Source organism: Vibrio sp. 1CM23M, from assembly GCF_023161755.1.
GTDB classification, from domain to species: domain Bacteria; phylum Pseudomonadota; class Gammaproteobacteria; order Enterobacterales; family Vibrionaceae; genus Vibrio; species Vibrio coralliirubri.
In genome coordinates, this window is record NZ_JALNTR010000004.1 from 1 (window position 1) to 57,671 (window position 57,671).

Annotated in this window: 50 protein-coding genes; 21 read left to right on the top strand and 29 right to left on the bottom strand. The window is 44.3% G+C overall.

Annotation, left to right across the window (positions count from 1 at the left end; genetic code table 11):
- Positions 1–158 precede the first annotated feature (158 nt).
- Together MSG35_RS14240 and znuA are read right to left on the bottom strand one after the other, a co-directional pair.
- On the bottom strand, positions 159–3,521 hold the full coding sequence (locus MSG35_RS14240; protein ID WP_248384521.1) for an AraC family transcriptional regulator: 3,363 nt from the start codon (positions 3,519–3,521) through the stop codon (positions 159–161).
- Positions 3,522–3,789: 268 nt separating this feature from the next.
- Positions 3,790–4,674: a zinc ABC transporter substrate-binding protein ZnuA gene (gene znuA / locus MSG35_RS14245; RefSeq protein WP_081230926.1), complete on the bottom strand. Its 885-nt coding sequence runs from the start codon at positions 4,672–4,674 to the stop codon at positions 3,790–3,792.
- Positions 4,675–4,757: 83 nt separating this feature from the next.
- On the opposite strand from znuA, the gene znuC reads away from it, so the two are divergent.
- Positions 4,758–5,537 (top strand): zinc ABC transporter ATP-binding protein ZnuC, encoded by a 780-nt coding sequence (gene znuC, locus MSG35_RS14250; RefSeq protein WP_012604527.1) that lies wholly within the window; start codon positions 4,758–4,760, stop codon positions 5,535–5,537.
- Positions 5,537–6,322, top strand: coding sequence for a zinc ABC transporter permease subunit ZnuB (znuB, locus tag MSG35_RS14255; protein ID WP_248384383.1), 786 nt, complete (start codon positions 5,537–5,539; stop codon positions 6,320–6,322). Before znuC ends, znuB begins: the two co-directional genes overlap by 1 nt.
- A 113-nt stretch (positions 6,323–6,435) precedes the next feature.
- Here znuB and sucD read toward each other — a convergent pair whose 3' ends face one another.
- From sucD to sdhC, 8 genes are all read right to left on the bottom strand, one after another.
- Entirely contained in the window at positions 6,436–7,308 is an 873-nt protein-coding gene (sucD, locus tag MSG35_RS14260) for a succinate--CoA ligase subunit alpha (RefSeq protein ID WP_004734209.1), read from the bottom strand.
- Positions 7,308–8,474, bottom strand: coding sequence for an ADP-forming succinate--CoA ligase subunit beta (gene sucC / locus MSG35_RS14265; protein WP_019820479.1), 1,167 nt, complete (start codon positions 8,472–8,474; stop codon positions 7,308–7,310). The genes sucD and sucC overlap by 1 nt, the downstream gene beginning before the upstream one ends.
- Positions 8,475–8,680: 206 nt before the next feature.
- On the bottom strand, positions 8,681–9,889 hold the full coding sequence (gene odhB / locus MSG35_RS14270; protein WP_017056410.1) for a 2-oxoglutarate dehydrogenase complex dihydrolipoyllysine-residue succinyltransferase: 1,209 nt from the start codon (positions 9,887–9,889) through the stop codon (positions 8,681–8,683).
- 21 nt (positions 9,890–9,910) lie between these two features.
- Entirely contained in the window at positions 9,911–12,727 is a 2,817-nt protein-coding gene (sucA, locus tag MSG35_RS14275) for a 2-oxoglutarate dehydrogenase E1 component (protein WP_017061946.1), read from the bottom strand.
- Between the two features lie 97 nt (positions 12,728–12,824).
- Positions 12,825–13,538 carry a succinate dehydrogenase iron-sulfur subunit gene (locus MSG35_RS14280; protein WP_010436773.1) on the bottom strand — a complete coding sequence of 238 codons (714 nt, stop codon included), beginning with the start codon at positions 13,536–13,538 and terminating at the stop codon, positions 12,825–12,827.
- Positions 13,539–13,550: 12 nt separating this feature from the next.
- On the bottom strand, positions 13,551–15,317 hold the full coding sequence (gene sdhA / locus MSG35_RS14285) for a succinate dehydrogenase flavoprotein subunit (RefSeq protein WP_048606450.1): 1,767 nt from the start codon (positions 15,315–15,317) through the stop codon (positions 13,551–13,553).
- Positions 15,318–15,665, bottom strand: coding sequence for a succinate dehydrogenase, hydrophobic membrane anchor protein (gene sdhD / locus MSG35_RS14290; protein WP_010436768.1), 348 nt, complete (start codon positions 15,663–15,665; stop codon positions 15,318–15,320).
- The gene (gene sdhC, locus MSG35_RS14295; RefSeq protein ID WP_017061948.1) at positions 15,659–16,051 is read right to left on the bottom strand and encodes a succinate dehydrogenase cytochrome b556 subunit; all 393 of its coding nucleotides are present in this window, start codon (positions 16,049–16,051) and stop codon (positions 15,659–15,661) included. Before sdhC ends, sdhD begins: the two co-directional genes overlap by 7 nt.
- Before the next feature lie 417 nt (positions 16,052–16,468).
- On the opposite strand from sdhC, the gene MSG35_RS14300 reads away from it, so the two are divergent.
- Positions 16,469–17,758 carry a citrate synthase gene (locus MSG35_RS14300; protein WP_017630646.1) on the top strand — a complete coding sequence of 430 codons (1,290 nt, stop codon included), beginning with the start codon at positions 16,469–16,471 and terminating at the stop codon, positions 17,756–17,758.
- Positions 17,759–18,153: 395 nt separating this feature from the next.
- Here the strand turns inward: MSG35_RS14300 and MSG35_RS14305 are convergent, their stop codons facing one another.
- Entirely contained in the window at positions 18,154–18,912 is a 759-nt protein-coding gene (locus tag MSG35_RS14305; RefSeq protein WP_048606455.1) for a Nif3-like dinuclear metal center hexameric protein, read from the bottom strand.
- Between the two features lie 90 nt (positions 18,913–19,002).
- On the opposite strand from MSG35_RS14305, the gene MSG35_RS14310 reads away from it, so the two are divergent.
- Entirely contained in the window at positions 19,003–19,761 is a 759-nt protein-coding gene (locus tag MSG35_RS14310) for a DUF1853 family protein (RefSeq protein ID WP_248384384.1), read from the top strand.
- 121 nt (positions 19,762–19,882) lie between these two features.
- Here MSG35_RS14310 and pgm read toward each other — a convergent pair whose 3' ends face one another.
- Both pgm and seqA read right to left on the bottom strand, forming a co-directional pair.
- Positions 19,883–21,529, bottom strand: coding sequence for a phosphoglucomutase (alpha-D-glucose-1,6-bisphosphate-dependent) (pgm, locus tag MSG35_RS14315; RefSeq protein WP_019820492.1), 1,647 nt, complete (start codon positions 21,527–21,529; stop codon positions 19,883–19,885).
- Between the two features lie 92 nt (positions 21,530–21,621).
- The gene (seqA, locus tag MSG35_RS14320) at positions 21,622–22,161 is read right to left on the bottom strand and encodes a replication initiation negative regulator SeqA (protein ID WP_019820493.1); all 540 of its coding nucleotides are present in this window, start codon (positions 22,159–22,161) and stop codon (positions 21,622–21,624) included.
- A 93-nt stretch (positions 22,162–22,254) separates the two neighbouring features.
- On the opposite strand from seqA, the gene MSG35_RS14325 reads away from it, so the two are divergent.
- The 3 genes from MSG35_RS14325 (at position 22,255) to fldA (ending at position 23,935) form a co-directional block, all read left to right on the top strand.
- Positions 22,255–23,016: an alpha/beta fold hydrolase gene (locus MSG35_RS14325; RefSeq protein ID WP_248384522.1), complete on the top strand. Its 762-nt coding sequence runs from the start codon at positions 22,255–22,257 to the stop codon at positions 23,014–23,016.
- Between the two features lie 108 nt (positions 23,017–23,124).
- Positions 23,125–23,343, top strand: coding sequence for a DUF2788 domain-containing protein (locus MSG35_RS14330; protein WP_004737900.1), 219 nt, complete (start codon positions 23,125–23,127; stop codon positions 23,341–23,343).
- Positions 23,344–23,401: 58 nt separating this feature from the next.
- On the top strand, positions 23,402–23,935 hold the full coding sequence (gene fldA / locus MSG35_RS14335; protein ID WP_010436745.1) for a flavodoxin FldA: 534 nt from the start codon (positions 23,402–23,404) through the stop codon (positions 23,933–23,935).
- 96 nt (positions 23,936–24,031) lie between these two features.
- Here the strand turns inward: fldA and MSG35_RS14340 are convergent, their stop codons facing one another.
- Complete coding sequence (locus tag MSG35_RS14340; RefSeq protein WP_019820496.1) at positions 24,032–24,538, bottom strand: DUF4442 domain-containing protein; 507 nt, start codon at positions 24,536–24,538, stop codon at positions 24,032–24,034.
- 207 nt (positions 24,539–24,745) lie between these two features.
- On the opposite strand from MSG35_RS14340, the gene fcrX reads away from it, so the two are divergent.
- The gene (gene fcrX, locus MSG35_RS14345) at positions 24,746–25,195 is read left to right on the top strand and encodes a ferric iron uptake transcriptional regulator FcrX (protein WP_048606469.1); all 450 of its coding nucleotides are present in this window, start codon (positions 24,746–24,748) and stop codon (positions 25,193–25,195) included.
- A 148-nt stretch (positions 25,196–25,343) separates the two neighbouring features.
- Here fcrX and glnS read toward each other — a convergent pair whose 3' ends face one another.
- Together glnS and nagE are read right to left on the bottom strand one after the other, a co-directional pair.
- Positions 25,344–27,011, bottom strand: a complete 1,668-nt coding sequence (glnS, locus tag MSG35_RS14350; protein WP_017063407.1) for a glutamine--tRNA ligase — start codon at positions 27,009–27,011, stop codon at positions 25,344–25,346.
- 302 nt (positions 27,012–27,313) lie between these two features.
- Positions 27,314–28,873: an N-acetylglucosamine-specific PTS transporter subunit IIBC gene (nagE, locus tag MSG35_RS14355; protein ID WP_048612171.1), complete on the bottom strand. Its 1,560-nt coding sequence runs from the start codon at positions 28,871–28,873 to the stop codon at positions 27,314–27,316.
- A 475-nt stretch (positions 28,874–29,348) separates the two neighbouring features.
- Here nagE and nagA point away from each other — a divergent pair, with 475 nt between their 5' ends.
- The 4 genes from nagA to asnB all read left to right on the top strand — a co-directional run bounded on the left by nagA (position 29,349) and on the right by asnB (position 35,279).
- The gene (gene nagA, locus MSG35_RS14360; RefSeq protein WP_050651623.1) at positions 29,349–30,485 is read left to right on the top strand and encodes an N-acetylglucosamine-6-phosphate deacetylase; all 1,137 of its coding nucleotides are present in this window, start codon (positions 29,349–29,351) and stop codon (positions 30,483–30,485) included.
- A 2-nt stretch (positions 30,486–30,487) separates the two neighbouring features.
- Complete coding sequence (locus tag MSG35_RS14365) at positions 30,488–31,702, top strand: ROK family protein (protein ID WP_017062194.1); 1,215 nt, start codon at positions 30,488–30,490, stop codon at positions 31,700–31,702.
- 84 nt (positions 31,703–31,786) lie between these two features.
- Complete coding sequence (locus MSG35_RS14370; protein WP_248384386.1) at positions 31,787–33,373, top strand: cation:proton antiporter family protein; 1,587 nt, start codon at positions 31,787–31,789, stop codon at positions 33,371–33,373.
- 235 nt (positions 33,374–33,608) lie between these two features.
- Complete coding sequence (asnB, locus tag MSG35_RS14375; protein ID WP_017062196.1) at positions 33,609–35,279, top strand: asparagine synthase B; 1,671 nt, start codon at positions 33,609–33,611, stop codon at positions 35,277–35,279.
- A gap of 79 nt (positions 35,280–35,358) precedes the next feature.
- Here asnB and rfaH read toward each other — a convergent pair whose 3' ends face one another.
- Positions 35,359–35,865, bottom strand: coding sequence for a transcription/translation regulatory transformer protein RfaH (rfaH, locus tag MSG35_RS14380; protein ID WP_248384387.1), 507 nt, complete (start codon positions 35,863–35,865; stop codon positions 35,359–35,361).
- A 501-nt stretch (positions 35,866–36,366) separates the two neighbouring features.
- Between rfaH and MSG35_RS14385 the strand changes: the two genes are divergently transcribed.
- On the top strand, positions 36,367–37,764 hold the full coding sequence (locus tag MSG35_RS14385; protein ID WP_017062198.1) for a peptide MFS transporter: 1,398 nt from the start codon (positions 36,367–36,369) through the stop codon (positions 37,762–37,764).
- Between the two features lie 123 nt (positions 37,765–37,887).
- Here MSG35_RS14385 and hemH read toward each other — a convergent pair whose 3' ends face one another.
- The 3 genes from hemH to htpG all read right to left on the bottom strand — a co-directional run bounded on the left by hemH (position 37,888) and on the right by htpG (position 42,065).
- Complete coding sequence (gene hemH, locus MSG35_RS14390) at positions 37,888–38,850, bottom strand: ferrochelatase (RefSeq protein ID WP_086970635.1); 963 nt, start codon at positions 38,848–38,850, stop codon at positions 37,888–37,890.
- Between the two features lie 277 nt (positions 38,851–39,127).
- Positions 39,128–39,772, bottom strand: coding sequence for an adenylate kinase (adk, locus tag MSG35_RS14395; protein ID WP_017629608.1), 645 nt, complete (start codon positions 39,770–39,772; stop codon positions 39,128–39,130).
- A 388-nt stretch (positions 39,773–40,160) separates the two neighbouring features.
- Entirely contained in the window at positions 40,161–42,065 is a 1,905-nt protein-coding gene (gene htpG, locus MSG35_RS14400; RefSeq protein WP_086970636.1) for a molecular chaperone HtpG, read from the bottom strand.
- Between the two features lie 270 nt (positions 42,066–42,335).
- Here htpG and MSG35_RS14405 point away from each other — a divergent pair, with 270 nt between their 5' ends.
- From MSG35_RS14405 to MSG35_RS14415, 3 genes are all read left to right on the top strand, one after another.
- The gene (locus MSG35_RS14405) at positions 42,336–43,247 is read left to right on the top strand and encodes a transcriptional regulator (protein WP_086970638.1); all 912 of its coding nucleotides are present in this window, start codon (positions 42,336–42,338) and stop codon (positions 43,245–43,247) included.
- 1 nt (position 43,248) lies between these two features.
- Entirely contained in the window at positions 43,249–43,764 is a 516-nt protein-coding gene (locus tag MSG35_RS14410) for a regulatory protein ToxS (RefSeq protein ID WP_017066005.1), read from the top strand.
- 134 nt (positions 43,765–43,898) lie between these two features.
- Entirely contained in the window at positions 43,899–44,219 is a 321-nt protein-coding gene (locus MSG35_RS14415; RefSeq protein WP_048617826.1) for a SelT/SelW/SelH family protein, read from the top strand.
- A gap of 25 nt (positions 44,220–44,244) precedes the next feature.
- On the opposite strand, the gene yfcE is transcribed toward MSG35_RS14415, so the two are convergent.
- The 5 genes from yfcE to MSG35_RS14440 are packed head-to-tail and all read right to left on the bottom strand — an operon-like array spanning position 44,245 to position 47,107.
- Complete coding sequence (yfcE, locus tag MSG35_RS14420) at positions 44,245–44,790, bottom strand: phosphodiesterase (protein ID WP_017068995.1); 546 nt, start codon at positions 44,788–44,790, stop codon at positions 44,245–44,247.
- 47 nt (positions 44,791–44,837) lie between these two features.
- Positions 44,838–45,245: a CBS domain-containing protein gene (locus MSG35_RS14425; RefSeq protein ID WP_059019918.1), complete on the bottom strand. Its 408-nt coding sequence runs from the start codon at positions 45,243–45,245 to the stop codon at positions 44,838–44,840.
- The gene (locus MSG35_RS14430) at positions 45,242–45,592 is read right to left on the bottom strand and encodes a P-II family nitrogen regulator (RefSeq protein ID WP_017062207.1); all 351 of its coding nucleotides are present in this window, start codon (positions 45,590–45,592) and stop codon (positions 45,242–45,244) included. The genes MSG35_RS14425 and MSG35_RS14430 overlap by 4 nt, the downstream gene beginning before the upstream one ends.
- Positions 45,582–46,376, bottom strand: a complete 795-nt coding sequence (locus MSG35_RS14435; RefSeq protein WP_248384388.1) for a DUF1538 domain-containing protein — start codon at positions 46,374–46,376, stop codon at positions 45,582–45,584. Before MSG35_RS14435 ends, MSG35_RS14430 begins: the two co-directional genes overlap by 11 nt.
- On the bottom strand, positions 46,373–47,107 hold the full coding sequence (locus MSG35_RS14440) for a DUF1538 domain-containing protein (protein WP_081230915.1): 735 nt from the start codon (positions 47,105–47,107) through the stop codon (positions 46,373–46,375). The genes MSG35_RS14435 and MSG35_RS14440 overlap by 4 nt, the downstream gene beginning before the upstream one ends.
- A 289-nt stretch (positions 47,108–47,396) precedes the next feature.
- Between MSG35_RS14440 and MSG35_RS14445 the strand changes: the two genes are divergently transcribed.
- The 5 genes from MSG35_RS14445 to MSG35_RS14465 all read left to right on the top strand — a co-directional run bounded on the left by MSG35_RS14445 (position 47,397) and on the right by MSG35_RS14465 (position 52,013).
- Positions 47,397–48,311 carry a TIGR01777 family oxidoreductase gene (locus MSG35_RS14445; protein WP_048606498.1) on the top strand — a complete coding sequence of 305 codons (915 nt, stop codon included), beginning with the start codon at positions 47,397–47,399 and terminating at the stop codon, positions 48,309–48,311.
- Between the two features lie 43 nt (positions 48,312–48,354).
- Positions 48,355–49,182 carry an SDR family oxidoreductase gene (locus MSG35_RS14450; RefSeq protein WP_248384390.1) on the top strand — a complete coding sequence of 276 codons (828 nt, stop codon included), beginning with the start codon at positions 48,355–48,357 and terminating at the stop codon, positions 49,180–49,182.
- 396 nt (positions 49,183–49,578) lie between these two features.
- On the top strand, positions 49,579–50,433 hold the full coding sequence (locus MSG35_RS14455) for a co-chaperone YbbN (RefSeq protein ID WP_248384391.1): 855 nt from the start codon (positions 49,579–49,581) through the stop codon (positions 50,431–50,433).
- 197 nt (positions 50,434–50,630) lie between these two features.
- Positions 50,631–51,560: an SPFH domain-containing protein gene (locus MSG35_RS14460; RefSeq protein WP_017063395.1), complete on the top strand. Its 930-nt coding sequence runs from the start codon at positions 50,631–50,633 to the stop codon at positions 51,558–51,560.
- Positions 51,561–51,563: 3 nt separating this feature from the next.
- Positions 51,564–52,013, top strand: coding sequence for an NfeD family protein (locus MSG35_RS14465; RefSeq protein ID WP_248384393.1), 450 nt, complete (start codon positions 51,564–51,566; stop codon positions 52,011–52,013).
- A 563-nt stretch (positions 52,014–52,576) separates the two neighbouring features.
- Here the strand turns inward: MSG35_RS14465 and cueR are convergent.
- The 4 genes from cueR to ligA all read right to left on the bottom strand — a co-directional run bounded on the left by cueR (position 52,577) and on the right by ligA (position 57,651).
- Positions 52,577–52,969, bottom strand: a complete 393-nt coding sequence (cueR, locus tag MSG35_RS14470; RefSeq protein ID WP_048606508.1) for a Cu(I)-responsive transcriptional regulator — start codon at positions 52,967–52,969, stop codon at positions 52,577–52,579.
- 93 nt (positions 52,970–53,062) lie between these two features.
- Positions 53,063–53,866 (bottom strand): DUF2057 family protein, encoded by an 804-nt coding sequence (locus MSG35_RS14475; RefSeq protein ID WP_248384394.1) that lies wholly within the window; start codon positions 53,864–53,866, stop codon positions 53,063–53,065.
- Positions 53,867–53,964: 98 nt separating this feature from the next.
- On the bottom strand, positions 53,965–55,113 hold the full coding sequence (locus tag MSG35_RS14480) for a porin (RefSeq protein WP_248384395.1): 1,149 nt from the start codon (positions 55,111–55,113) through the stop codon (positions 53,965–53,967).
- Between the two features lie 525 nt (positions 55,114–55,638).
- The gene (gene ligA / locus MSG35_RS14485) at positions 55,639–57,651 is read right to left on the bottom strand and encodes an NAD-dependent DNA ligase LigA (protein WP_248384397.1); all 2,013 of its coding nucleotides are present in this window, start codon (positions 57,649–57,651) and stop codon (positions 55,639–55,641) included.
- Between the last annotated feature and the right edge of the window lie 20 nt (positions 57,652–57,671).

Consider the following 57,671-nt stretch of genomic DNA (forward strand, 5'->3'; position numbering starts at 1 on the left):
TCTCGTATCTCGTATCTCGTATCTCGTATCTCGTATCTCGTATCTCGTATCTCGTATCTCGTATCTCGTATCTCGTAGAAGCATAAAAAAGCCCCAACACGAATGTCGAGGCTTAGAGTATCTTTATCTATGTGGAAGTAGAGTAAATCCGCAGCTCACTACTCTTCGCTGTTTTCAGCAAACTTAGATGGCGACATACCAAAATGGTGCTTAAACCTCTGACTGAAATAGGAGGGGTCATTAAAGCCAGAATCAAACGCGACGTCTGAGATCTTCTCTCCCGCAAGTAACCGCTCGCACGCATGCTCTAAACGCACTTCATTCAAGTGCTCTTTAAAGGTTTTGCTATAAGCCGATTTAAAGCGTCTCTGTAAGCTTCTCTCAGACATAAACAAATACTTAGCAGCAGTTGCAGTACTGAACTCGGCATCAGCGTAGTTTTCACTCACAAGCTGCGACACTCTGTTCTTCCACTCTTGTTCCGCTGTCAGTTTTTGCTGTTCTGGCGTTGAAGCGGCAAGCTTAATGGTTTCAATCTGTTCAATTGTGCTGGCTTCAAGATTATCGAGCACTTGGTACTCAATTGGCCACGAAAGCTGAACCTTATTTTGAGACTCCGAAACAAAGGCATTAAGCTCGCCACCGCTCTGATTCACCAATAGCGGCAGCTTTTCGATGTTAAGGTCGGTCGACTTTCCGGTATAGTCACCCATGCTTGATGCCTGCTTAGGAAAAGGCATGCCATGATCTCGAATGGTTACCACAAGATGCTCCTTAACCTCTTCAACCAGAACCACCATACTCTGCGACTTAAAGTTTCTCTTGATGATACTCCCAACCAAGCTATTGAAGATAATATCGAGATTAAAATACAGCAACGAGACATATCGTTGTTTTGTTTCGACTTTAATATCCAGTTCAATACCAGCTTTCGCTAAGTCGTCCTGCCAAGCTTTGAGTACCGCTTCTAAGATTAAAATTATATCGTAACAAACTTGCCCTTTCCCTTGAGGAGTATTGCTCAATTGGGCTAAGCCATTTTTCAAGGTTAGAATTGGCGACTTCCCGTGCTCGTCATTCCAATTCGGGATCATCGCAGCAATCTGATTCACTTCAGAAGAGAGTTCATTGGCAGTATGAGACACAAGCGCATTCTTAATGGATAGCTGCTTTTTAAGCTGTTGATTAGTCGCGAGCAATATCCGGCTTTGGTGCCTCAATTGATCCGTCTTCAACGCAACTTGCGCTTTTAAGTGCCTGTTGGCAAAAGTGACATAACGAGAACGCCAAAAGACCAAGATAGTCACAACGCCAATCAGTAACATCAGAGAGCTTGCTGCAGCCCAATTGGTCAGATACCAAGGCTCCGCAATCGAGAAGCTTTGATTGGTTGACGCAAAGCGATAATGGGAGTCCTTGACCGGCTTCACTTCAAGTGTGTAATCCCCAGGAAGAAGATGGTCGAGCGTTAACAAGCCCCCTTCAAACTCACTCCATGGTTCATCGTCGCTCAGTCGATATTCCATCGCTGGTGCGAACGTTGCTGGCAAGATACCTAGCTTAAACCCCATCGATGAGCCATAAGGAATCTCATCCAGTTCAGCCGTTTTCCCGCCAAGTGACACCGTTTGTTGGTCGACACTTATCTTACTCAACAAGGCACGGCTCTGAGGTGTGGTTGATACCAGTAACTCGTTAGACAACGCGCTGACTACGCCATACTTTGAGCCGAAAAGAAGCCTCGAAGGTTGGCGATCTTCACTGTAAAACAGAGCACACGCTCCTTCCGCCAATTCATTGGTGATCAAACCAAATGGCGAACCGATGTGTTTATGCAGCTGCCCATCCAACCCGTAATAACTGATGCCTTTCGAAGAGCCTAACCAGACACCATTGTCATCGCTGATCAGGCAGTTAGGGCTAATATTGTCTTCAACAAGAGTGATTTCTTGAATAATAGAGCTGTCATCCGGGATTCGATATACGCCATAACTGCTCGCAAACCACTGCGATCCATCCTTCGCTTTTTCAATATCGACGACTTTGCCAAACCGTTCGCTTGAACGACTAAAGCTAATTCGTTTATCAATGAACGAGTAGAAACCATGGTCTGTTCCTATATAGATACGACCTAGCAAGCCTACATTGAGAGCGGTGATCTTCGCTGGCAAGAACTTGTCGACTAACCAATCAGTGCCATAACTCGTCAGTTTCATGGTTTCGATAGATAACGAATACAGCTTTTGCCCAGAGGTCATCCAAAGAACGTTATCAGCCTGAAGCGCAAGGTTTTCAACACGCACTCCCTCAATTGGCCTTGGCAAATCAAGGGCTTCGGGTTGTAGCGTTTCCGTATTTAGACTGATGATGCCTTGTTCGGTCGCCAACCAAATGGAAGAGCCAAAGAGCTCAAAATCATTAACGGGATTAGAGTAAACACGAATTGGGTTCTCTTCACTTTCAGAATCAACCAAGTAGAGCCCCATTGAGGACGCGACCCAAGATAACTGATCACTGACAGGCAGTACTTTATTGATCACCACACTACTCGAATGCATGCCCATTCCAGTTAGGGGGGTTCTCGAGAAGGTCTTACTGAATAGTGAGAAATATCGGATACCGTTGTTTGTCGCAATCCACATGCCACCAGCATGATCGTTTATCAACGAATATATTTTCTCACCCGGTAACGAGAAGTCTTGATTAGCGGCTTGTTCGAATCGAGTAGTTTGTCCCGTAATAAAGTTGTAGCTAATAAGGCCGTGCTCTGTACCAATCCAATACTGGTCCGAAGTTTCGGCTAGCGAGAGAACATGCGACCCTTTAACTATGGTCTCTTTATCGGGATTCGCGAGATCTACTATCACAGCACCATTTAAAGTACCAATCACTAACTCACGTCGAGCATTCGAAAAATAAACCGTCTCAATATGGTTTTTGTCTGATGCGGTGACATGGGTAAACTCTTGATTCTCTGAAAGGTAAACGCCAGAACTAGTCGCTAGCACCCACTTTGATAGCACCCACTCCGCGTCGTTAATCGTAATGTCACTGCTGTTATTGTATCGGTACAGTTTGAGTAGAGAGTAGGTGTTGAATTCTAAAGATTGAGTGTTGTAGGTATAGAAATTACTGCCATCAGTGACCCAAATATAATCGCCCGATGCACCGATATTAGTTATTTCAGCGCCGGGACTTAGGCTAAACGCCAATTCGTTGCCAATTCCAGGGTTATGTCGATACACCTCGTTATCGAAAAATGTCCAAAACTCATCGTTCAGAAACGCGACTCTTTCCGAAGAAAATTGCAGTAAGCTACCCTTGCGAGGGAATAGAGTTCGGCCGTCGTAAAAGAGTACTTTTCCATGCACATCATGGACCCAAAGCCCGCCTCCGGCACCTAAGTACAAGTTATTAGCCGCAAGAAAATTCCCTTGCGCTTGAACGGGCAAAGGATAGAAAACGGAGGGTGAGGTATTTACCGCTAGAACGCTAAATGAAACGCTCATTAACATGAACATTTTGAAGATAATTCGATACAACTCTTAATCCTGAACAGCAACAACACATGAAATTTTGGGTACCACAACGTCTTATCGTTGCTTAACCAAAAACTGAGTTTTTTTGTGCTTATTATTATCTTTCTATTTTAGCGGAAATTAGAAAAGGAGAAAGGAGGTTTGCTATTTGTTGGGAGGTTTTATCTTAGCGGTCACGAAAATGCCGCAAAAAGCGGCATGATTCATAAATTAACGAGAGCAAAGTAGAGTAAAGAATACTCGTTATGAATTACGTCCCGCTTAAGCAGCTTGTGTAGCTGTCTGTAAGTTGCTGAAGAAAATCGAAATAACTTCCATTCTTCACTTCAACCGTTGAACCGATAGGATCAAGCTGACCTTGCTTAGCGTTACTTCCGCGAGTCACTGATTCAATCACAGCGGGAGTAAATTGAGGCTCTGAGAATACACATTGAACATTGTCGCGTACTAGCGTTTTCTTAATAGCGATCAGGCTTTTTGCACCCGGTTTACGCTCTGGGCTCACCGTGAAGTGGCCTAAGTTATTCAGTTCAAACTCTTGCTCAAAGTAACCATACGCATCGTGGAATACGTAATAACCTTTGTCTTTCACTGGCGCAAGTTGTTCATGAATAGACTGCTGCTTTTCTTTCAAAGCAAGCAGGAAAGAATCTAAGTTTTCTTGATACGCCATTGCGTTATCAGGGTCAGATTCAATCAACTTTGCTGAGATATATTTTGCGGCTACTTCAACTTGGTCGATACCTAACCAAAAATGTGGGTCATGGCTACCATGATTATGTCCTTCATGAGAATCGTGGTCATCATGTCCGAATTCTCGCAAGTTAATTCCTGGAATCTCGCTGATCTTGATAACGTTTTCTTTTGAACCAATCACCTTAGTCAAAAAGGCCTCTAGGTCAGGACCAAACCAGATAACCATATCGGCACTGTGAACTTTTTTGACATCAGATGGCTTAAGCGCATAATCGTGCGGCGAAGCATTGCTGTTCATTAGCACATCCGGTTCACTAACGCCCTGCGTTAATTCCGTCACAATCATTTGAATTGGTTTAAAGCTTGTTAGAATAGTATTGGCACTTGCGACACTTGGCGCTAAAAGCAAAGTAGCAAGTATAAAAGATGAACGTGACATAATCCCTCGATAATAGAAAAGTAGCTTAGGCTTGAGGTAAATGTTACATTATAACATTAGCGAATTGCAAATGAGTTCTATTCATGGATAACTTAATCCAACTAGATTCTGTGAGCGTCGAATTTGACGGTCGAAAAGTTCTAGACAACATCTCTCTAAATTTAGAGCGCGGCAGAATCACCACCCTGATTGGGCCAAACGGTGCAGGAAAGTCGACATTAGTAAAAGTGGTACTGGGTTTACAGACCAAATTTTCAGGCACAATAACAAAAGCTAAAAAACTGAAAATTGGCTATGTACCACAAAAATTAAAGCTCAATGATTCCCTACCGCTCAACGTAGAGCGTTTTCTAAAGCTCACTGGCAAGTTCAGTCAGCAAGAGATCCTTGAAGCATTGAAGCTCGTTGGTGCTGAACATCTGCAGAAGAGTAACATGCACCAGCTATCCGGCGGTGAAAACCAACGTGTGCTGATTGCTCGTTCATTGTTAAGAAGACCAGACCTACTGGTTCTCGATGAACCGGCTCAAGGCGTTGATGTTCAAGGGCAAATTGACCTGTATGATTTGATTGACACCATTCGTCACCGCTTTGGTTGTGCCGTATTTATGGTTTCGCACGATCTGCATTTAGTGATGGCAAAAACAGACGATGTTATCTGTTTGCACCACCACATCTGCTGTTCAGGCGCACCTGCAGACATCAAACACCATCCTTCGTATATTGCGCTCTTTGGCACCGCGACCCAAGAGACACTAGCGTTTTATCATCACCAACACGAACATCACCATCATGATCTTGCAGGCCAGCCTGTCGAAGGCGACGTGCATGAATGTTCAAACCATAAACACGGACACCACTAATGCTTGAGTTTCTTCTTCCCTCTATTTTGGCGGGTTTGGGTATTGCACTAATTGCAGGCCCACTAGGTTCATTCGTGGTGTGGCGTAAGATGGCTTACTTTGGTGACACGCTTGCTCACGCTTCTTTGATGGGCTTAGCACTTGGCTTTCTGTTCAACATTAACTTGTATTTCGCGCTGCTGATTTGTTGTTTGATGCTGGCCGTGTTGCTCGTGACATTGCAAAAACAAAAGCTGGTCGCAACCGATACTCTACTCGGTATTTTGGCTCACAGTGCGCTATCACTTGGTTTGGTTGCTGTCAGCTTCTTAGATAATGTTCGTGTTGATCTGATGAGCTACCTGTTTGGTGACTTGCTGGCAGTATCTCCGACTGATTTGGTGTTCATCTATGCGGGTGCAGCCGTGATTGGGCTGGTACTGGCTATCTTTTGGCGACCACTACTATCAACGACGGTTAACGAGGACCTCGCGGCGGTTGATGGCATCAACATTGATTTAATGCGTCTGATTTTGATGCTATTGGTTGGTATTGTGATTGCTGTCGGTATGAAATTTGTGGGTGCGTTAATCATGACATCGCTACTGATTATTCCTGCAGCAACGGCAAGGAAGTTCTCGAGCACACCTGAGCAGATGGCCTTCCTCGCATCGGTTATTGGCTCTATCGCAGTCTTCGGAGGGTTAAGCTTGTCTTGGTTCTATGATACGCCCGCTGGCCCGTCTGTTGTTATCAGTGCAGCTGCGATGTTTATGTTATCTCAAATGTTTAGAAGCCGAGCTTAATACTTAGCAGTACGATCTCGTATCACGAGAACGTAAAAAAAGGCTTGGTCAGTGACCAAGCCTTTTTAATATCGTTCAGTTAACTTCTATCTCAATCGATAAAAACCAGCTGATTACCAACCCGTGATTTCACGTAGGCCTTTACCGATGTCAGCAAGAGACTTAACAGTCTTAACGCCTGCTGCTTCTAGTGCTGCGAATTTATCTTCAGCAGTACCTTTACCGCCAGAGATGATTGCGCCTGCGTGGCCCATACGTTTGCCCGGAGGAGCAGTAACACCAGCGATGTAAGAAACAACTGGCTTAGTTACGTTTGCTTTGATGAACTCAGCCGCTTCTTCTTCCGCAGTACCACCGATCTCACCAATCATTACGATTGCTTCAGTTTCTGGGTCTTCTTGGAAAAGTTTTAGGATATCAATGAAGTTTGAACCTGGGATAGGGTCACCACCGATACCAACACATGTAGACTGACCAAAGCCTTCATCTGTTGTTTGCTTAACTGCTTCGTACGTAAGAGTACCGCTGCGAGATACGATACCTACTTTACCCTTCTTGTGGATATGACCAGGCATGATACCAATCTTACACTCGTCTGGAGTGATAAGGCCTGGACAGTTAGGACCGATCATGCGAACGCCAGTTTCTTCTAGCTTCACTTTAACGTCGATCATATCTGTTGTAGGGATACCTTCAGTGATCGTTACGATCAGTTCGATACCTGCATCAATCGCTTCTAAGATTGCATCTTTACAGAAAGGAGCTGGTACGTAGATAACTGTTGCTGTTGCGCCAGTTACTTCTACTGCTTCACGTACTGTGTTGAATACTGGAAGGCCTAGGTGAGTTTGACCACCTTTACCAGGTGAAACACCACCAACCATTTGCGTACCGTATGCGATAGCTTGGTCTGAGTGGAATGTACCTTGACCGCCAGTGAAACCCTGACAGATTACTTTAGTGTCTTTGTTAATTAATACAGACATTATTTAGCCTCCGCAGCAGCAACAACTTTCTGAGCAGCATCTGTTAGTGATTCAGCTGCAATGATATCAACGTCAGAATTAGCAAGTACTTCGCGACCTAGGTCTGCGTTTGTACCTTCAAGACGAACAACTACAGGAACTGTTACGCCGACTTCTTTAACCGCACCGATAATACCTTCAGCGATCATGTCACAACGAACGATGCCACCGAAAATGTTTACGAGTACTGCTTTAACATTGTCATCAGAAAGGATGATCTTGAATGCTTCAGCTACACGTTCTTTTGTCGCGCCGCCGCCTACATCAAGGAAGTTTGCTGGCTTGCCGCCGTGTAGGTTTACGATATCCATAGTACCCATCGCAAGGCCTGCACCGTTAACCATACAGCCAACGTTGCCATCTAGTGCTACGTAGTTCAGTTCCCACTGTGCTGCGTGTGCTTCGCGCTCATCTTCTTGAGATGGATCGTGCATTTCACGAAGTTTTGGCTGACGGTACATCGCGTTTGAGTCGATGTTGATCTTACCGTCTAGACAAAGCAGGTTGCCTTCGCCAGTAATGACAAGCGGGTTGATTTCTAGTAGAGCTAGGTCGTACTGAGAGAACATTTTGCCAAGACCCATGAAGATCTTAACGAACTGTTTGATTTGATCGCCAACTAGACCAAGTTTGAACGCCAGTTCACGGCCTTGGTAAGCTTGAGGGCCTACTAGAGGATCGATCGCTGATTGGTGAATCAACTCTGGAGTTTCTTCAGCGATTTTCTCAATGTCCACACCGCCTTCAGTTGACGCCATGAATACAATTTTACGCGTTGCGCGGTCAACAACAGCACCTAGGTAAAGTTCGTTAGCAATGTTTGATGCTTCTTCAACTAGGATCTTTGTTACAGGCTGACCATTAGCGTCTGTTTGGTAAGTCACTAGGTTTTTACCTAGCCACTTTTGTGCAAACTCTTTAACACCTTCTTTGGTGTCATGTAGCTCTACGCCGCCCGCTTTACCGCGGCCACCAGCGTGTACTTGACACTTAACGACTTTCTTGGCTGTACTGATACGACCTGCAGCTTCGAAAGCTTCTTGTGCAGTATCACATGCGAAACCTTCTGGTACAGGCAAACCGAATTCTGCAAACAGCTGTTTGGCTTGGTATTCATGCAAATTCATTTTGATATTCCGTTTATTTTCCCTTAAGGGATTATTATTTCCATAACGACACAGTTTCCTGTGTTACGTCTGTAGGGTCTTCTCAAATCAACTGCTGTCCATTTTCTAATGACTTTACAGTTCAATTGAAGGCCAGACGTTGAGCAGCCTAGCCTTTGAAACTTTTTACGTCTAGCTAACGGGGTTAACTAGACGTTTTAGCGATACTAAACGTCTAATAGCAGACGTGCAGGATCTTCTAGAAGCTCTTTGATGGTCACTAGGAAGCCAACTGATTCACGGCCATCGATTAGACGGTGGTCGTAAGAAAGCGCTAGGTACATCATTGGCAGAATCTCTACCTTGCCATCAACAGCCATTGGACGGTCTTGGATTTTGTGCATACCCAAAATTGCCGCTTGAGGCGGGTTGATGATTGGCGTAGACATTAGAGAACCAAATACACCACCGTTTGTGATAGTGAAGTTACCGCCCATCAGTTCATCAACCGTTAGCTTGCCGTCACGGCCTTTGATTGCTAGCTCTTTGATGCCTTTTTCGATATCAGCGAAACCTAGTGTGTCACAGTCTTTCAGTACTGGAGTCACTAGACCACGTGGCGTAGATACCGCCATGCTGATGTCGAAGTAGTTGTGGTAAACGATATCTGTGCCATCAATAGAAGCGTTCACTTCTGGGAAACGCTTCAGTGCTTCTGTTACTGCTTTCACGTAGAAAGACATGAAGCCAAGACGCGTATCGTGACGCTTCTCGAATTGGTCTTTGTACTGCTTACGAAGGTCCATGATTGGCTTCATGTTCACTTCGTTGAAAGTCGTCAGCATTGCTGTGCTGTTTTTCGCTTCTAGAAGACGGTTTGCAACTGTCTTACGTAGGCGAGTCATAGGCACGCGTTTTTGGCTGCGAGCCGCTGCTGGCGCTTCAACTGCTGGTGCAGATGCTGCTGCCGGAGCCGCTTTCGCTGCTGCTAGGTGTGCGTCGATGTCTTCACGAGTAATACGACCACCAACACCAGTGCCTTTAACGTCAGCTGGTTGTAGGTTGTGCTCAGCAAGCAGGCGACGAACAGCTGGGCTTAGTGCGTCGTTGTTCTCTTCTGTTAGCGCAGCTTTATGGCGCTTGTCAGGAGATGCTTCTGTATCTTCAGTGGTGTCTTTCGTTGGTTCACCAGCGACAGCACCCGGCTTGATTTTAGCCAGAAGCTGCTTCGAAAGTACCGTAGCACCCTCTTCTTCGATGATAGCTTCCAGAACACCCGCTTCAGGAGCCGGTACTTCTAGAACTACTTTATCTGTTTCGATATCTACAATGACTTCATCACGTGCAACCGCTTCGCCCGGTTTTTTGTGCCAAGTAGCAACTGTTGCATCAGCCACAGATTCAGGTAAATCTGGAACCAGAATTTCAATTGTCATGTGCGTATTTTCCTTTTACTTCTAGTTCTTAAGTAGGGTCAAAGCGTCGTCAACTAACGCTTTTTGTTGTTTCAAGTGTACTGACATATAGCCAACAGCTGGTGATGCTGATGCAGGACGACCTGCGTATTGAATATCAGCACCTACTGGGATAGCAGCTCGGAAATTATGTTGGCTACTATACCAAGCACCTTGGTTTTGTGGCTCTTCTTGACACCAAACGTAATCGACTACATTTGTATACTGTGCGATGGCAGCTCTCACGTCCTCATAAGGGAACGGGTAAAGTTGCTCAATACGTACAATAGCGACATCGTCTTGCTCGTTCTTACGTCTTTGGTCAAGCAGGTCAAAGTAAACCTTACCTGAACAGAACACGACGCGTTTTACGTTCTCAGGAGCCAGATCATCAATTTCTGCGATAGCTGGTTGGAACGTGCCTTCTGCCAAATCTTCAAGAGAAGAAGTACACAGAGGGTGACGAAGCAATGACTTAGGTGACATTACAATCAGTGGACGACGCATTGGTCGAACAACCTGACGGCGAATCATGTGGTAAACCTGAGCTGGTGTTGAAGGAACAACAACCTGCATGTTTTGTTCAGCACATAACTGAAGGTAACGCTCAAGACGTGCAGAAGAGTGCTCTGGGCCTTGGCCTTCATAACCGTGAGGAAGCAGCATAGTTAGACCACATAGACGTGCCCACTTTTGCTCACCTGATGAAATGAATTGGTCGATAACAACTTGTGCACCGTTTGCGAAGTCACCAAATTGGGCTTCCCAAAGGGTTAGACCACTTGGCTCTGCTGTTGCGTAACCATACTCAAATGCGAGTACCGCTTCTTCAGATAACACCGAGTCAAACACTTGGAATGGCCCTTGTTTATCATGAATGTTCGCAAGAGGAACATACGTGCTTGCATCTGATTGATTGTGCAGTACTGAGTGACGGTGGAAGAACGTACCACGACCTGAATCTTGGCCTGAGATACGAATACGCTTACCGTCGTCAACAAGTGTTGCGTATGCCAGAGTTTCAGCCATACCCCAATCGACTTGTTTCTCACCATTCACCATGGCAGTACGATCGTTGTACAGTTTATTTACTCGGCTTTGCAGCTTGTGGCTGTCTGGGTATTGGCAAAGTTTGGTACCAAGCTCTTTCAGGCGCTCGATATCAATCTTGTTATCCCACTCGATGTTCCAGTCGTGACCTAGGTAAGGAGACCAGTCTACTGAGTGAAGTGCCATTGGACGCCACTCTTTAACCACAACTTCACCGTGATCAAGTGCATCACGATATTCGTTAACTAGCTGAGTTGCTGTATCAATACCAAATTCACCGCGCTCCATTAGCACGTCAGCGTAAAGCTTACGTGGTGTTGGGTGCTTTTTGATTTTTTGGTACATCAAAGGCTGTGTAGCATTCGGCTCATCGGCTTCATTGTGACCGTGGCGACGGTAACAAACCAAATCAATAACAACATCACGCTTAAACGTATTACGGTAATCCAATGCAAGACGCGCAACGAACGCAACCGCTTCTGGATCATCAGAGTTAACGTGGAAAATCGGAGCCTGAACCATCTTCGCGATATCGGTACAGTACATCGTAGAGCGTGTATCGCGAGGGTTAGACGTTGTAAAGCCAACTTGGTTGTTTACAACGATACGAACCGTACCACCAACACAGAAACCACGCGCTTGAGACATGTTAAACGTCTCTTGTACTACACCCTGACCAGCGATAGCTGAGTCACCGTGGATAGTAATTGGAAGTACACGGCTACCATCATTATCACCAAGGCGATCTTGACGCGCACGTACTGAACCGATAACTACCGGGTTTACGATTTCTAAGTGAGATGGGTTAAATGCTAGTGCTAAGTGAACGTTGCCGCCTGGCGTTGCGAAGTCCGCAGAGAAGCCTTGGTGGTATTTCACATCACCAGTACCCCACGTGTCATCGTGCTTGCCCGCAAACTCGTCAAACAGGTCTTGTGGCTTTTTACCAAGCACGTTGACCAACATGTTTAGACGACCACGGTGAGCCATACCAACAACAACTTCACGCATGCCTTGTCCGCCAGCATGACGAATAATTTCTTTCGTCATTGGGATAAGAGCATCACCACCTTCCAACGAGAAGCGTTTTGCGCCTGGGAATTTCGCACCAAGATAGCGCTCAAGACCTTCAGCAGCAGTTAGCTCTTCTAGGAAAGCTTGCTTTTCTTCTTTGTTGAAAGAGGGTTGACCAGATACAGACTCTAAACGTTGTTGGATCCAACGCTTTTGCTCTGTATTTGTCATGTGCATGTATTCAGCACCAATAGAGCCACAATAAGTTTGCTTTAGAGATTTGTAGAGATCTTTAAGCACCATCGTCTCTTGGCCAATGGCGTAAGAGCCGACGTTAAACGTCTCATTGAGGTCATCTTCGGTAAGAGTGTGGAAAGAAGGGTCCAGTTCATCAACTGTCGCTCTTTTCCATAAACCTAGGGGGTCTAGATTTGCTGCTTGATGCCCTCGGAATCGATAGGCATTAATAAGTTGCAGAACCTTTACTTGTTTCGCATCGACATCTGGATCACTAACTTGGACACTGTAATGCTTTGTTTCTTGAGCGAGTCGACGGAAGTATTCACGAACACGAGAGTGTGGTTGTTCCACTGTCTCTGAAGCTTGCACAGGCAGTTCTTCAAAAACACTTCTCCATTCGTCACTTACCGAATCTGGGTCACTTAGATACAGTTCATAGAGTTCTTCTACGTACGTTGCATTGGCGCCAGCCAAGTGTGAAGACTCGAGCCATGCCTTCATCACGCCGTTGTGCATATTTTCCCTTAACCAGTAGTTTTCACGTTTGCTGCGGTCTATGCCGAGCTATTAAAAGGCCGCCCCAAAACTTCTAGGGCGGCAATTTTTATATAACTTAAACCGAACGATTCACTAGCATGGTCTTGATGTGACCAATCGCTTTCGTCGGATTTAATCCCTTAGGACAAACACTTACACAATTCATGATGCCATGGCAACGAAAAACGCTAAATGCATCATCAAGATCGGACAAACGTTCGTCTGTCGCTGTATCTCGGCTATCAATTAGCCAACGGTACGCTGCAAGCAGGCCTGCTGGTCCGATGAATTTGTCAGGGTTCCACCAGAATGATGGGCATGACGTTGTACAACATGCACACATGATACATTCGTACAATCCATCTAAATGAGCACGCTCATCAGGGCTTTGTAAGTTTTCACGAGCCGGTGGCACATTGCCATCAGACACTAAGAATGGCTTCACTTTTTCATAGTTATCGTAGAACTGAGTCATGTCTACAATCAGGTCACGAACAACGGGTAAGCCAGGCAGTGGGCGAATCACAATCTTGTCTTGGCCCGAAAGCGCAGACAACGGCGTGATACACGCTAAGCCATTTTTACCGTTCATGTTCAAACCATCCGAGCCACATACACCTTCACGGCATGAGCGACGGAATGAGATTGTTGGATCTTGCTCTTTCAACAGAATAAGCGCGTCCAAAAGCATCATGTCTGAACCTTCATCCACTTCTAGAGTGTATTCCTTCATATAAGGCTTCTGGTCGACATCTGGATTGTAACGGTATAAAGAGAAATTCAGTTTCATGGTCATATCTCCTTAGTACGTACGTGCTTTTGGTGGGAACGCTTCACGATGGATAGGTTCCATGTTTACACCACGTTTAGTCATGCTCTCTGACTCTGGGTTGTAAAGTGAGTGGCATAGCCATTGCTCATCATCACGGTCAGGGAAATCGAATCGAGCGTGTGCGCCACGGCTCTCTGTACGGAAGTTTGCAGCAACAGCGGTTGCGAATGCCGTTTCCATCAAGTTTTCAAGCTCTAGACACTCAATACGTTGAGTGTTGAACTCTGTAGACTTATCAGATAGGTGTGCATTCTTCAGACGCTCACGAATCGCTTTTAGCTCTTCTAGGCCTTCAGCCATTGCTTTGCCTTCACGGAATACCGAGAAGTTGTTCTGCATACATTGCTGAAGATCTTTACGGATTTGCGCTGGATCTTCGCCATCTGTACTGTTTTCCCAACGGTTGTAACGCTCTAGTGAACGCTCAATGTCAGCTTCAGTTGCAGGCTTCGCTTCGTCTTGCTTCTTCAGTGTCTCACCTAGGTGTAGACCTGTTGCACGACCAAATACCACTAAATCAAGCAGTGAGTTACCACCTAGACGGTTAGCACCATGTACTGATACTGATGCGATTTCACCACAAGCAAATAGACCTTGGATTTCAACATCGCTGCCGTCTTCGGTTTGCTTAATAGCTTGACCAGAAACTTGTGTTGGAACACCACCCATCATGTAGTGACATGTCGGGATTACTGGGATTGGCTCTTTCACTGGATCAACGTGAGCAAAGGTACGAGAAAGTTCACATACACCAGGAAGACGAGATTCAAGCGTCTCTTTACCTAGGTGATCAAGCTTAAGCTTAATGTGTGGACCCCAAGGGCCATCGCAACCGCGACCTTCACGAATTTCAACCATCATTGAACGAGCAACAACATCACGACCCGCTAAGTCTTTAGCGTTTGGTGCGTAACGTTCCATGAAGCGTTCGCCGTCTTTATTAAGAAGGTAACCACCTTCACCACGACAACCTTCCGTTACCAATACACCTGCACCAGCGATACCCGTTGGGTGGAACTGCCACATTTCGATGTCTTGCATAGGAACGCCAGCACGAATAGCCATACCAACACCGTCACCAGTGTTAATGTGTGCATTGGTTGTTGATGCGTAGATACGACCAGCACCACCGGTAGCAAGGATTGTTGCCTTCGCTTTGAAGTAGCAAACCTCACCCGTTTCCATACAAAGCGCAGTAGTACCTAAGATTGCACCATCTTCGTTCTTAACAAGATCCAGTGCATACCACTCAGAGAAAACGGTCGTTTTGTGTTTAATGTTTTGTTGGTAAAGCGTGTGTAGCAGAGCGTGACCAGTACGGTCGGCTGCAGCTGCGGTACGAGCCGCTTGCTCACCACCAAAGTTTTTAGATTGACCACCGAAAGGACGCTGGTAAATAGTACCGTTCTCAAAACGAGAGAAAGGTAGGCCCATTTTTTCAAGTTCGATTACCGACTCAGGACCGTTTTTACACATGTATTCGATAGCGTCTTGGTCACCGATGTAATCAGAACCTTTTACGGTGTCGTACATGTGTTGTTCCCAATGGTCTTCATGCGCGTTACCAAGAGCAACAGTGATGCCGCCTTGCGCTGAAACCGTATGAGAACGAGTAGGGAAAACTTTAGAAAGCAATGCACAAGAAAGGCCTTGCTCAGAAATTTGCAGTGCGGCACGCATACCTGCACCACCAGCGCCGATAACTACGGCATCAAACTCACGAACAGGAATAGTCACTTACGCACCCCACAAAATAAACAGACCAGAGAAGAAATATCCAAGAAGAACTGCAACAACACCGACTTGAAGACCAACACGCAGTTTTGCGCATTTGATGTAGTCAGTTAGTACTTGCCATAGGCCGATCCACGCGTGAACCAAAACAGAAGTAAGCGCTAACATGGTGAAGACTTTAGTGAAGGTTCCACCAAAGAATTGCGTCCAAGATGCGTAAGAGATATCACCAGAGAAAGCACAGAAGCTGACTAGGTAGATAGTGTAAAGCGTCATAATGATGGCAGTTGCACGAATCAATAGATAATCGTGGACACCATTACGACCAAAAGTAGAAACGTTGTTTACCATACTAAGATCCCCGCTAGTAGAGACAATACCGCTGTTGCTGCGAATGCAACCTTAGCGCTCTTAGCGCCAGATTCCAGCTCTTCAAAGTGACCAAGGTCCATAAGAAGGTGACGAATACCACCAGCAATGTGGTAAGCCAAAGCGGTTAAAATGCCCCACAGAATAAACTTCACGAAGAAACCATCGACAATGTCGCTAGCTTCGGCAAAGCCTACTGGGGATGAGAGGGAAATGGATAGTAACCAAAGCAAAATTCCAATCGCGACAAAAGTTATCACCCCAGACACACGGTGTAGGATGGAAGCTATTGCTGTGATTGGAAAGTGGATGGTCTGTAAATCTAAATTAACAGGTCTTGTCTTTCTTTCTTTCACGGGCTTGCTCACTCAGCTCCATTGAGCATTATGGTCATTAAATAACCTTATGATATTGTTATGGACAAAATTTGATTGCAAACCTTCAAAATTTAACATTAACTTAACAAATAACTGAAGTTGAGCCTTAGATAATTGTAAAATAATTGTTAACTGCTCGATTAAGAAAGACACCTCACATTTCTTCTTAGCCTTGCATTTATAAGGTTTTAACCAAACTTTTCAGCGCCACTATACGGCTGGCAACATTCTAATACAATTGATGTAACAAATAATGCTACACAGACCAGATTTTTAACGAATTTAATGTAAAAAACACTAACAAGTGCACACAAAGCTTCAGAAAAATTGACTTTCCCACGTAAGACCAGTAAAAAAATGGCACATAAACATCCTGGACGGATTAAATAATAAACAAAGGAGATTGTTATGGCGGATAAGAAAGCTACCCTTCACATTGAAGGTCAAGCGCCAATCGAGCTGCCGATTACAGAAGGTGTACTTGGTACTCCAGTGATCGATGTTCGTACACTAGGTTCTAATGGTTTTTTCACTTTTGACCCTGGTTTTCTTGCCACTGCATCCTGTGAGTCTCAAATCACTTTTATTGACGGTGGAAAAGGTATCCTTTTACATCGTGGTTATCCAATTGACCAACTTGCCAATAACGCTGATTACTTAGAAGTATGTTACATACTTCTTTACGGTGAAGCCCCATCTCGAGCTGAGTACGAAAAGTTCAAGACTACCGTGACACGTCACACTATGGTGCATGAGCAAATCGCTAGTTTCTTCCACGGCTTCCGTCGTGACGCTCACCCTATGGCTGTAATGTGTGGTGTTGTAGGCGCTTTAGCGGCGTTCTACCACGACTCACTTGATATCAACAACGATACACACCGTGAAATTGCGGCATACCGCCTGATTTCAAAAATGCCAACACTGGCTGCAATGTGTTACAAATATTCAATCGGTCAGCCGTTTATCTACCCACGTAACGACCTAGGCTACGCAGAAAACTTCTTACACATGATGTTTGCAAACCCATGTGAAGAGTATGAAGTGAACCCTATCGTTGCTCGTGCAATGGATAAAATCTTTACTCTACACGCTGACCACGAACAGAACGCTTCTACGTCTACAGTGCGTCTTGCTGGTTCATCTGGTGCTAACCCGTTTGCGTGTATCGCAGCAGGTATCGCATCACTTTGGGGCCCAGCTCACGGCGGTGCAAACGAAGCTTGTCTGCGCATGCTTGAAGAGATCGGTAGCGTAGATAACATTGAAGAATACGTTGCGAAAGCAAAAGACAAAGATGACCCATTCCGTTTGATGGGCTTCGGTCACCGTGTTTACAAGAACTACGATCCACGTGCAACAGTAATGCGCGAAGCGTGTCACGAAGTACTTAAAGAGCTAAACATCCAAGATCCACTACTAGACGTAGCAATGGAACTTGAGCGTATCGCTCTTTCTGATGAGTACTTTGTTTCTAAGAAGCTATACCCGAACGTAGATTTCTACTCAGGTATCATTCTGAAAGCAATCGGTATTCCAGTATCTATGTTTACAGTAATCTTCGCGATGTCTCGTACCATCGGTTGGATTGCTCACTGGAACGAAATGCACAGCGATCCGACGAACCGTATTGGTCGTCCTCGTCAGCTGTATACTGGTGAAGAACAACGTGACTTTAAAGCACTTCACGAACGTGAATAGTTGCAATAAATCATAATGTTAAAAGGGGTTGATGTGAGAACATCAACCCCTTTTCTTTTATATGCCCTTAACTCCGTCATCCTCAAGAGTGAGGGACGAGCGAGTTGGGGATCTCATTAATTGCATCGACAAGCTTTCAGGGATTCCCTACTCTTTCCTCCGTCAGTCTAGGAAATGACGAATTACTTATGAACTCTCTAAGTAGAGTCCATTAGAGCTCTAATTAGCCCGCCTCATCAAAGGATACAAATTTATAGTTACTCGTCATCCCCAAGAGCGAGGGACGAGTGAGTTGGGGATCTTCTTAAGCGAGCAGATCAACTATACAGGTTACCTGCTCAATTCTAGAAAATGATGCATACTCTCGACTCGTATCCCTTATCTGGCATCTGTTCTTATACCGGATTATCGATATCAATAAACTCAACATCCAAACCATGCTCTTTCGCTAACCATTCACCTAGCGCTTTTACACCGTATCGCTCAGTCGCATGGTGGCCAGCAGCAAAATAATGAATGTCTTGCTCACGTGCTGAGTAAGTAGTGCGTTCTGAAATTTCACCAGAGATAAATGCATCAATACCTTGAGAAGCCGCTAACTCAATGTAATCTTGGCCGCCACCGGTACACCAACCGACAGTCGTAATCATTTTGTCTTGGTTTTCTGGAGCGATATGCAGTGGTTTACGATTCAGAACTTGATCGATTTTTGCTGCAAATTCAGTACCTGTCATTGGCGCTTTTAATTTACCAAACATAGCAACCGATTGTGGGTGCCCTTCCAAACCGCCTTCGACTTCTATCTCAAGTAACTCTGCCAATTTTGCGTTGTTGCCAAGTTCAGGGTGGATATCAAGCGGTAAGTGATAACCTAAAAGATTGATGTCATTTTTAATCAGGGTACGAATGCGCTTGCCCTTCATGCCACGAATGGCTTCTGACTCGCCTTTCCAGAAAAAACCATGATGGACTAACAAAGCGTCTGCGTTCAGTTCCACCGCTTTATCAATCAAGGCTTGAGAAGCTGTCACACCAGTAACGATTCGCTTCACTTCTGTTGCACCTTCAACTTGAAGACCATTAGGACAGTAATCTTTAATCTGCTGTGGCTGCAGTTTTTCGTTAAGTAGCTTTTCTAATTGTAAGTTATTCATTTTTCTTTCCAGCTTACCTTTATAATAACGTCGTTATATCAATTTACGGGTAGAATGTCGAAAGCCCCACGATGAGTTTATGAGGAAGAGATGACAGCACTGCAACGTTTTTACCAATGGGTCATCGACTCACCACCATTACTAGAAATCAAACCTCCGATTTCGGATCTCAGTGCATTCTCTAGCCACCATGCCATCAACTCATCACATACTTATGATGGTAATCCTAGATTAGGTTTCCTCTACCAATATCTATGCGAACAAGTGATCGCTGCCTCACCGAATTACTCGATAAAGCACGACGAGATTCAGATCAATGTGGAAGGCAGAACTCTTGGTGCAATCGACTTTATTCTTGAAGAAGAAAGCGGCCAAAAGCTGGAACATTGGGAAGTGGCGATTAAATTTTATCTACTCCATGAACAAACATGGTTTGGCCCCAACTCTCACGACCAATTAGATAAGAAACTCGACAGGATGCTCAGCCACCAACTCGAAATGTCCTCTTCTGCCGCCTTTGTTGAGCAATATCCAGAAATCGATGTCGACTCAAAGCACTTACTGATGCAAGGCCGTCTATATACCAACCCATTCTTAGAGCAAAACGTACCGACAAAATGCTTGGGCTATGACATCAACTCGAGCCAAGTTAACGGCTTTTGGTGCTATCAAGACCAAGCTCATCTAATCACTGAAGCGCTCTACCCTCTCACCAAAGAGCAATGGGCAGCTGGTACGGATGATTTCAGCAGTCAGCCTATCACCGAGTTCGGTGATCGCTTCGTCCATGGGCAAACAAAGTCGGGGCAATTCTGGTTTGTGATGCCGCAAAGCTGGCCACACGGTTAGTCGTCTGAGCTAACTCAGTTACCTTTCCCAATTATACGAAACCAACACAAATAAAAAGGGTTGATGCTTTCACATCAACCCTTCTTCTATTTACGTAGCAACTCTAGTAATCGAGATTCGATTATAGGCCAGCGGCTGCAAATACTTGGTTAACAATCTCTTGAGCTTCTGCTTCGATTGCTTTCAGGTGCTCTTCACCCTTAAAGCTTTCACAGTAGATCTTGTAGATGTCTTCAGTGCCTGATGGACGAGCAGCAAACCAGCCGTTCTCAGTTGTCACTTTCAAGCCACCAATCGCAGCACCGTTACCTGGAGCGTGTGTTAAGCGTGCAGTAATTGCATCACCAGCCAGCGTCTCAGCAGAAACCATCTCTGGAGATAGTTTCTTCAGCACGTCTTTTTGTGCGCCATTTGCTACCGCTTGAATACGGTTGTACTTAGATTCACCGTGTTTAGCGGCAAGCTCTTCGTAGTATTCTTGTGGGTTCTTACCCGTCACAGCAGTGATCTCAGCCGCAAGTAGGCAAAGAATCAGGCCATCTTTATCTGTTGACCAAGGCGTACCGTCTTTACGTAGGAAAGAAGCACCTGCACTCTCTTCACCACCAAAACCAAACTGGCCGTTGTATAGACCATCAACGAACCATTTGAAACCAACTGGCACTTCACAAAGTTCGCGACCTAAGTCAGCAACAACACGGTCAATTAATGCGCTTGATACCAGTGTCTTACCAACAGCAACGTCTTTACCCCAACCTTCACGGTTACGGTATAGGTAATCAATACAAACCGCTAAGAAGTGGTTTGGATTCATCAAACCTTTAGGTGTCACGATACCGTGGCGATCGTAATCTGGGTCGTTACCAAACGCTAGAGCGTACTCGTCTTTAAGCGCCAGTAAGCCTGCCATTGCGTATGGAGAAGAACAGTCCATACGAACCACGCCATCTTTATCTAGAGACATGAATTGGAATGAAGGGTCAACCGCTTCACTTACCAGAGTCAGATCTAGATTGTACGCTTTACCAATTTGACGCCAGTAATCAATACCGCTGCCACCCAGTGGATCAACACCAATCTTGATGTTTGCTTTCTGGATCGCTTCCATATCCACAACGTTAACCAAATCAGCAACGTATGGCGCAACCAGGTCCACTTCTTTTACTAGCTCAGACTGTTTAGCCTGTGCGATCGGCGTACGCTTAACACCTTGCATTTGCTCAGCAATGATCACGTTCGCACGGTCTTCAATCGCTTGAGTCAGTTCAGCTTCAGCTGGGCCACCGTGTGTCGGGTTGTATTTAATACCGCCGTCTTGAGGTGGATTATGTGAAGGCGTGATAACAATGCCATCGGCTTTTTTGTCATTCACTAAGTTATGCGTAAGAATCGCGTGCGAGATACCAGGTGTTGGAGTAAAGCCGTTGTTTTCTTGAATAATAACTTCAACACCGTTCGCTACAAGCACTTCGATAACCGTAGAGAACGCAGGCTCAGATAGAGCGTGTGTATCTTTACCTAAGAAAAGAGGGCCAGTTGTACCTTGCTCGGCACGAACTTCAGCAACCGCTTGTGCAATTGCTAGAATGTGATTTTCGTTAAATGTTGATTTGTCTGCTGTACCGCGGTGACCTGAAGTACCGAAAAGTACTTTATGATCTGGGTTCGTAGCATCCGGTTGCTGTAAGAAATAGTTAGCAACTAAAGCCGGGATATTATGAAGATCTTCCTGCTGAGCTTTCTGCCCAGCACGAGGGTGCATAGCCATTTTTCGACATCCTTATATATAAAATTTAAAAACAAAAAAACCTCATAATATCTTCTTATCCATGGATATTATGAGGTTTAAATCAGATTTCGTTAAATTGAACCTGTTACTTTTTCTATCAATTCTGCTTGGAAACTCATGCGGCTCATAAGCTGCTCAACCATCTGTCTTTTTCGGCTTGTATTGTTATTAGTAATAACCCAAAAAGGACTTTGTGGAATAGCTTTAGGCTTAGTTGTGTTGCCGTTTGCTAGCAACGTCGCTTCGTTATCTGCAAAGTAAACGCGCTTACGGCCTTTTACTTGAGTTGCTTCTGAAAAGCTTAAAGGGTCGATTTTATGCAGTGTTGATAACACAAGCATGAAACGATCAATGGCTTTCTTTAGTGATGCAAACTCATCTGATATTAGTAGTGAGCGCATTTCTTTAACGCCATCGAACTTCTCTGGAGTAAAGCCTACCTCTTTGCTAACAACGATACCTTTTGGCTCAACGATCTCTTCGATCGGAGCCATGCCTTGGCTATCAACCTGTAACAAGCGGCGCAGAATATCTGAAGCGCTTTCGCCAATACGTTCTGTCTGACCCGCAATAAAACGGTATAGGTCCTCATCAACCTCAATTGTTTTCATTCGCTTTTCACAATCTCAATGTTTAAACTCTGGGGGATTATAGCGAGATCCGCGCGGATACTCTACGTCAAACCCACCATGAATAAGATAAAAATGTCAGTACAGCTCAACTATAAAATTGAAGGTGAGGGTCACACCATTGTTTTGATCCATGGATTATTCGGTAATCTGGACAACCTTGGCTTGCTCGCTAGGGATCTAAAAGCCGATCATCAGGTACTTAGTATCGATCTCCGCAACCACGGTCAATCCTTCCATAGTGACACTCATAACTATCAAGCGATGGCACAAGACGTGGCTCAACTGCTGCATGATCTTAAGTTAGAAGACGTCACAGTGATTGGTCACTCGATGGGTGGCAAAGTAGCGATGGCACTGACACAGCATCTTGCACTGCATAAATTGATTGTCTTGGATATGGCGCCAGTCGCGTACACTCAAAGTCGCCACGACAACGTATTCGCAGGCCTACAAGCCGTGATAGAAGAAAAACCGACTTCACGCTCAGACGCACTCAAGATTCTCGCAAAACATATCGAGATCGATGGCGTTCGCCAGTTTTTAACCAAATCTTTGTTCAAAACAGAGCAAGGCATTATGGAGTGGCGCTTCAATGTTGCTTCGTTATTGAGCAACTACCCACATATTATTGGTTGGGAACCGATCGAGAAAACCTCGGTCAAAACCTTGCTCATTAAAGGTGGGGATTCAGATTACCTCACCGCAGAACATCAAGCAGCCGTTCAGCAGCAATTTTCTAACGCAAAAGCGCATGTCATTGCCAACACAGGTCACTGGCTGCATGCTGAAAAACCAGCAGAAGTACTTAGAGCAATTAGAAAATTCATCGCTTAACTGCGCTTTTTCGTGCAGATAAATGAGAGCTGTGTAATTACTGCAGATTAACTTTATCTCACAACAGTGATATAGTGCGCCCAAGCAAAATTGGTATATAAGGTTCCCATGCTTTACGACTACATGAACATCATCGAATCTGTTGGTTTAGATCTCCTGTTTGCCGCGATTTTCTTTTTAATCGGTATGGCAATTAAGGACGTTCTCAAGCAGGGAAATGTTCCTCCATTTGGTCGTCGCATCGTATGGTTAGTACTTTTCCTTGGCTGTGCGGGTTTTATCGCCAAAGGGATAATCCAACTAAGCTGGGAAGGAACTGGGATCTAACGATTCTCTTCCGAACTTTATTACACCGACAACAGACAAAATGAAAGGTAATGATTCTATGGCAAGTGTAGGTCTCTTCTTTGGTAGCGATACAGGTAACACTGAAGCTGTTGCTAAGATGATTCAAAAGCAATTGAGCAAACAGCTCGTTCACGTTCAAGACATTGCAAAAAGCAGCAAAGAAGATATCGATAACTTCGATCTACTGCTGCTTGGTATCCCTACGTGGTACTACGGCGAAGCACAATGTGATTGGGATGACTTTTTCCCAGAGCTAGAAGCTATTGATTTCTCAACTAAGCTTGTTGCTATCTTTGGTTGTGGCGACCAAGAAGATTACGCAGAATACTTCTGTGATGCTATGGGTACTATCCGTGACATCGTTGAAGCGAAAGGCGGTACTATCCTAGGTCACACATCAACTGAAGGCTACGAATTCGAAGCATCGAAAGGTTTAGTTGAAGGCGATGACAGCCAATTCGTTGGTCTATGTATCGATGAAGACCGTCAACCTGAGCTAACTGATGAGCGCGTATCTAACTGGGTTAAACAAATCCACGAAGAGATGTGCCTAGCAGAGCTAGAAGACTAATTCTCTAGTGGTTGTTAATTGTTACAATTAATAACCATTATGTAGATATGAAAAAACCTCCTTATAGGAGGTTTTTTGCTATTTAAAATCTATTAATTAGCACTCAGCTTCTAGTGCTTCATCGTCATCTCTAAATTGCGGCTTCTTTCTTACATAGAGGGTGCGTTGAATTTCTGAAACCACATTACCCTGCTTATCTTTCACGTGAATAATAAATTCGGGGAAACACTTTTCACCGAGCTGTGTCTGACGATAGATATCATCAAGCTGCCCTTGGCTTATCTCAAAATCTGCATACAAGTCCGATTGCCCCGGCTTGATGAAGTTAATGCTCGCTTCTTTATCCCAAACATAATATCGCTCACCTAAAATTCCCATTAACATCAATGAGTAAACGGGATCGGTAAGAGAAAAGATACTGCCGCCATATTGAGTACGATTGGCGTTCTTATTCCACCAGCGTAGCTTAAGTACTGTCTTAACAACTCTAAAGTCAGCGCTAATGTGGGCTATTCGAATACCCGCTCCCCAAAAGGGAGGCCAAATATTAAGAGCAAATTTTACAATGTTGGGTTTATATATTTTTGCGAGTTGCTTATTCATAACAACATTCCATGTTCATATCAGAAACACCGTCACCTTGACTGGTCGTACCTCCACTATAAGTGAGATACTTCCAATTTACAAAACAGATTGTGATGTCAGTAAGTAACCCTTTGAAGTTCGTGGTTTATTGTTATGCCTGACTAAACTATAATGGTATTAATATTGAATTCTGTTAATTGCTGCAGATCATCAACAGGAAAGTATATGTCAGACAATAATCAAGCGCTAAAAGATGCAGGTCTTAAAGTGACCCTTCCACGGCTCAAAATTTTAGAAGTATTACAACAGCCAGACTGCCAACATATTAGTGCTGAAGATTTATATAAGAAGCTGATCGACCTAGGTGAAGAAATCGGTCTTGCAACCGTTTATCGAGTACTTAACCAATTCGATGACGCTGGCATTGTAACTCGTCACCACTTCGAAGGCGGCAAGTCTGTATTTGAACTTTCTACACAGCACCACCACGACCACCTTGTATGTTTAGATTGTGGCGAAGTGATCGAATTCTCTGATGACATCATCGAAGAAAGACAGAAAGAGATTGCTCAGCGTTACAACGTGCAACTAACAAACCACAGTTTGTACTTGTACGGCAAAAGCATTAGCGGAGATTGCAAAGGCAATCCAGACGCGCATAAAGCGAAGAAGTAATACAGAACGCTGGCTTAGGCCGGCGTTTTTTATATGGCCCTACATAAGTACGATCTCCAATATTTATCCCATATTATTCAGACACAAAAAAACCGGCTCTAAGCCGGTTTTTTATTGGGTCGTTTTTAACAAACTAAATACTCAAGCATTAAGCTTCAGTTTTACCCCAAGTATCACGTAGACCAACCGTACGGTTGAAGACTAGTGCATCTGCTTTAGAGTCTTTCGAATCCACACAGAAGTAGCCTGTACGTTCAAACTGGTACGCTTGCTCTGCCACACCTTCTGCTAGGCTAGGTTCAACAAAACCATTTAGCGTAACAAGTGATTCAGGGTTTAGCGTTGCAGCGAAGTCATCAGCAGCGGCTGGGTTTGGCACTGTGAATAGACGATCGTACAAACGAATCTCAGCAGGCAGCGCTTTATCAGCAGATACCCAGTGGATAACGCCTTTCACTTTGCGGCCATCTGCAGGGTTCTTACCCAATGTTTCATTGTCGTAAGAGCAGAAGATAGTCGTAATGTTGCCTTCTGCATCTTTTTCGATACGTTCGGCTTTGATCACATAAGCGCCACGTAGACGAACTTCTTTACCTAGAACCAAACGCTTGTACTTTTTGTTTGCTTCTTCACGGAAGTCATCACGCTCAATCCAAACTTCACGTGTAAATGGTACTTCACGAGTACCCATTTCTGGCTTGTTTGGGTGATTCGCAACCGTTAGCGTTTCTACTGTATCTGCTTCGTAGTTTTCGATAACGATCTTAACTGGATCCAGAACAGCCATTGCACGAGGTGCATTTTCGTTCAGATCATCACGGATGCAAGATTCAAGTGAACCGAACTCAATCATGTTCTCTTGCTTAGTCACACCAATACGCTTACAGAATTCACGAATCGAGCTTGAAGTAAAACCACGACGACGTAGGCCAGAAATAGTAGGCATACGTGGGTCATCCCAACCTTGAACTAGGTTTTCAACCACAAGTTGGTTCAGCTTACGCTTAGACATCACTGTGTATTCAAGATTCAGGCGGCTAAACTCGTACTGACGAGGTTGGCAGTCAATCGTGATGTTATCTAGAACCCAATCGTACAAACGACGGTTGTCTTGGAATTCAAGCGTACAGATAGAGTGCGTAATACCTTCCAGCGCATCAGAGATACAGTGAGTAAAGTCGTACATTGGGTAAATGCACCACTTGTCAGCCGTTTGATGGTGGTGAGCAAAACGAACACGGTAGATAACAGGATCGCGCATAACCATGAACGAAGAGCTCATGTCGATCTTAGCACGTAGACACGCTTTACCTTCTTCGAAGCCACCGTCACGCATTTTTTCAAACAACGCTAGGTTCTCTTCAGGGCTGCGGTCACGGTATGGGCTCGCTTTACCTGGCTCTTTTAGCGTGCCACGGTACTCACGGATTTGATCAGGACTTAGCTCGTCAACATACGCTAAGCCTTTATTAATTAATTCCACAGCATAAGCGTAAAGCGTATCGAAGTAGTTTGATGAGTAACAAATATCACCAGACCATTCGAAGCCTAACCAGCTTACATCATTCTTAATTGACTCAACGTATTCAACGTCTTCTTTTTCAGGGTTTGTATCATCGAAACGAAGATTACATTGTCCCTGGTAGTCCTGAGCAATACCAAAGTTCAAGCAAATAGATTTAGCGTGACCAATGTGCAGGTAGCCATTTGGCTCCGGCGGGAAACGAGTATGCACGCTACTGTGTGTACCATCCGCTAAATCTTTATCAATAATTTGGCGAATGAAATTCGATGGACGAGCCTCAGCTTCACTCATCTATAGCACCTCTATGTATTTAGTATTGTCAGAGAAAGTTATCTTTCGTCTCCAAGAAAACGGTCGCTTATAGCGCCAGTCAAAGATAGAAAGATCATTGTTGCTAATCATCCACAATTCTTAGCCTTTGCACAATAAGAACCGTCCGTTAATTGCGATTATTTCTACTATTCGATGAAGAATAGAACGAACCGTGTTCGCTGGTCTTAAACTGCAGACACAAAAAAGCCTCCCATGTGGGAGGCTTTCAATTTGACACTTACTTAAGAGTAACTTTACATCTTAATTAAGTACTTCCCTTACTATGGAAGTTTTACATCAGATAGGTCTTCACCTGCACCGATAGCTTTCATTTCGCCAGCTACGATTTCAGCTAGTGGGCCTAGGATAACCTGTAGGTTGTTTTCACCTAGTTTAACCACACCTTTAGCACCTAGTTTCTTAAGAACAACTTCATCTGCAACAGAGCGGTCTTTAAGAGTTAGACGTAGACGAGTGATACAAGCGTCGATTGAAGTTAGGTTGTCGTGACCACCTAGAGCTTTCAGGTATTGACGTGCAAGGTCGCCCTTTGGTGCGTCGCCAGCAGGAGCAGCAACAGCTTCGTCATCATCTTCACGACCTGGCGATTTCAAGTTGAAAGCGCGGATTGCGAAAGAGAAAGTGAAGAAGTATAGAGCACCGAAGCCAAGACCGATTAGTAGTAGTACGAATGGTTTAGTTGCTAGACCCCAGTTCAATACGAAGTCGATAAGACCAGCAGAGAAACCGAAACCGTGCAGAGTACCAAACATGTTAGCAACTACTAGAGACAGACCTGTAAATACAGCGTGCATTGCGTATAGAGCAGGAGCTAGGAATACGAACATGAATTCTAGCGGCTCTGTGATGCCTGTTAGGAATGAACAGAATGCAACTGAGAATAGTGCGCCACCAACTTGGCTACGTTTTTCAGCAGGAGCAGCTAGGTACATTGCAAGTGCAGCACCTGGTAGACCGAACATCATTACTGGGAAGAAACCGTTCATGAATACGCCAGCGCCTTTATCGCCGCCGAAGAAACGGTGTAGGTCGCCAGATTTAACAGTTTCAGTCACTTCTTTAACTACAGTAGTGATTTCTGGAGTTACAGAGTTCGCGAATGTGAATGTGTGCTCTTGGCCAACAACTAGAGTTTTAGCAAGTGCTGGGTCAACACAAAGTTGAGTGATGTTAGCGAATGCGCCTTGACCAGCAACGATGATTTCTTGACATGTACCCATACCGAACCAGAAGTATGAGTTCAATACGTGGTGTAGACCTACAGGGATAAGTGCACGGTTAAGAGTACCGTAAACGAATTGGCCGATAGCGCCAGACGTTGATACTGCATGAGCAAGTGCGTCTAGACCAGATTGAACACCAGGCCATACCACACCAGACACAGCACCTGCAACAAGTGCAAATAGACCGGCCATGATAGGTACTAAACGTTTACCCGCGAAGAAAGCCAGCCATTCTGGAAGGCGTGTCGCGTGGAAAGCGTTGTAAGAGTGACCTGCGATGATACCTGCGAAGATACCGCCGAAGAATGACATGTTAACGTCTGCGTTAATTGTCGTTGCTGTAGCAGTTAGTACGAAGTAAGCAACTGCACCAGCAAGACCCGCTGCGCCGTTACCGTCTTTAGAAAGACCAATCGCGATACCTAGACCAAAGAGCAATGGTAGGTTACCGAAGATAGCACCACCAGCTTGCGCCATGAATGGAATATCAAGTAGATCGCCTTGACCTAAACGTAAAAGAAGCGCCGCAATCGGAAGCGTTGCGATTGGTAGCATTAACGCCTTACCAAGCTTCTGTGCATATCCTAGAATATTCACCAGTTGTTTCCCCCTATAGGATTTTTTAGAATTCGTTTGAGAAACTTATTTTAGTCGCTCAATTTAGTCCTATTCAGTGTATTCAATTAATTTTGCTCCGCAAATTAAAACCTTACCATTTGTGATCCTAATCACCAGTTTTTACCAAATCCAGAGGTTTTTGCTAGCGAGATCATAAAACTTATTTTATCATTCAAAAAAATGAACATTTATGGATAAAATCCAAATCTAATCATTAGGCAAAAAGATGGTATCTCCGGGCTTATAGAGCACCGTGAATAATCATTATTGATGAACCTAAATGTATAATAAAAATCAATTGTTCATATGTTTTTCAACAACTTAAATCGCTTCCCATTTTGAAGCCGTTTGCCCATAAAAGATAAATCGTTACGTAAATGATGCTCGCAAACTAAGTCCACATTTAGGTAACGAACGAATTTAAAAGATCTCACGAAATAAGGATTAGCTGACTATGTACGCGCTAAGTAACTGTAAAATTTACACTGGTAGTGATGTTCTAACCGATCATGCTGTTGTAATCGAAAACGAACTGATCAAAAAAGTCTGTCCTATCTCTGAATTGCCAGAAGGAATCGAGGTTCGCGACCTAGACGGAGCAAACCTAAGCCCAGGTTTCATCGACCTACAACTGAATGGTTGTGGCGGTGTGATGCTTAACGATGAGATCACTGCAGAAACCATGCAGATCATGCACAAAGCAAACCTGAAATCTGGCTGTACTAGCTTCCTGCCAACGCTTATCACGTCTTCAGACGAAGATATGCGTGCGGTTATTGCGGCAGCTCGTGAATACCATAACCAATACCAAAACCAATCTTTAGGTCTGCACCTTGAAGGTCCTTACCTGAACGTTGCGAAAAAAGGCATCCATAGCGTCGATCACATTCGTAAATCTGACAACGAAATGATTGAGCTTATCTGTGAGAACCGTGACCTTGTTGCAAAAGTAACATTGGCTCCAGAACTTAACGACCCTGAACACATCGAACGCCTGCACAAAGCTGGCGTTGTGGTTTCTATCGGCCACACCAACGCAACTTACGCAGAAGCGCGTCAAGGTTTCGAATCTGGTATCACGTTCGCCACTCACCTATTCAACGCAATGACGCCGATGGTTGGTCGTGAGCCTGGCGTTGTTGGTGCGATTTACGATACTCCTGAGGTTTATGCGGGCATTATTGCCGACGGCTTCCACGTTGATTACGCAAACATCAGAATTGCGCATAAAATCAAGGGAGAAAAGTTGGTATTAGTGACGGATGCCACAGCTCCTGCAGGTGCTGACATGGAATACTTTATTTTTGTCGGTAAGAAAGTATATTACCGTGATGGTAAGTGTGTTGATGAAAACGGCACACTGGGCGGCTCAGCTCTGACTATGATTGAAGCAGTTCAGAATACAGTTGAGCACGCTGGTATCGCTTTAGACGAAGCTCTTCGCATGGCTACGCTATACCCAGCTGCGGCTATCGGTGTAGAAAGCAAGCTAGGTCGAATCAAAAAAGGCATGGTTGCAAACCTAGCTGTATTTGACCGAGACTTTAACGTTAAAGCGACTGTTGTTAACGGACAATACGAGCACAATTAAGTATGAATGGCGGACAAATAGGTAACGTAGACTTAGTTAAACAACTAAACAGTGCGGCAGTATACCGACTTATAGACCAACAAGGGCCTATCAGTCGTATACAAGTGGCTGATGTAAGCCAACTCGCACCGGCAAGTGTTACAAAAATTACCCGCCAACTTTTAGAGCGCGGCCTAATTAAAGAGGTTGCGCAGCAAGCGTCTACTGGCGGTAGACGCGCTATCTCCCTAACCACAGAAGTAGAACCTTTTCATTCTGTCGCTGTGCGCCTAGGTCGAGACTACATTCAAATAAGCCTGCATGACCTTGGTGGTCGTGAATTGGCTTTCCAACAGCAAGACCTGAATTATTCAGACCAATCAGACCTTACCCAAGGCTTGGTCAATAACCTCAAAGCTTTCATTGCTGAGCATCAGCCAAAGATCGACCAACTGATTGCTATTGGTGTCACGCTTCCAGGCTTAGTTAATCCAACGACCGGTGTTGTTGAGTACATGCCGAATACCGACATCGATAACCTCGCATTAAGCGACATTATTCGCGATACATTCCATGTTGCTTGTTTTGTTGGTAATGACGTTCGAGGAATGGCGCTTGCTGAGCACTACTTCGGTGCAAGTAAAGACAGCCAAGATTCTATTTTGGTCAGTGTTCACCGTGGTACAGGTGCAGGTATTATCGTTAATGGTCAGGTGTTCCTAGGTCATAACCGTAATGTGGGTGAAATTGGTCATATCCAAATTGATCCGCTAGGCGAGCAATGCCAATGTGGTAACTTCGGTTGTCTTGAAACCGTAGCGGCAAACCCAGCTATCGTTGAACGCGTGCAGAAGCTGATTAAACAAGGCTATGAGTCTTCTTTAACAGAGCTTGAGCATATTACGATTCAAGATGTTTGTGACCACGCGATTAATGGTGATGAGCTAGCCAAGCAAAGCTTAGTTCGAGTAGGAAACCAGTTAGGTAAGGCTATCGCGATGACGATTAACTTATTTAACCCTCAAAAAGTGATCATTGCTGGTGATATTACCAAGGCACAAGAGATTGTTTTCCCTGCAATTAAGCGCAATGTAGAGAATCAGTCGTTAACGACTTTCCATAGCGGCTTGCCTATTGTAGCATCACAGATCGATAAACATCCTACGATGGGAGCTTTTGCCATGATTAAGCGCGCTATGCTCAACGGCGTGTTACTGCAGAAGCTTCTCGAAGACTAGAGAAAAACAATTCTGATTTTCCGCGGGCCGTGTTTGTATAAACACGGCCCGTTTTTTTAAGCTAGGGAACTACAACAACAAGTTATGGAACTTATATTAATATCCACTGCGTTTATCGCAGGATTTATTGCTTTAAAGTGTCACCTTCCCCCATTAGTTGGTTTTTTGGTTGCAGGCTTTGGGCTTTTTGCCTTTGGCTTTGAAACCAATGACACCATCATTACTTTAGCTGACCTTGGTGTCACGCTGCTTCTATTTACTATCGGCTTAAAGCTCGATATCAAAACTCTACTCTCTAAAGAGATCTGGGCTGGCGCGACAATCCACAACCTTTTATCCACTCTGTTTTTCGCCGTCGCCCTGTTTGGCTTTAAGTTCTTAGGTATTTCATCGCTAACTGCCATGTCGGTAGAACAGATCGTTCTGCTCGGTTTTGCTCTTTCATTCTCTAGTACCGTATTTGCGGTTAAGACTCTGCAAGAGAAAGGCGAAATGAATGCGACCTACGGAACGTTAGCGATTGGTATCTTGGTCATGCAGGATATCTTCGCCGTAGTATTCTTAACGGCTTCTACGGGCAAAATACCTGAGTGGTATGCGATTGCTCTGTTTGCCCTACCCTTATTACGCCCACTGTTCTACAAAGTGCTCGATTGGGTTGGTCACGGTGAGATGCTGGTTCTTTCCGGCATATTCTTCGCATTAGTCGTCGGTGCTGGTTTATTCCATTTGGTTGGTGTGAAACCAGACTTGGGTGCTCTTGTTCTAGGTATGTTACTTGCTGGTCACCCAAAAGCCTCAGAATTATCAAAGTCGCTGTTTAACCTTAAAGAACTTTTCCTTGTCTGTTTCTTCTTGAACATTGGTTTGTCAGAGCAACCAACCATTCAAGGCTTTATGCTCGCAATCTTGTTCTTGCTGATGCTGCCAGTGAAAGGTGTTCTGTACTTCTTGGTACTCAACCGCTTCAAGTTCCGTGTTCGAACGTCTCTACTTGCCTCGCTATCACTGTTTAACTATAGCGAGTTTGGCCTCATCGTTGGTGGTCTCGCCTTCAAGATGGGCTGGATGTCAGGCGACATTTTGGTGGCTGTGGCGATTGCTGTTTCACTGTCGTTCTTAATCGCAGCACCTTTAAACCGAGCTGGTCACAAGCTTTATCAGCAGTCAGGTAAATGGCTAAAAGAGCATGCGTCAGAAAAGCTTCACCGACGTGATAAGCGAATTGACCCAGGTCGTGCACAAGTGCTTATTCTAGGTATGGGCCGAATTGGTACTGGTGCTTATGACGAATTACGCTCTCGCTACGGCAAAGTCAGCCTAGGTGTCGAAGTGCGTGAAGAAGCCGCGCACAACCACAGAAGCCATGGCAGAAACGTGATTTCTGGCGACGCGACTGACCCAGATTTCTGGGAGCGAATTTTAGATACAGCAAACGTAAAATTGGTAATTTTGGCAATGCCTCACCACCAAGGTAATCAAACCGCTTTAGAACAATTAAAGTCACGTAACTTTAAAGGCCAAATTGCCGCGATTGCTGAATATCCCGATCAACTCGAAACACTGAAAGAGAATGGCGTTGATGCGGCATTTAACATTTACAGCGAGGCTGGTAGTGGTTTTGCTCGCCACGTTTGCGAACAGTTAAACCCAAACATCAATAAAATCTAGTATTAGACGGTGTTCAACTAAACCTCTCAAAACTGCCTATTTTTCGCACTTTTGAGAGGTTTTTGTTTAAAAAAACAACCGCAATTAAACATCACACACCAAAAACACGTAAAAATTAGATAATTTCTAACAGAACACCCTTTATATTATTTTTTTGCTCACATCCGGTTGCTTTTTTTAGCCAGAATGGCAAATTGAATGCAGTTGATTTGGAAATTATTTAAAAGGAAGTTCTATGTGTTCAGTATTTGGCATTCTCGACATTAAAAGTGATGCCGCAGCACTTCGCCCTATTGCTTTAGAAATGTCTAAAAAGCTTCGTCACCGTGGTCCAGACTGGTCTGGTATCTATGCGGGTGAAAAAGCAATCCTTGCTCATGAACGTCTTGCTATTGTTGGCTTGAACAGCGGTGCTCAACCACTATACAGCCAAGACAAAAAGCACATTCTTGCAGTAAACGGTGAAATTTATAACCACAAAGAACTTCGCGCACGCTATGAAGATAAGTACCAGTTCCAGACTGATTCTGACTGTGAAGTTATCCTAGCGCTATACCAAGAGATGGGGGCAGACCTTCTAGAAGAGCTTAACGGTATTTTCGCATTCGTTTTATACGACGAAGAGAAAGACGAGTACCTAGTGGGCCGCGACCATATTGGTATTATCCCGCTTTACCAAGGTTACGATGAGCACGGTAACTACTACGTGGCTTCAGAGATGAAAGCATTGGTTGAAGTATGTAAGACGATCAGTGAGTTCCCTCCTGGTAGCTTCTACTCTTCGAAAGATGCAGAACCTCAACGCTACTACATTCGCGATTGGAACGAGTACGCTGCGGTACAAGGCAACAGCACAAGCAAAGAAGAACTGACTGAAGCGCTAGAAGCAGCGGTTAAACGTCAACTAATGACTGACGTTCCTTACGGTGTACTTTTATCTGGTGGCCTTGATTCATCAATTACTTCAGCAGTCGCAAAACGCTTTGCTGCAATGCGTATCGAAGATGATGAGCAATCTGAAGCTTGGTGGCCACAACTGCACTCGTTCGCTGTTGGTCTTGAAGGCGCACCAGACCTTATCGCTGCTCGTGAAGTTGCGGACAAGATCGGAACTGTGCACCATGAGATGACTTACACTATTCAGGAAGGCCTAGACGCAATCCGTGACGTTATCTACCATATCGAAACTTACGATGTAACGACGATTCGTGCATCAACTCCGATGTACTTGCTGGCTCGTAAGATCAAAGCGATGGGCATCAAGATGGTACTTTCAGGTGAAGGTGCTGATGAAATCTTTGGTGGTTACCTGTACTTCCATAAAGCGCCAAACGCGAAAGAGTTCCACGAAGAGACAGTACGTAAACTGCTTGCTCTAAGCATGTTCGACTGTGCTCGTGCAAACAAATCGCTAGCGGCATGGGGTGTTGAAGGCCGTGTACCATTCTTGGATAAAGAGTTCATCGATGTCGCAATGCGTCTGAACCCTGAAGATAAGATGTGCGGTAACGGTAAGATGGAGAAACACATCCTGCGTGAGTGTTTTGAAGACTACCTACCAGATTCAATCGCATGGCGTCAAAAAGAGCAGTTCTCTGATGGTGTTGGCTACGATTGGATTGATACATTGAAAGCAACGGCTGAAGCAAAAGTAACGGATCAACAAATGGAAGCTGCTAAGTTCCGTTTCCCTTACAACACGCCAACAACCAAAGAAGGTTATGCTTACCGTGAAATCTTTGAGGAACTATTCCCTCTAGAATCTGCGGCAGAGTGTGTACCTGGTGGTCCTTCAGTTGCTTGTTCATCAGCGAAAGCGATTGAATGGGATGAGTCATTCAAAAACTGTGTCGACCCATCAGGCCGTGCAGTACAAGCCGTTCACAACGATGCTTACAACGCTTAGAGCGTTTTGAACAAATCCTAAAGACTAAAAAAGGCGCATTATGCGCCTTTTGTTTTAAGCCTATTTTTTATTACTACAGTTATGCGCGAGCTTGTAGTGCTTCGTTCTCAATACTGATTGGAACGACTTGGCTGATCATTTTCACCAGCATAATCGATCGAGCCTCACCGTCTTTCTGGTCGAAAATAGCTTCCACCCCAGCAAACTGGCCACTCTGAATCTTGACTACCTGCCCAGATTCAAACTCAACACAACAATCTTCCACTTCGTTACTGCAGCACTTCTCAAACTCTTTGAGCTCAAACACCAAGTCTCCTTGGACCTCGTGCGGCCGTGCACCGAACTTAATAAAGTCCACAACGCCACGTGTTGAACGAACGGTCGTGAAGCTAGGACCTTGCTCATAGTCGAAGCGAACAAAGATGTAAGACGGAAACAGCGGTTCTTTGACCTGCTTTTCTTTCCCTCTCACCACCTTTTCGACTTCTATTTGAGGGTAAAAGCACTCTACCCCCTGATTCTCTAAGTGCTGCTGAGCGCGTTTTTGATCACCACGCTTACAGTAAAGCAAATACCAACGTTTCATTTGACTAGCCATTTTATATTTTTAGATATTTTACCACATGCCTAAAACGGTTAAATCACCATTAATAAAATGAATCGTTGCTAACGAAAAATAATGCGTAGCAGACCAATTTATCAACAAAAAGTTATAGGTGTCGGAGTGGTTAAGCATTGTACAGGGATCATTTGGAGATAAAAAGGCTCATTGTTGTAAGCATATGTATGCCCCACCTAATGAGCACACCACTCCCTTTAAACTCAAAACGATACACCAGAGAAATGCATCTAAAGATTTTCATTCAACACAGCTTTAATAAAGGTTATTAACCAACCAGCTCAAATCTGGAAAATTAGTTTGCAGCACATCTAAAATGGGCAACATTAAAAGTAAATCCCTTTAATATCAACACCTTATACAGAACAAGTTGTCGTGACCATAAAATACGTCTATTGCAGACTTTTATCCCACTGTGTATACATGAATGACTATAAAATCTTTTAATACCTAAAATTAGTAAAACTTATGCCAAGCAACCACAACATCTTTGGCCACCCTAGAGGCCTATTTCTACTTTTTAGCACAGAGCTATGGGAACGTTTCTCTTACTATGCGATGCGTGCCATCCTTGTCTTATTTTTGACTGACACTACCCTCAACGGTGGACTGGGTTGGTCAACGAAAGACGCACTCGATCTCTACGGTATTTACACCGGTTTAGTCTACATCACACCATTAATTGGTGGCTGGATTGCCGATAACTACCTAGGTCAGCGTAAATCAATTTTGATTGGCGGTGTATTAATGGCTCTTGGCCAATTTACACTGGCTCTCCCTAACGGCTTCATCGGTTTAGACCAAGTGAACGCGCTGTACCTTGGTTTAGCACTGCTTATCAGCGGTAACGGTATGTTTAAGCCGAACATCTCAACCATGGTTGGTGATCTGTACCAAGAAGGCGATAACCGCCGTGACGGTGCTTTCACCATTTTCTACATGGGCATCAACTTAGGTGCACTGCTTGGTGGCTTAATTTCAGGTGCTGCTGTCGATTCATTCGGTTGGAAAGCAGGTTTCCTAGCCGCTGGTATTGGTATGGTTATTAGCTTGATCATGCAAGTGACAATGGCTCAGTCTTGGTTAGGCAACATCGGTTCTGTGCCTGCTGCTGCTCGAGCGAAAGCACTGAACAAATCTAAAGAAAAAGCGCCACTAACCAAAGAAGAGTTCGACAGACTAAAAGTGATTCTTATCATGGGTCTGTTCGTGATTGTTTTCTGGGCGGGCTTTGAACAAGCTGGCGGCCTAATGAACATCTACACTCAACAATATACTGACCGTATGATTGGTGGCTTTGAAGTTCCTGCTGCGTGGTTCCAATCTTTGAACCCATTCTTCATCATTACACTTGCTCCAATCATTGCGGCGTTCTGGGTGAAACTGGGTAAACGTGAACCCAACTCTCCTGTTAAGTTTGCAATGGCATTGTTCTTCTTAGCACTGGGCTTTGTGTGCATGATGGGCGCGGTAATGGAGCAAGGCGGCGACCTAACAGTGAAAACATCAATGCTATGGCTAGTCGGTGCTTTCTTCTTCCATACCCTTGGTGAGCTTTGTCTATCTCCTATTGGCCTGTCGTTGGTCACTAAGTTAGCTCCGCTTCGCCTAGCATCATTGATGATGGGTGCATGGTTTGGCTTCAATGCGGTGGCAAACTACGTGGCTGGCCTTGTGGGTTCTCACGTAGGTGAGCTTGGTGCTATGTCTATCTTCAGTGGTATTGCTATCACAGCAACGGTGAGTGGCATATTACTGCTGCTTTGTGCTGGTAAGCTTGTGTCATGGATGCACGGCGTAGAAACCAACATGACGCTTGAAGCAGAGCCAAAAGCTAAGCAAGCAACAGAAACATCTGCGGCTTAACTCTCACGCTGTTTCAACACCAAATATCCTGATCAAAAAGGGCTGCTCAATGAGCAGCCCTTTTGTTATTTGTATTATGCGCCTTAATGCTAACGATAGGTCGTAATCAAGGCTCAGCATCTGTTAGCGATACAGCGCCACTAACTCTCCCATCATATCGATGTGCGAGTCTCTGTCGTTCAGACACATAATGTAGCTAAAGTCCGAACCACCAGCGTCAATGAAAGTCTCTTTACACTGGTCTGAAATCTCTTCCAACGTTTCTAAACAGTCAACCGAAAAGGCAGGTGCCATGATATCGATCTTCTTGATACCTTTGCTTGGCAGTGATTCAAGTGTCTCGTCAGTGTATGGCTTCAACCACTCTTCTCGACCAAATCGCGATTGGTAGGTCATGGTGATGTCTTCTTCAGATAAACCTAGCTCTGCCGCAAGCAGCTTTGTTGTCGCTTCACAATGCTGAGGGTAGATATCGCCTTCATCAGCCAGTCGCTTCGGAATACCGTGGAAAGAACACACTAAATGATCGGCTCTGCCATTTTTATCCCAATGACTGCGAACGCTTTCAGCCAATGCTTTTGCATAGCTTGGGTGCGCGTAGTAGTCGCGAATAAAGCGATAGCTCGGGATAACTGGCATCTGCTTAAAGGCTTTGGTTAAACCATCAGAAACCGCCGCTGTGGTTGTGCCAGAGTACTGAGGATATAAAGGCAGTACGATGATGTCCTCAACGCCCTGCTCCATCAGCTGTTCAACACCTGTCTTTAGGCTTGGGTTGCCATAGGTCATACCCAGTGCAACAGGCATCTCTAGCTTCTTCTGGAGCTTTTCAGCTTGTCTTTGAGAGTACACAAGCAGTGGTGAGCCTTCATCCATCCAGACAGACTGATACAGCTTAGCAACTTTAGGCGAACGAATCGGTAAAATCACCCCATGTAATATAGGACACCAAAGCCAACGCGTTAGGTTTACAACTCGCTTGTCGTGTAAGAATTCACTCAAAAATCGACGAACGCCAGCTGGGGTCGCCGAATCTGGTGTTCCTAAGTTCACCAGTAAAACGCCCTGCTTTTTATTATTTTCCATAGATACCTGAGACCAATATGTGATTTTCTGGAAAGTAATATACTAATCTGCATAAGTTTAAGATCATTGCGCCCCAATGAAAGTCTGAATAATCATTCTTCATATGAGATACACAACATCCACTCTCAATTGCTAGCCACTGCCATCGGGTCTGAACCGTCCTGAATCATGTGCAATCAAATTATCTAGATTGGTATCGTACTAAAAATTGAAACAAAAAAAGCGACCCTTAAGGTCGCTTCCAATATATCAAATTCTAAAACTGGCTGTTAGCCAATTATGCTAGTGCTTTCTCAAGTTCTGCACTAACTTCAGCAACTTGCTTAGTACCGTCAAACTTAAGGTACTGAGTGTTACCTACTTCAGCTTCTTTACCGTAGTAAGAGATAAGCGGAGCTGTTTGATCGTGGTATACGCCTAGACGTGCACGAACTGTTTCTTCTTTGTCGTCATCACGTACAACTAGCTCTTCGCCAGTTACGTCATCTTTACCTTCTTCTTTAGGCGGGTTGTACACAGTGTGGTATGTACGGCCTGAAGGAAGGTGAGCACGACGACCAGCCATACGCTCAACAATCACATCGTCAGCTACGTCGAATTCAACAACGTAATCAACAGCGATGCCCATTTCTTTTAGGCCATCAGCTTGTGGGATTGTGCGTGGGAAACCGTCTAGTAGGAAACCTTTCTCACAGTCATCTTGAGCGATACGCTCTTTGATAAGACCAAGGATAATTTCATCAGAAACTAGCTGACCAGCGTCGATTACTGATTTTGCTTGCTTACCAAGCTCAGTACCCGCTTTGATAGCAGCACGTAGCATGTCACCAGTTGAAATTTGAGGGATACCAAATTTGTTCATGATGAAGTTAGCTTGAGTACCTTTACCCGCGCCAGGAGCACCTAGAAGAATGATGCGCATGTTTAATCCTCTTATAAAATTATGATTTATACCGAAGCTCACTATCCCTCCATTCTTGCTCATTTTTAGGATGAACAGAAAGCGTTAAGTAACCATTGAGGCTAAGCAAAACTGTGAACAGAAGCAAAACGGTAAGTTTCGGTATAACGTTTAAAAATCATACAACTGGAGATGGTCGCTTCACAGCCCCAGCTGATTAGGTCGAGCATTCTATCACATTAATATTCAATTTTGCTGAATTTACGACTAAAGAATGCATCGACAACATTTGTTGTGACGATAACGGTGACGTTGACCACGTTAGATTAATTTTCAACGACGTTCATAAAAAAAGCCCGCATTTGCGAGCTTTTTATTACAATTGTTGGCTTAACCTAAAGTCGAAAGACTAACGCTTTGTCAGTAGCTCGTTGATTGCACCCAAGAATTGTGACGGATCTTCCATTGAGCCCTTTTCAGCCAGCATCGCTTGACCAAGTAGCAACTCAACCCAACGGCCAAACGCTTGCTCATCAGCTTCATCAGCCATCTGTTTGACAAGTGCGTGCTCAGGGTTGATCTCAAAGATGTACTTAACTTCCGGTGCCGCTTGACCTGCAGCTTCAAGAAGCTTCGCCATTTGCGTGCCCATTTCGAAGTCGTCAGTCACAACAACAGCCGGCGTTGTTGCTAGCTTGAATGTTGTGCGAACTTCTTTAACACGACCACCAAGATAAGATTGAGTGCGCTCTACAACAGACTTGAACTCTTCTTCAGTCTCTTTCTGCTTCTCTTTCTCTTCTTCACCTTCAAACTTGCTTAGATCTAAGCCCGCTTTCGTGATCGATTGGAACTGTTTGCCATCAAAGTCAGTTAGGTAGTTCATTACGTACTCATCAATACGATCGTACATTAGAACCACTTCAATACCTTTTGCTTTGAACTGCTCCAAGTGTGGGCTGTTCTTAGCTGCAGCGTAGCTATCTGCTGTTAGGTAATAGATCTTATCTTGGCCTTCTTTCATGCGCTCAACGTAAGATTCTAGGCTGATAGTTTGTTCAGCAGAGTCCACTTCCGTTGATGAGAAACGAAGTAGACCCGCGATCTTCTCTTTGTTCGCCATGTCTTCAGCTGGGCCTTCTTTCATAACTAGGCCAAACTCTTTCCAGAATTCTAGGTACTTCTCGTTGTCATTTTTCGCCATGCGCTCAAGCATAGTCAGTACACGCTTAGTACATGCACCACGAAGAGACTGAGTCACCTTGTTATCTTGCAGGATTTCACGAGACACGTTCAGAGGCAGATCGTTTGAATCAATTAAGCCGCGAACGAAACGCATGTAAGATGGCATGAACTGCTCTGCGTCATCCATGATGAATACACGCTGCACGTAAAGTTTCAAGCCACTCTTGTGGTCACGGTTCATCATGTCCCAAGGTGCTTTCGCTGGGATGTAAAGCAAGCTTGTGTAGTCGTTCTTACCTTCAACCTTGTTGTGGCTCCACGTCAGTGGATCAGCAAAGTCGTGAGATACGTGCTTGTAGAACTCTTGATACTCTTCTTTCTCGATATCAGATTTGTTACGAGTCCAAAGCGCTTGCGCCTTGTTAATCTGTTCCCAATGCTTCTCTTCGGTGTCTTTACCTTCGTCATCTTTCACGGCTGTGAAGATAGAAACAGGGATACCGATGTGATCAGAGTACTTACCAATCACTTCACGCAGGCGCCATTCGTTTAAGAACTCTTTACCGTCTTCACGCATATGCAGAATGATGTCAGTACCGCGAGATTCTTTAGTGATGTCTTCGATGGTGTAATCGCCTTCGCCAGCAGAGTGCCATTGAACGGCTTCATTGTTTGCTAGGCCAGCCGCACGAGTGCGAACCGTTACCGCGTCAGCAACGATGAACGCAGAATAGAAACCCACACCAAATTGACCAATCAATTGAGAGTCTTTGCTTTGGTCTTCAGATAGCTTTGAGAAAAAGTCTGCAGTGCCTGACTTAGCAATTGTACCTAAATGCTCAATAACGTTGTCGCGGCTCATACCGATACCGTTATCAGAAATGGTTAACGTGTTTGCTTCAGCGTTGAATGAAAGTTTTACACCTAGATCTGCATCACCTTGGTAAAGGTCACCGTTCGATAGAGCTTGAAAACGAAGCTTATCAGCCGCGTCAGATGCGTTAGAGATCAGCTCACGTAGAAAGATTTCTTTATTTGAATACAGTGAGTGAATCATTAGATGAAGTAGTTGTTTTACTTCAGATTGAAAGCCACGAGTCTCTTTATTTTGCGTTGCCGTTTCGCTCATTTTTACTCCAAAACATCTATACTTTATGTTGAATAATCATAGGGGCGTAACACTTGATGCCACTCTTCTGTTCATTAACATGAGGATGACAAATGTAAATTCAAGGTCAAAAATCATAAAAACACTGTTTTTTTGATCTGTTTTTATTATCCTTGAGTCTGATAAATATAAAAGAACATAAAAGAAGCCATGATTTGGTGAAGAATTAACGGAACTTCACCTGAGATTTGTCTATTTCGCACCCAAAACAATCAAAAATAGAAGAATTCAATGAGCAATATCGGCACAAAGTTTATTCTCGCACAGCGGTTCGTATTCGACCCAAACAGCAATTCACTTGTTGATCAAATGAGCGACGGTGAAGTCGTACGTCTTGGTAGCAATGAAAGCCGCATTCTCCTGATGCTGTCAGAAAGACCCAATGAAGTTATCACTCGCAATGAATTGCATGAGTATGTTTGGCGAGACCAAGGCTTTGAGGTGGATGACTCAAGCTTAACGCAAGCCGTATCGACTCTGAGAAAGATGCTCAAAGACTCGACTAAATCTCCTGAATTCGTAAAAACAGTACCTAAGCGCGGTTACCAATTTATTGCGACCGTTGAGCGCTCTGCTCCACTGTCATCAAATGATCAGCCAGTAGCCGCTGAAATTGCAGAAAATGACGTTGAGCCTATCCTAACGTTTACAACACCTGCTGCGACTGAAGATGCGATCACGGAATCGGTTGAACCTGAGCCAATTGCAAGAGTTCAAGAGACCAAGGTGGCTGTAGAACCAGCAACCGCTCCTGTTGTGGCTCCGACTAAAAGCACCAATAAATGGCTAACATTTTGGTTGCTGCTTGCCGCTTTCATCATGCCGATTCTCGTTTTAACGTTTACCAACCCGGCAGAGTCCGAGTTCAAAACATTAGCTGAAGTCGATGGCGTAAAGGTTCAATCACCGGTTAACCACCCAGACCTCAGCAGTTGGCTGCCAGCGATAGAGAAGTGTGTATTACGTTACAACACGAATCACACTGGCATGCTAAAGCCGACTGAAGTGATTGCGACAGGTGGACAAACCAATAACCTAGCCCTCAACTACATTCACCCGCAAGATTACTCGAGCGAAAATGTAACCCTAAGAATTTACGCAAATCAGTCGGATCTAAACGACATTTGTAACGGTGGTCAGTAACATGAAATTAAAAGTATCGATTATTTTACTGGTTCTATCTGCATTCTTGAGTGGTTGGTTATATTGGGGCAGCGATGCAAAAGTAGAGCGCTTGCTCACTCAGCATGAGTGGCAGTCGAAAATGGTGACGCTGATTAGCGATAACAAGCAAGCTGACTCAATCGGCCCGCTTCGTAGAGTTGAACTATCATCGAATGCGAAATACCTACCAAATGGTACATATTTAAGAATGTCAGTGGTTAGACTTTACGGTAATCAAACTGAGCCTGCGAATGTCATCAACATCTCTGAAACGGGTCAGTGGGATATTAACGATAACTACTTACTGGTTTCGCCAACGGAGTTTAAAGATGTGACTTCGGCTCAGCGCCAAGACTTTTCAGAAGAACAGCTAGAGCTGATCACTCAAGTCATTAAGATGGACGCAGAGCAAAGCCGCCGCATAGACATCGTTAACCCGAAGGCACTGCTACTGACTAGCTTAAATCATGGCTCTACCGTATTGTTTTCAAACTAAGATTGGACCGCTATTTACTGTTTATGAATAGCTGAATACCATGACACGGAAAACCAATAGAAAAAGGGGCATGAAGCCCCTTTTTTGTTAGCCGTTGGTATCAAATTACGGATGTAGCATTTTAAGGATTAACCATGAAGACGGAACAACCCAACCTGGCGCCAGCGAAAGAAACAGCAGCAAAAGCCACAATCGCCATACACTATTGCCGTCAATGCAATTGGATGCTTCGCTCTAGTTGGTTATGCCAAGAGCTACTGCATACCTTCAGCGAAGAAATTGAACAAGTGAGCTTACACCCAGACACAGGAGGCAGGTTTGAAATCTTTTGTAATGGTGTGCAGATTTGGGAAAGAAAAGCAGATGACGGCTTTCCAGAAGCTAAGATTCTGAAGCAAAGAGTGCGAAACATCATTGCTCCAGACAGAGATCTCGGCCACGTGGACTCAAAATAAGCCCTTTCACGGCCGATCCAATGATTTAAAGCTGGCCACTCACGAGAACATCACCTTCAAGGCTAATGACTTTGAAGGTATTGTTTTCATAGATGCCATAGCTCGCTGCGTGTCCCTCTCGTGGGAATGTCACCGAGCTAGGATTAAAGATAAAGATGTCATCTTGGTATTCGGCGACAGGAATATGGGTATGACCGTGTGCAATGATATCGCCCGCCTTCAGCGCAGGGCGTTTATTGGTGTTGTACAAATGGCCATGCGTTAGGAAGATACGTTGACCTGATTCTAATAGCACCCACGAGTAATCCATCATCATTGGAAAAGACAACAACATCTGATCCACTTCGCTATCGCAGTTACCACGAACGGCAATGATCTCTTGAGAAAACGCATTCAACTTATCTGCAACCGCCGGCGGGTTGTATCCTTCTGGAATCGGATTTCTTGGTCCATGATTCAGAATGTCACCCAATAGAACTAAATATTGCGCACCAGACGCTTGGTAGAGTTCTAATACCTTTTCTGTTGCTGGCAGCGAACCGTGTAGGTCTGAAGCAAAAAATAATTTCACACGTACTTCTCCATAAAATTTATGAGCCTATTGTACGTATCTAAGTGCTACACGTCATCTCTCGCCATACCGTTGATCACGATATTATTGTAACTAACCATACCGACTATCTTGTTATCACTAACTACTGGCGCACGACTGATACCAAAGCGTTCAAACAGGCGAGCGCAATACTTTACGTTCATCTCAGCAGACACGCTTAGCGCTGGCTTAGTCATGATCTCATAAACATTAGTTCGCTTCGGAGAGCGGTTCTTAGCCAGTACTTTCTTGGCGATGTCATTCATCAATACGATGCCGTATTCGTCATCTTCGTGGCGCTTATCGACAATTATTGCTTTCACTTTGTGCTTCTTAGCCATCTCTATCGCTTCTAACACTGTGGTTAGCCCATCGATAATCACGTACGTATTGGCCATGACATCACCTACTCGGATTTTTTCACTGGTACTCATAACTCATCCTCCACAACCTTAGTTAATGTCTCGACTTGATGCGCTACCCCGACTGCATCTTCGATATCGATCTGCACCGCTATACCTTGTCCTGACTCTTGGTCAAACTCACCGACTTCGCCAATAGTTTCGAGAATATGCCGAGCTAAGTGTTCCTCAACCACAAACAGCAACACATCTTTTTGCACCTCTAACGTTAAGCCAAAGAAGGTGGTTTTTTGGTTTAAGCCTTGCCCTCTGGCGTTGTTAATCACCGTTGCTCCAGTCGCGCCTGCATCACGCGCGGCATCGAGCACAGTATCGGTCTTGCTCTCTTCTACAAACGCTAAGATAAGTTTAAAGCGCATCTTTGCTCTCCTTAGAGGTGTGTAAACGGTTTAACCATTGTGTTATTTGGGCATAGCCCATCACTGAAATGATGGGAAATAAACTGGCAAAGGCGATCAATCCAAAGCCATCAATGACAGGGTTTCGTCCTGGTACGGTTGAAGCAAGCCCAAGCCCGAGCGCTGTCACCAAAGGGACTGTCACAGTTGATGTGGTTACACCGCCCGAGTCGTAGGCCAATGGAATAATGAGTTTGGGGGCGTAAAAGGTTTGAATGACCACGACGACATAACCAAAAATGATGTAATAATGGATCGGGTCACCCGCAACGATACGGTAGCTACCCAGTGAGATACCAATAGCAACGCCCAATGCCACGGCGATCCTCAACCCATTGACGCTGATACTGCCACCGGAAACTTGATTTGCCTTAATCGCTACAGCAATCAAAGAGGGCTCGGCTATCGTGGTGCTGAAACCAATACAAAACGCGAAAAGATAGACCCAGTAATAATCAAACCAAACTAAAGCAAGACCAGAACTGATCTTAAACTCAGTCAAAAAGCTTGGCTCGGTAAGTTGCATTGCCATCGTCTCCCCCAAAGGAAACAACGCGAGTTCCAACCCCATCAAGAATAGAGATAAACCTAGGATGACGTAGAAGAAACCGATGAGCACTTTGGCTAGGTTATTGACAGGCTTTCGTAATACCGCCAACTGAAAACCGAAGATGATGACCGCAATCGGGAGCACATCCATTACAGTGCCGAGAAAGGTGTCGATAAATTGTTGAGCACTGATCATGTCACCACCATCCCGTACACCATGACAAACATCATCGGCAGCAACGAAGCAAACGCGATCAACCCAAAACCATCTATCATCGGATTACGCCCTTTAATTGCCGAGGCTAAACCCACCCCTAACGCAGTTACTAATGGGACGGTGATCGTCGATGTCGTTACTCCACCAGAGTCATACGCAATTCCAATGATGTTTTCCGGAGCAAATGCAGTGAGCACCACCACTCCAATATATCCACCGATGATCATGTACTGGATTGGCCAACCTTTTAAGATTCTCAGCACACCGAGTAAAATAGCGATACCGACTGACAGTGCCACAGTAAAGCGCAGGCCATCGGCATACTGCTCCATTTCATCTAACGTATTGGGGATTACACCTCCCTCAGCTGCCACTTCTGCGGCTTCGGCAGCGACTGCGGTTAACGCTGGCTCGGCTATGGTGGTACCAAAACCCAAACAAAAAGCGAAGATCAATAACCAGAACACACTCCCCTTTCTAGCAAATGCTTGAGCCATCGATTCGCCAATCGGAAACAGCCCCATTTCAAGGCCAAAGATAAAGAAAGTGAGTCCAAAAACGACGAGCACTAAGCCAGTCAGAATAGATAAAAGATGAGGAAGTGGCTCTTGTAAGACAGCAAGCTGGAAGAAAGCGATTACCGCCACGATTGGCAATAGATCCCTCATGCTACCTAACATGGACCGAAACAAAGCAAGCACCGCCGTCATCGCAATTCCTTGTCGTTGGTTATGAATTAATAATAATCATGGCAAATCCTTATCATTGCTTATGTGACAAATATTACGCAGTTGGTAACATATCCGAGTAAAGTGCATAAGTGTGATAACGGTACACATCCTGACTTGATGAATTTAATTTCACTCCTTTGTAAATTGAAAAAGGCGTAATTTGGGCATCACACGATTGAAACCTTATGATCGTTATAGTGATTTTTTCGTATTGATTGGCGACTAAAAACGAGCCATGTCTATAATTATGTTTAATAGGGAGATTGGTATGAAGATATTGTTAACGGGTGGTACTGGATTTATTGGCTCTGAATTGGTCAAGAGTTGGAACACTGACGACGTGACATTGCTGACGCGGAGTCCTGAAAATGCGAAGCAAAACCTAAATCACCTCAACCAGAACAACCTTCATTACATTCAATCCCTTGATGAGCTCAGTGATCTCAATGACTTTGATGTGGTGGTCAACCTCGCGGGTGAACCGATTGCCGATAAGCGTTGGAGTACAGAGCAAAAAGAGAGGATCTGTAACAGTCGCTGGCACATCACTGAAAAGCTGGTCGAACTAATTCATGCCAGTAGCAACCCGCCACACGCTTTTATTAGCGGTTCAGCCGTCGGCTACTATGGCGATCAACAGCAGCACCCGTTTGACGAGTCACTGCAAGTAGAAGATGAAAGCTTTCCTCATAAAGTCTGTGCCCACTGGGAAGAGATAGCCAAGAGAGCACAATCAGAAAGTACACGCGTGATACTACTGCGAACAGGGGTTGTACTCGGCGAGAATGGCGGCGCACTCAAGAAGATGTTATTGCCCTATAAACTCGGCGTCGGTGGTCCACTAGGTTCAGGTGAGCAGTACATGCCATGGATTCACATTCTCGATATGGTGAGAGCCATCAACCACTTGTTGTCTATCCCTCACGCTCAAGGGGAATTCAATATGTGTGCCCCTCACCCTGTGACCAACAAACTGTTCAGCAGCACGTTAGCGAAACAATTAGGCCGACCGCATTTCTTATTCACGCCGAAATGGGCAATGTCGATTCTAATGGGGGAATCATCTTGCTTGCTATTTGACAGCATTCGCTCCAAGCCGAAGAAACTAACTGAGATGGGATTCATCTTTAGTTACTCAAGAATCGAGCCAGCACTAAAAAACTTGTTACAACATCAAGACTAATTCTTTACCCTAGAGCGATAGAGACTCTAATAAAGGATTAAGTGTGAACAAGTCGATTCTTATTACCGGTTGCTCAACAGGTATTGGCTATACATGTGCTCATGCACTTCAAAAGCGTGGTTTTCATGTCATTGCATCTTGTCGTGATCCACAAGATGTTCAACGCCTTCAAGATGAAGGCCTCACCTGTATTCAATTAGATCTTTCCAACCAAGAAAGTATTGAGCATGGCGCCAAGCTTGCTATTGATCTCGCACCTAATGGATTGTATGGATTATTCAATAACGGTGCTTATGGTCAAGCAGGTGCGCTAGAAGACTTACCGACCCAAGGGCTCAGAGAACAATTCGAAACCAACTTCTTTGGTTGGCATCATCTCGTCTGTCAGATCCTTCCGCACATGCGCGAGCGTGGCGAAGGTCGAATCGTACAAAACAGTTCCGTATTAGGTTTTGCAGCCATGAAGTATCGTGGTGCTTATAATGCTTCTAAATTCGCGATTGAGGGTTGGACAGATACCTTACGATTAGAACTGCATGGCAGTGGTATACAGATCTCATTACTGCAACCTGGGCCAATTGAGACTCAATTTAGAACCAATGCGCTGAAAGCGTTCAATAAATGGATCAACATTTCTGGCAGCGCTCACCAAGACGCTTACCAACAACAAAAAGATCGACTCGAAAAAGAATCATCGAATAACGCTTTTGTTCTACCTCCAGAAAGTTGTATTGAACCAGTATTCCATGCTCTCACCTCCGACAAACCCAAGCTAAGATACCGAGTTACGACCCCGACTAAAGTGTTCGCGGTATTGAAAAGGATCCTACCGAGTCGCTTGCTAGACCCTATTTTGAGAAAAGCTGCATAAATTACTAACTTTGAATGCAGAGTCGCAAACTTTAATGTAACGATGTAATTTTTCCGTAACAATAAGATGTCATGATTATCCTATCCCATCAATTATTCCCAATTGATGGTTCTACTCTGGAAATCTCATGACTTTAAACCGCCTTAATTGGGTAGGTGTGGGTCTGGCTATTACGTTGTTTATTCTGTTTTGAATATCTCACGCAACGCCTCACTGACTACCTCGATGATAACGCTATGCCTTCCATGTTGAGATAACAACTCTATCAACATCGAAGCATAGCGTTTTTCTATTTTTGGTTATTTTTATCCGAGATAACCGAGTTAGATCTTGAAGTTACCGACTAATCCCCCCATATTTGCAACGTATCCACAAAACAAACCTCAAGGAACGTAAATGCAATCTCCGCATATTGTTGAACTTAATGAGCAGAACTTTCGTCAAGTATTAGAAGGTTCGATGCAGACCCCTGTACTCATCCATTTTTGGGCACCAATGAGCCAAGAGAGCGCCCAAGTCATTCCTCAACTGCAAACTTTAACTCAGCAATACAACGGTGCCTTCACCTTAGCCCTGCTCAATTGCGAACAAGAGCAAGCTATTGCTAGCCAGTTTGGTGTTCAAGCACTGCCTACTATTGCACTGTTTGTTAACGGTCAGCCAGTCGATGGACTCGGTGGCCCTCAAAGCATAGAAGCGATTGTCGATATGCTAAGCAAGCACCTTCCTAGCCAAGATGAACTGGCTTTACGCCAAGCGCTTGAGCAAATGCAAGCTGGCGAGCACACACAAGCACTAGCAGCAATGCAGCAACTTCCAGCAGAGCTGACGAATAAAGGTGAAGTAAAACTGGCGATCGCAGAGTGTTTGTTAGAAACGCAACAATTTGACCTTGCTGAAACTCAGCTAGCAACTATCCCTCTTGAGTACCAAGACAACTACTACAAAGGCTTAGTTGCAAAGCTTGAACTTCATAAACAAGCAGCAGACAGCCCTGAAATACAAGCATTAGAAGCCGCTCTTCAGCAAAATCCGAGCGACGCTAAAACAGCATCTGAATTAGCATTGCAATATCACCAAGTGAACCGCAGTGAAGAAGCTATGGATCTATTATGGTCTTTCCTAGCCAAAGATCTTAATGCTCTCGATGGTGACATGAAGAAAGAGTTCATGGACATTTTGAGTGCGCTTGGACAAGGTAACCCAGTTGCCAGTAAGTACCGTCGACAACTGTACTCTCTGCTTTACTAGTTAAACCTAAAAAGCGGTAGATTAAACATCGAAAATTGACAATTTAATCAATTAGTTTATCGAATAACAGAATATAAAATGGGCCATAAAATCAATATTTTATGGCCCATTTCTCGTTTATAAATTTGCTCAGAATTTAAATATGAGCCAGTATCAATACTGAACTATCAAAAACTTAAACTTGCAAAGGATTTTGTATGCCTATTGATACCTTGATTACTATCGGCGTCTTTACTGCCGTCGCACTGTTATTTATCTTCGCTGGCGTAAAAACCGTCCCACAAGGCAACAACTGGACCGTTGAACGCTTCGGGCGATACACACACACCCTTAAACCAGGTCTTAACTTAATCATTCCATTTATTGATAAAGTTGGACAGCGCATCAGCATGATGGAGCGTGTTCTCGACATCCCAGCACAAGAGGTCATCTCTAAAGACAACGCCAATGTAGTTATCGATGCGGTGTGTTTTGTTCAAGTTATCGACGCGCCTAAAGCAGCTTATGAAGTTAATGACCTTGAACATGCGATCCGTAACTTAACCCTCACCAATATCCGTACTGTACTTGGCTCGATGGAACTGGATGAGATGCTCAGCCAGCGCGACATGATCAATACCAAGCTACTGAACATCGTTGATGAAGCGACAAACCCTTGGGGCGTAAAAGTCACCCGTATCGAAATTAAAGACGTACAGCCACCAGCAGACCTTACTGCTGCGATGAATGCCCAGATGAAAGCCGAGCGTAATAAACGTGCTGACATCCTAGAGGCAGAAGGTGTACGACAAGCTGAGATCTTGAAAGCAGAAGGTCACAAGCAATCAGAGATCCTGAAAGCAGAAGGTGAAAAGCAAGCGGCAATATTGCAAGCAGAAGCCCGTGAGCGTGCCGCAGAAGCAGAAGCTAAAGCGACAGAAATGGTATCAACGGCGATTGCTCAAGGTGACATGCAAGCGGTCAATTACTTTATTGCACAAGGTTACACCGACGCATTGAAATCTATAGGCCAAGCTGAAAACGGCAAGATCATCATGCTACCACTCGAAGCAACTGGCCTTATGGGTTCTGTCGCAGGTATCGCGGAGATGTTTGCACATAAGAATGACAAAGGTAGTAAGGACTAACTTATGGTCGAATTACTAGAACAAGTAAACCACTGGCATTGGTTAGCGTTTGGTCTAGCATTGTTAGCGCTTGAGCTAATTGGAACCGCTGGTTACTTTTTGTGGATAGGCATATCTGCCATGTTGGTCGGTGCCCTATTAGGCGCACTACCAATCGGTTGGCAGATGCAATGGCTGTCCTTTGCAAGCTTCTCTCTGATTACCACTTGGTTGTGGTGGAGAAGACAACTGTCTAATGACAAGCAGTCAGATGCAGGGCGAGAGTTAAACCAAAGAGAAAAACAACTAGTAGGTCAAACCGTTATTTTAAGTGAAGACATAAAGAAAGGTGGCTGTCGAATTAAGTTCGGTGACTCTTCTTGGTCAGCAAAGGCCAGTCAAGATATTCCATCTGGAACCGAAATTAAGATTGTCGCTTTAGACGGAATCGTTCTAATAATAGAACCTTTATAAACAAGAGCTATATGAAACCTGCATTTTCAATAAATGCAGGCTTTTTCTATTTTTGAACCTTAATAATATTCGAATTATCATTGCGATAGATTGAATTGAAAAAAAAATAAGTTCTTATTTCGTAAAGCTAAAAAGTTTGATTGAGCTAAAAAGGTATAAGAAAGCCAGATTTCTTACCCAAGATATATATGAATAGTTAACCTTACTCTCGCTTATTTATAATTATTAAAAATGTTAAGTCCGTCCAATTTTTGAAATTTTCCTTTCCTTGTCCATACTTTCATTTATCTCAATCAGAGATAAACCTAATGGAGTTTTTATGAGACATTTTTTGATAATTCTAACCGCAATTTTCAGCTTATCATTCGGAAGCGCTCTCGCGAGCAGTCAGTCTCCTGGTAACGGAAACATGGGCCCGATTGTTAAGTGTTCAGATGGTAACGCAGTCACTCATGTACCACTGTTGATCTGCAAACATTACGGCGGAAAGGTGCTGTGATAGGTGATTAAAGTCAGGCTAGTAATGTAATTGCTGCCTGACGATTATTTAGAACTGGAATAACCTAACTGCGGCCAGATAGATTATTCAAGATAGGGCATTCCGTTGAAGTATCTCCAGGGCAATCATGTACCCAAGATTGTAGCTGAGCCTTCATCTTGTTTAACTCCGCAAGCTTCAACTCTATTTCATCTAACTTCTGAGTGGCCTTCTTCTTTACTTCGTAGCTTTCTCTGTTTGGATTCATTGCCAACTCGACAAGTGACTTACACTCTTCGAGAGTGAAACCAACCATTTTAGCTCTCAATACGAACTCTAACTGTTCTATATGAATCTCGCCATATTGCCTGTAACCATTTTCTGATCGGTGCGGTGGACTCATCATGCCTTTACTTTCGTAAAAACGAATAGATTTCGCTGTTGTACCAACACGTTTCGCTACTTCACCAATATTCACAATCTTACCTGTAAGCCTAAAATGAAAAACCGCAGTACTGTTGTTATACAATACTGCGGTTGAAAAACATAGCTAGAGACTTACGTTAGAAGCCTACTCTTGCTCTAACAGCCAAATCATAGTTTGAGATTTTTCTTCACTGTCTAGCTTATTAAACCAATATGAAACCATTTCGATCTCTTTTGAGCCTTCTAGTGATGCTGGCGTCGCGTTCTTACGGTTTTGGAATGCCCAATCCGTCACAGCAGATTGCTCTTCTTTTGTCGCTTGTCCATACCAGTAATTAACCATCTCTTGAGCTTGAGACGCTTTTGGTTCTTCAGTAACTACAGCCGCAACAGGTACCGCAACCGGAGCAACAGCGATAGCCGTATGATTATTTGCACCATTATAAATTGTGTCGATATACGCTTTCGGCACAATGAAAGTTGTACTCATAACTGAGTTTTGCCCATCAAGCGTAAACTCTAAGTTCTTTTCTCTTGCTTGCTGTATATCAGCGTCGCTTAATGGGAATTTAATATATTGAGTCTTTGTACAATGTTCGCTGCAACTTTCTCTTGGAACTTGTCTCTCTTCTAGCTCTAATGTCTTACCAAAAAAGCTAACGGTTTCGTACTCTTTATAGCTCTGGAAGTAACTCACATCCATAGTGATTGAAGATTCTGGAGCTGAGTTCTGTGTTACTTCTTTATTATATGTAAAATAAAGTGACGATTTCAGGATGTCAGCCCCGACATTCGCTTTGTTTTCCGCTACATAAGATTGTCCAGTAACTTGAATGTAACCACCTTTAGGCTGCACATCCGCCACTGAGTCTACAAAATTACTTTTTGAATCGAGTGAACTACAAGCTCCCAAAAATAATGATAATACAACTACACTAACTTTATTCATTATGACTAATTCCTTATGTTCACTATGGAAAAACGCTGGTAAACAAAATTTACCAGCGTTTTGATTTTTATTTAACAGTTTAAGCTGAAAACTCTAGCTTAGAAACCGTATTCAAGACCGATACGAGTTACGATATCTGTGTCTTCAACACCATCTTTATAGAAAGTACGACCCGCTACACGTAGGTAAGGTACGAAACCGTTATGAACAGCCATTAACTGACCAGAAATAGTGCTGCTATCTGAGCCAGCTTCTTTTTGACCATTCAATTCAGACTCTAAGTTGGCTGCGTAACCCAATTTGAAACCAATTGGACCATTCCAGTATTGACCAATAACAGAGTAAGAATCTTGTGTTTGCTTACGGATACCGTTGTCTAGCTCTTCACCTTTAAACGCTGCCGCGATACCAAAGCCTGCTGGTAGACTAGCTTCGAAGCCAACGATGTAAGCGAATGTGTCGTCATCATAACCAGCTACAGTATCAGTTTTATAGATGTCACCAGGGTTATGGAGAACATTACCAGCGCTGTCTTTAATTTCTTCCTGAGCAGTAACGTACTCACCACCAGAAGCAGCAACTACGCGGGTACCAGATTCAACACCAGCCATAAACGTGATTTTTTCGAAGCTGTACTTAGCGCTTGCGCCAACGAAGTTCGCATCACGTGTCGCTGCACCGCCACCGTTGTCGTTATCATCACGACCAACAGAAGCTGCAAAAGAGAAACCACCAAATTTAGCTGAATCGTAACGTACTTGGTTAGATTGACGATCGTAGTGACCGTTGATGCCGCCCCAATCGAATACAGAACCTAAACCAGGGTTAGAATATGGCCAATCGACGATTTCGTATAGTGGCGTAAGAACACGACCCACACGTAGGTTACCCCAAGAGCCAGAAGCACCAACGAAAGTATCACGGAAACCTAGAACACCACCTGAAACACCGCCATGAGACCAGTCTGTGCTATCTACGTAGCCAGATTCGATTTGCATTGTGATTAATACATCATCAAACATATCTTTATGAGCACGGAAGCCGATACGAGATTCATTCTCTACAGCGTAACCTGAGCTGTCGTCTCTGTTGTCAGTAGTGTTGTAGTTAACTACAGAGATAGCTGCAACACCGTAGACGTCAACGTTAAAGTCAGAGTTGATACCAACTTCTTTCGCCATTACGCCTGTCGATAAAAGTGCAACGGATGCACCTAGTAGAGTACGTTTGAAAAATTTGTTTTCCATGGAATAAAACTCCTAAAAATGGATATAGCTGTTTGAATATTTCCCGCCTAAAGTTGGCCGCCGTAGAGAGAAATACCTTTTCTTGTTTGAGAACCCTAAACTCTGAATTCTCTATTTCCTTTCTGGTTATGCACATCGTGTGCATCCATGGCATTAAGACTAACTTCGCCCTCAAAAAGATCAATGAGAACTTAATTTTCATCTAAAAAAATATGAGTTGGTGCAAATTTAGTAGGTACTTAGTGATCCAGATCGACAAATTGCAAAGCTCACAACCAAAAATAATAAAAGCAATATATATCAACTACTTATTATGGTGTAATTCTTATAAACATAGAAGTGACTCGCATTTTTGATACAACTATAACGGTATTTCACTAATGTTGAGCAGCATCACTGTCCTGATTTTAGAGTTCGTATAGGAACAAAATTCTCAACAATTAAAAAGCCCTCATTTTTATATCAGAAACAAAAAAGGCACTCCCTTGTCAGGAGTGCCTTTGAGCTTTTTTTACCTGTATTTACTTACGAAATAAGGGCTATTAGATCTTCTTCTGTTCTTATTTCGATACCTAAATCTTGTGCTTTAGTTAATTTAGAACCCGCAGCTTCACCGGCAAACAAGATGTCCGTTTTCTTCGATACACTACCCGTCACTTTCGCACCTAATGCTTGTAACGCCGCTTTGGCTTCACTTCGACCCAGTTGAGAAAGTGACCCTGTTAACACAACTACCTTACCTTCTAGTGGTAGCTCTTGGTCATCCGCAGCTTCTTCGATGACAGGCCAGTTAACGCCAAGTTCTATCAGCTGATCGACTACCGCTCTGTTTTTCTCTTGCGAAAAGAAGCTTGTGATATGGCTAGCGACGATGTCACCAATATCGGACACTTCAACTAATTGTTCATGCGTTGCGGCTTGAACCAACTCCAGCGTCTTGAAGTGTTGAGCTAAGTTCATCGCAGTTGCTTCACCCACTTCGCGAATACCTAGCGAATAAAGGAAACGTGCCAGTGTTGTGTCTTTGGCTTTATTAAGCGCACTCACTACATTTTGCGCCGATTTAGGCCCCATACGATCAAGAACTGTGATCACGCCCGCGCTGAGCTTAAACAAGTCAGCAGGCGTTTCTACCATTTCACGGTCTACAAGCTGCTCTATCACCTTTACACCAAGACCATCAACATCCAATGCCTTTCTTGATACAAAGTGCTTAAGCGCTTCTTTACGCTGCGCCTGACATACTAAACCGCCTGTACAACGCGCTACAGCCTCGCCTTCAACGCGTTCTACTGCAGAGTTACATACAGGGCAAGCATCAGGGAAAACAATGTCTCTAGCCGTTTCAGGGCGACGATCTTGTACAACAGCCACAATTTGCGGAATAACGTCACCTGCACGGCGAATAATAACGCTGTCGCCTACCTTCACGCCTAAACGCGCAATCTCATCGGCATTGTGAAGGGTGGCATTACTAACCGTCACGCCGCCTACGAAGATAGGTTCTAGTTTAGCAACCGGCGTAATAGCGCCAGTACGGCCCACCTGAAACTCAACATCATTGAGCAGGGTAATCTCTTCTTGAGCTGGGAACTTATAAGCAATTGCCCAACGTGGTGCTCGTGCAACAAAGCCAAGCACTTCTTGAGCCGCGATATCGTCGACTTTGATAACAACGCCATCAATCTCGTAAGCCAACGCATCACGACGAGTCATAATGTCTTGGTAATAGGCTTTCACGTCTTCAAGAGAGCTTAGTTGCTTGGTCTCAGGACACATAGGTAAGCCCCAACCTTTAAGCTGTAAAAAGCGTTGGTAGTGACTATTTGATAGCTCAGCGCCTTGTACAACACCGACACTGTATGCGTAAAAAGCTAGCGGACGTTTCGCAGTAATACGAGAATCAAGCTGACGCAGGCTACCTGCAGCGGCATTACGTGGGTTAACAAAGACTTTCTCGCCTTTCTTCAACGCCATCTCATTCAACTTATCGAAACCCGCTTTGGGCATAAACACTTCGCCACGAACTTCAATACGCTGCGGCCAGCCTTCACCTTGTAACTTAAGTGGGATAGAGCTGATCGTACGCACGTTTTCAGTGATGTTTTCACCCGTCGCACCGTCACCACGTGTCGCAGCCTGAACTAAAGTACCATTCACATAGAGCAAGCTAACTGCAAGGCCATCAAGCTTAGGTTCACAACAGAAAGTCTTGAGGTTTGCGGTTGGCGCTCTATCAGACATTCGCTTATTGAACGCACCCAAATCTTCATCAGAGAAAGCATTGTCCAGAGAAAGCATTGGGATCTCATGAGTCACTTGGGTGAAACCATCGAGAGGCTGACCACCAACGCGTTGGCTCGGAGAATCTACCGTCACTAGCTCAGGGTTCTCTTCTTCGATCTTTAGCAATTGCTGCATTAATCGATCGTACTCGACATCAGGGATCTCAGGGCTATCTTCTACGTAATAACGAACGGCGTGATAATGCAGAGTTTCTCTTAACTGCTCTAAGGTAACTTGAATCGATTCTTTCATATCATTCTCTGTCGTGATTG

Bases quoted from the DNA above. Each gene is read 5' to 3' on its own strand.
- MSG35_RS14240 (WP_248384521.1), bottom strand. From the start codon at position 3,521: ATGTTCATGTTAATGAGCGTTTCATTTAGCGTTCTAGCGGTAAATACC.
- MSG35_RS14475 (WP_248384394.1), bottom strand. From the start codon at position 53,866: ATGAATAAAGTTAGTGTAGTTGTATTATCATTATTTTTGGGAGCTTGT.
- sucA (WP_017061946.1), bottom strand. From the start codon at position 12,727: ATGCACAACGGCGTGATGAAGGCATGGCTCGAGTCTTCACACTTGGCT.
- MSG35_RS14480 (WP_248384395.1), bottom strand. From the start codon at position 55,113: ATGGAAAACAAATTTTTCAAACGTACTCTACTAGGTGCATCCGTTGCA.
- MSG35_RS14435 (WP_248384388.1), bottom strand. From the start codon at position 46,376: ATGATCAGTGCTCAACAATTTATCGACACCTTTCTCGGCACTGTAATG.
- ligA (WP_248384397.1), bottom strand. From the start codon at position 57,651: ATGAAAGAATCGATTCAAGTTACCTTAGAGCAGTTAAGAGAAACTCTG.
- MSG35_RS14300 (WP_017630646.1), top strand. From the start codon at position 16,469: ATGGCGGATAAGAAAGCTACCCTTCACATTGAAGGTCAAGCGCCAATC.
- nagA (WP_050651623.1), top strand. From the start codon at position 29,349: ATGTACGCGCTAAGTAACTGTAAAATTTACACTGGTAGTGATGTTCTA.
- MSG35_RS14440 (WP_081230915.1), bottom strand. From the start codon at position 47,107: ATGACGGCGGTGCTTGCTTTGTTTCGGTCCATGTTAGGTAGCATGAGG.
- MSG35_RS14330 (WP_004737900.1), top strand. From the start codon at position 23,125: ATGCTTTACGACTACATGAACATCATCGAATCTGTTGGTTTAGATCTC.
- MSG35_RS14325 (WP_248384522.1), top strand. From the start codon at position 22,255: ATGTCAGTACAGCTCAACTATAAAATTGAAGGTGAGGGTCACACCATT.
- sucC (WP_019820479.1), bottom strand. From the start codon at position 8,474: ATGAATTTGCATGAATACCAAGCCAAACAGCTGTTTGCAGAATTCGGT.
- MSG35_RS14365 (WP_017062194.1), top strand. From the start codon at position 30,488: ATGAATGGCGGACAAATAGGTAACGTAGACTTAGTTAAACAACTAAAC.
- fldA (WP_010436745.1), top strand. From the start codon at position 23,402: ATGGCAAGTGTAGGTCTCTTCTTTGGTAGCGATACAGGTAACACTGAA.
- MSG35_RS14465 (WP_248384393.1), top strand. From the start codon at position 51,564: ATGGTCGAATTACTAGAACAAGTAAACCACTGGCATTGGTTAGCGTTT.
- hemH (WP_086970635.1), bottom strand. From the start codon at position 38,850: ATGGAAAATAATAAAAAGCAGGGCGTTTTACTGGTGAACTTAGGAACA.
- glnS (WP_017063407.1), bottom strand. From the start codon at position 27,011: ATGAGTGAAGCTGAGGCTCGTCCATCGAATTTCATTCGCCAAATTATT.
- MSG35_RS14455 (WP_248384391.1), top strand. From the start codon at position 49,579: ATGCAATCTCCGCATATTGTTGAACTTAATGAGCAGAACTTTCGTCAA.
- MSG35_RS14340 (WP_019820496.1), bottom strand. From the start codon at position 24,538: ATGAATAAGCAACTCGCAAAAATATATAAACCCAACATTGTAAAATTT.
- adk (WP_017629608.1), bottom strand. From the start codon at position 39,772: ATGCGCATCATTCTTCTAGGTGCTCCTGGCGCGGGTAAAGGTACTCAA.
- MSG35_RS14370 (WP_248384386.1), top strand. From the start codon at position 31,787: ATGGAACTTATATTAATATCCACTGCGTTTATCGCAGGATTTATTGCT.
- sucD (WP_004734209.1), bottom strand. From the start codon at position 7,308: ATGTCTGTATTAATTAACAAAGACACTAAAGTAATCTGTCAGGGTTTC.
- MSG35_RS14460 (WP_017063395.1), top strand. From the start codon at position 50,631: ATGCCTATTGATACCTTGATTACTATCGGCGTCTTTACTGCCGTCGCA.
- znuC (WP_012604527.1), top strand. From the start codon at position 4,758: ATGGATAACTTAATCCAACTAGATTCTGTGAGCGTCGAATTTGACGGT.
- asnB (WP_017062196.1), top strand. From the start codon at position 33,609: ATGTGTTCAGTATTTGGCATTCTCGACATTAAAAGTGATGCCGCAGCA.
- fcrX (WP_048606469.1), top strand. From the start codon at position 24,746: ATGTCAGACAATAATCAAGCGCTAAAAGATGCAGGTCTTAAAGTGACC.
- MSG35_RS14405 (WP_086970638.1), top strand. From the start codon at position 42,336: ATGAGCAATATCGGCACAAAGTTTATTCTCGCACAGCGGTTCGTATTC.
- MSG35_RS14445 (WP_048606498.1), top strand. From the start codon at position 47,397: ATGAAGATATTGTTAACGGGTGGTACTGGATTTATTGGCTCTGAATTG.
- odhB (WP_017056410.1), bottom strand. From the start codon at position 9,889: ATGACAATTGAAATTCTGGTTCCAGATTTACCTGAATCTGTGGCTGAT.
- sdhD (WP_010436768.1), bottom strand. From the start codon at position 15,665: ATGGTAAACAACGTTTCTACTTTTGGTCGTAATGGTGTCCACGATTAT.
- MSG35_RS14430 (WP_017062207.1), bottom strand. From the start codon at position 45,592: ATGCGCTTTAAACTTATCTTAGCGTTTGTAGAAGAGAGCAAGACCGAT.
- seqA (WP_019820493.1), bottom strand. From the start codon at position 22,161: ATGAAAACAATTGAGGTTGATGAGGACCTATACCGTTTTATTGCGGGT.
- rfaH (WP_248384387.1), bottom strand. From the start codon at position 35,865: ATGAAACGTTGGTATTTGCTTTACTGTAAGCGTGGTGATCAAAAACGC.
- znuB (WP_248384383.1), top strand. From the start codon at position 5,537: ATGCTTGAGTTTCTTCTTCCCTCTATTTTGGCGGGTTTGGGTATTGCA.
- MSG35_RS14280 (WP_010436773.1), bottom strand. From the start codon at position 13,538: ATGAAACTGAATTTCTCTTTATACCGTTACAATCCAGATGTCGACCAG.
- MSG35_RS14415 (WP_048617826.1), top strand. From the start codon at position 43,899: ATGAAGACGGAACAACCCAACCTGGCGCCAGCGAAAGAAACAGCAGCA.
- MSG35_RS14425 (WP_059019918.1), bottom strand. From the start codon at position 45,245: ATGAGTACCAGTGAAAAAATCCGAGTAGGTGATGTCATGGCCAATACG.
- htpG (WP_086970636.1), bottom strand. From the start codon at position 42,065: ATGAGCGAAACGGCAACGCAAAATAAAGAGACTCGTGGCTTTCAATCT.
- MSG35_RS14410 (WP_017066005.1), top strand. From the start codon at position 43,249: ATGAAATTAAAAGTATCGATTATTTTACTGGTTCTATCTGCATTCTTG.
- MSG35_RS14385 (WP_017062198.1), top strand. From the start codon at position 36,367: ATGCCAAGCAACCACAACATCTTTGGCCACCCTAGAGGCCTATTTCTA.
- pgm (WP_019820492.1), bottom strand. From the start codon at position 21,529: ATGGCTATGCACCCTCGTGCTGGGCAGAAAGCTCAGCAGGAAGATCTT.
- MSG35_RS14310 (WP_248384384.1), top strand. From the start codon at position 19,003: ATGACAGCACTGCAACGTTTTTACCAATGGGTCATCGACTCACCACCA.
- MSG35_RS14305 (WP_048606455.1), bottom strand. From the start codon at position 18,912: ATGAATAACTTACAATTAGAAAAGCTACTTAACGAAAAACTGCAGCCA.
- znuA (WP_081230926.1), bottom strand. From the start codon at position 4,674: ATGTCACGTTCATCTTTTATACTTGCTACTTTGCTTTTAGCGCCAAGT.